The organism is Tessaracoccus bendigoensis DSM 12906, from assembly GCF_900141915.1.
GTDB lineage: Bacteria > Actinomycetota > Actinomycetes > Propionibacteriales > Propionibacteriaceae > Arachnia > Arachnia bendigoensis.
In genome coordinates, this window is record NZ_FQZG01000027.1 from 1 (window position 1) to 48,538 (window position 48,538).

54 protein-coding genes are annotated in these 48,538 nt (G+C 66.2%); 24 read left to right on the forward strand and 30 right to left on the reverse strand.

Going from position 1 to position 48,538, the window contains the following annotated elements:
• The first annotated feature begins 205 nt into the window (after positions 1-205).
• Positions 206-697, forward strand: coding sequence for a hypothetical protein (locus BUC15_RS20405; RefSeq protein WP_073187113.1), 492 nt, complete (start codon positions 206-208; stop codon positions 695-697).
• A 201-nt stretch (positions 698-898) separates the two neighbouring features.
• Here the strand turns inward: BUC15_RS20405 and yaaA are convergent, their stop codons facing one another.
• From yaaA to BUC15_RS08610, 7 genes are all read right to left on the reverse strand, one after another.
• Positions 899-1,669: a peroxide stress protein YaaA gene (gene yaaA, locus BUC15_RS08580; RefSeq protein WP_073187116.1), complete on the reverse strand. Its 771-nt coding sequence runs from the start codon at positions 1,667-1,669 to the stop codon at positions 899-901.
• Positions 1,670-1,800: 131 nt separating this feature from the next.
• A complete protein-coding gene (locus BUC15_RS08585) occupies positions 1,801-3,507 on the reverse strand; it encodes an FAD-binding oxidoreductase (RefSeq protein ID WP_073187118.1) in 1,707 nt (568 codons plus the stop codon).
• The gene (locus tag BUC15_RS08590; RefSeq protein ID WP_073187121.1) at positions 3,507-4,307 is read right to left on the reverse strand and encodes a lysophospholipid acyltransferase family protein; all 801 of its coding nucleotides are present in this window, start codon (positions 4,305-4,307) and stop codon (positions 3,507-3,509) included. Before BUC15_RS08590 ends, BUC15_RS08585 begins: the two co-directional genes overlap by 1 nt.
• Before the next feature lies 1 nt (position 4,308).
• Positions 4,309-5,085 (reverse strand): SDR family NAD(P)-dependent oxidoreductase, encoded by a 777-nt coding sequence (locus tag BUC15_RS08595; RefSeq protein WP_073187124.1) that lies wholly within the window; start codon positions 5,083-5,085, stop codon positions 4,309-4,311.
• A gap of 120 nt (positions 5,086-5,205) precedes the next feature.
• A complete protein-coding gene (locus BUC15_RS08600) occupies positions 5,206-5,952 on the reverse strand; it encodes a hypothetical protein (protein ID WP_073187126.1) in 747 nt (248 codons plus the stop codon).
• 13 nt (positions 5,953-5,965) lie between these two features.
• Positions 5,966-6,304: a hypothetical protein gene (locus BUC15_RS08605; protein ID WP_073187128.1), complete on the reverse strand. Its 339-nt coding sequence runs from the start codon at positions 6,302-6,304 to the stop codon at positions 5,966-5,968.
• The gene (locus BUC15_RS08610) at positions 6,301-6,867 is read right to left on the reverse strand and encodes a hypothetical protein (RefSeq protein ID WP_073187130.1); all 567 of its coding nucleotides are present in this window, start codon (positions 6,865-6,867) and stop codon (positions 6,301-6,303) included. Before BUC15_RS08610 ends, BUC15_RS08605 begins: the two co-directional genes overlap by 4 nt.
• 87 nt (positions 6,868-6,954) lie before the next feature.
• On the opposite strand from BUC15_RS08610, the gene BUC15_RS08615 reads away from it, so the two are divergent.
• A complete protein-coding gene (locus BUC15_RS08615; protein WP_073187132.1) occupies positions 6,955-7,311 on the forward strand; it encodes a hypothetical protein in 357 nt (118 codons plus the stop codon).
• A 47-nt stretch (positions 7,312-7,358) separates the two neighbouring features.
• Here BUC15_RS08615 and BUC15_RS08620 read toward each other — a convergent pair whose 3' ends face one another.
• Together BUC15_RS08620 and pta are read right to left on the reverse strand one after the other, a co-directional pair.
• Positions 7,359-8,552: an acetate kinase gene (locus tag BUC15_RS08620; RefSeq protein WP_073187134.1), complete on the reverse strand. Its 1,194-nt coding sequence runs from the start codon at positions 8,550-8,552 to the stop codon at positions 7,359-7,361.
• A gap of 22 nt (positions 8,553-8,574) precedes the next feature.
• Positions 8,575-10,638, reverse strand: a complete 2,064-nt coding sequence (gene pta, locus BUC15_RS08625) for a phosphate acetyltransferase (RefSeq protein WP_073187136.1) — start codon at positions 10,636-10,638, stop codon at positions 8,575-8,577.
• Between the two features lie 156 nt (positions 10,639-10,794).
• Here pta and BUC15_RS08630 point away from each other — a divergent pair, with 156 nt between their 5' ends.
• Positions 10,795-11,448: a 4a-hydroxytetrahydrobiopterin dehydratase gene (locus BUC15_RS08630; RefSeq protein WP_073187139.1), complete on the forward strand. Its 654-nt coding sequence runs from the start codon at positions 10,795-10,797 to the stop codon at positions 11,446-11,448.
• 76 nt (positions 11,449-11,524) lie between these two features.
• Here BUC15_RS08630 and mnhG read toward each other — a convergent pair whose 3' ends face one another.
• The 8 genes from mnhG to BUC15_RS08670 form a co-directional block, all read right to left on the reverse strand.
• Positions 11,525-11,893, reverse strand: coding sequence for a monovalent cation/H(+) antiporter subunit G (mnhG, locus tag BUC15_RS08635; RefSeq protein WP_084189463.1), 369 nt, complete (start codon positions 11,891-11,893; stop codon positions 11,525-11,527).
• Entirely contained in the window at positions 11,890-12,207 is a 318-nt protein-coding gene (locus BUC15_RS08640) for a monovalent cation/H+ antiporter complex subunit F (protein ID WP_073187141.1), read from the reverse strand. The genes mnhG and BUC15_RS08640 overlap by 4 nt, the downstream gene beginning before the upstream one ends.
• Positions 12,204-12,809: a Na+/H+ antiporter subunit E gene (locus BUC15_RS08645; protein ID WP_073187143.1), complete on the reverse strand. Its 606-nt coding sequence runs from the start codon at positions 12,807-12,809 to the stop codon at positions 12,204-12,206. Before BUC15_RS08645 ends, BUC15_RS08640 begins: the two co-directional genes overlap by 4 nt.
• A complete protein-coding gene (locus BUC15_RS08650) occupies positions 12,806-14,356 on the reverse strand; it encodes a Na+/H+ antiporter subunit D (protein ID WP_073187145.1) in 1,551 nt (516 codons plus the stop codon). The genes BUC15_RS08645 and BUC15_RS08650 overlap by 4 nt, the downstream gene beginning before the upstream one ends.
• The gene (locus BUC15_RS08655; RefSeq protein ID WP_073187147.1) at positions 14,353-14,778 is read right to left on the reverse strand and encodes a Na(+)/H(+) antiporter subunit C; all 426 of its coding nucleotides are present in this window, start codon (positions 14,776-14,778) and stop codon (positions 14,353-14,355) included. The genes BUC15_RS08650 and BUC15_RS08655 overlap by 4 nt, the downstream gene beginning before the upstream one ends.
• The gene (locus BUC15_RS08660) at positions 14,775-17,675 is read right to left on the reverse strand and encodes a Na+/H+ antiporter subunit A (RefSeq protein WP_073187149.1); all 2,901 of its coding nucleotides are present in this window, start codon (positions 17,673-17,675) and stop codon (positions 14,775-14,777) included. Before BUC15_RS08660 ends, BUC15_RS08655 begins: the two co-directional genes overlap by 4 nt.
• 70 nt (positions 17,676-17,745) lie before the next feature.
• Positions 17,746-18,546, reverse strand: coding sequence for a deoxyribonuclease IV (locus tag BUC15_RS08665; protein ID WP_073187151.1), 801 nt, complete (start codon positions 18,544-18,546; stop codon positions 17,746-17,748).
• A gap of 46 nt (positions 18,547-18,592) precedes the next feature.
• Positions 18,593-19,483 carry a hypothetical protein gene (locus tag BUC15_RS08670; RefSeq protein WP_073187153.1) on the reverse strand — a complete coding sequence of 297 codons (891 nt, stop codon included), beginning with the start codon at positions 19,481-19,483 and terminating at the stop codon, positions 18,593-18,595.
• Positions 19,484-19,673: 190 nt separating this feature from the next.
• On the opposite strand from BUC15_RS08670, the gene udp reads away from it, so the two are divergent.
• Positions 19,674-20,447 carry a uridine phosphorylase gene (gene udp, locus BUC15_RS08675; protein WP_073187155.1) on the forward strand — a complete coding sequence of 258 codons (774 nt, stop codon included), beginning with the start codon at positions 19,674-19,676 and terminating at the stop codon, positions 20,445-20,447.
• Positions 20,448-20,642: 195 nt separating this feature from the next.
• Here the strand turns inward: udp and BUC15_RS08680 are convergent, their stop codons facing one another.
• Positions 20,643-22,271 (reverse strand): ABC-F family ATP-binding cassette domain-containing protein, encoded by a 1,629-nt coding sequence (locus BUC15_RS08680; protein WP_073187157.1) that lies wholly within the window; start codon positions 22,269-22,271, stop codon positions 20,643-20,645.
• Positions 22,272-22,611: 340 nt separating this feature from the next.
• Between BUC15_RS08680 and BUC15_RS08685 the strand changes: the two genes are divergently transcribed.
• The 10 genes from BUC15_RS08685 to BUC15_RS08730 all read left to right on the forward strand — a co-directional run bounded on the left by BUC15_RS08685 (position 22,612) and on the right by BUC15_RS08730 (position 29,678).
• Entirely contained in the window at positions 22,612-24,405 is a 1,794-nt protein-coding gene (locus tag BUC15_RS08685) for an AMP-dependent synthetase/ligase (protein ID WP_073187159.1), read from the forward strand.
• Positions 24,406-24,408: 3 nt separating this feature from the next.
• Positions 24,409-24,738, forward strand: coding sequence for a hypothetical protein (locus BUC15_RS08690; RefSeq protein WP_139280173.1), 330 nt, complete (start codon positions 24,409-24,411; stop codon positions 24,736-24,738).
• Positions 24,739-24,858: 120 nt separating this feature from the next.
• The gene (locus BUC15_RS08695; protein WP_073187163.1) at positions 24,859-25,239 is read left to right on the forward strand and encodes a rhodanese-like domain-containing protein; all 381 of its coding nucleotides are present in this window, start codon (positions 24,859-24,861) and stop codon (positions 25,237-25,239) included.
• The gene (locus BUC15_RS08700) at positions 25,236-25,988 is read left to right on the forward strand and encodes an SGNH/GDSL hydrolase family protein (RefSeq protein ID WP_073187165.1); all 753 of its coding nucleotides are present in this window, start codon (positions 25,236-25,238) and stop codon (positions 25,986-25,988) included. The genes BUC15_RS08695 and BUC15_RS08700 overlap by 4 nt, the downstream gene beginning before the upstream one ends.
• Positions 25,989-26,107: 119 nt before the next feature.
• On the forward strand, positions 26,108-26,395 hold the full coding sequence (rpsF, locus tag BUC15_RS08705) for a 30S ribosomal protein S6 (protein WP_073187167.1): 288 nt from the start codon (positions 26,108-26,110) through the stop codon (positions 26,393-26,395).
• Between the two features lie 124 nt (positions 26,396-26,519).
• A complete protein-coding gene (locus tag BUC15_RS08710; RefSeq protein ID WP_073187169.1) occupies positions 26,520-27,053 on the forward strand; it encodes a single-stranded DNA-binding protein in 534 nt (177 codons plus the stop codon).
• Between the two features lie 97 nt (positions 27,054-27,150).
• Entirely contained in the window at positions 27,151-27,390 is a 240-nt protein-coding gene (gene rpsR, locus BUC15_RS08715; protein ID WP_073187171.1) for a 30S ribosomal protein S18, read from the forward strand.
• 20 nt (positions 27,391-27,410) lie between these two features.
• Positions 27,411-27,857 carry a 50S ribosomal protein L9 gene (gene rplI, locus BUC15_RS08720; protein ID WP_073187173.1) on the forward strand — a complete coding sequence of 149 codons (447 nt, stop codon included), beginning with the start codon at positions 27,411-27,413 and terminating at the stop codon, positions 27,855-27,857.
• 135 nt (positions 27,858-27,992) lie between these two features.
• Positions 27,993-29,000, forward strand: a complete 1,008-nt coding sequence (locus tag BUC15_RS08725) for a M48 family metallopeptidase (protein ID WP_073187175.1) — start codon at positions 27,993-27,995, stop codon at positions 28,998-29,000.
• 36 nt (positions 29,001-29,036) lie between these two features.
• Positions 29,037-29,678 (forward strand): SDR family oxidoreductase, encoded by a 642-nt coding sequence (locus tag BUC15_RS08730; protein WP_073187177.1) that lies wholly within the window; start codon positions 29,037-29,039, stop codon positions 29,676-29,678.
• A 469-nt stretch (positions 29,679-30,147) separates the two neighbouring features.
• Here BUC15_RS08730 and BUC15_RS08735 read toward each other — a convergent pair whose 3' ends face one another.
• Positions 30,148-30,540: an MmcQ/YjbR family DNA-binding protein gene (locus BUC15_RS08735; protein WP_073187180.1), complete on the reverse strand. Its 393-nt coding sequence runs from the start codon at positions 30,538-30,540 to the stop codon at positions 30,148-30,150.
• Between the two features lie 47 nt (positions 30,541-30,587).
• On the opposite strand from BUC15_RS08735, the gene BUC15_RS08740 reads away from it, so the two are divergent.
• Entirely contained in the window at positions 30,588-31,433 is an 846-nt protein-coding gene (locus BUC15_RS08740) for an alpha/beta hydrolase (protein WP_073187182.1), read from the forward strand.
• Positions 31,434-31,573: 140 nt separating this feature from the next.
• On the opposite strand, the gene BUC15_RS08750 is transcribed toward BUC15_RS08740, so the two are convergent.
• The 5 genes from BUC15_RS08750 to BUC15_RS08770 form a co-directional block, all read right to left on the reverse strand.
• A complete protein-coding gene (locus BUC15_RS08750) occupies positions 31,574-32,947 on the reverse strand; it encodes an L-serine ammonia-lyase (protein ID WP_073187186.1) in 1,374 nt (457 codons plus the stop codon).
• 28 nt (positions 32,948-32,975) lie between these two features.
• Positions 32,976-34,259 (reverse strand): MFS transporter, encoded by a 1,284-nt coding sequence (locus BUC15_RS08755; RefSeq protein ID WP_073187188.1) that lies wholly within the window; start codon positions 34,257-34,259, stop codon positions 32,976-32,978.
• Positions 34,256-34,702, reverse strand: a complete 447-nt coding sequence (locus BUC15_RS08760; protein ID WP_217652180.1) for a MarR family winged helix-turn-helix transcriptional regulator — start codon at positions 34,700-34,702, stop codon at positions 34,256-34,258. Before BUC15_RS08760 ends, BUC15_RS08755 begins: the two co-directional genes overlap by 4 nt.
• A gap of 239 nt (positions 34,703-34,941) precedes the next feature.
• A complete protein-coding gene (locus BUC15_RS08765; RefSeq protein ID WP_073187191.1) occupies positions 34,942-35,622 on the reverse strand; it encodes an SDR family NAD(P)-dependent oxidoreductase in 681 nt (226 codons plus the stop codon).
• Positions 35,619-35,843: a mycothiol transferase gene (locus BUC15_RS08770; protein WP_217652181.1), complete on the reverse strand. Its 225-nt coding sequence runs from the start codon at positions 35,841-35,843 to the stop codon at positions 35,619-35,621. The genes BUC15_RS08765 and BUC15_RS08770 overlap by 4 nt, the downstream gene beginning before the upstream one ends.
• Before the next feature lie 781 nt (positions 35,844-36,624).
• Here BUC15_RS08770 and BUC15_RS08775 point away from each other — a divergent pair.
• Genes BUC15_RS08775 through BUC15_RS08785 form a run of 3 tightly spaced genes read left to right on the forward strand, consistent with a single transcriptional unit; the run spans position 36,625 to position 38,910 of the window.
• Positions 36,625-36,993: an RNA-binding S4 domain-containing protein gene (locus BUC15_RS08775; RefSeq protein ID WP_073187194.1), complete on the forward strand. Its 369-nt coding sequence runs from the start codon at positions 36,625-36,627 to the stop codon at positions 36,991-36,993.
• 58 nt (positions 36,994-37,051) lie between these two features.
• On the forward strand, positions 37,052-37,597 hold the full coding sequence (gene idi, locus BUC15_RS08780) for an isopentenyl-diphosphate Delta-isomerase (RefSeq protein WP_073187196.1): 546 nt from the start codon (positions 37,052-37,054) through the stop codon (positions 37,595-37,597).
• A gap of 44 nt (positions 37,598-37,641) precedes the next feature.
• A complete protein-coding gene (locus BUC15_RS08785; protein ID WP_073187199.1) occupies positions 37,642-38,910 on the forward strand; it encodes an MFS transporter in 1,269 nt (422 codons plus the stop codon).
• 104 nt (positions 38,911-39,014) lie between these two features.
• Here BUC15_RS08785 and BUC15_RS08790 read toward each other — a convergent pair whose 3' ends face one another.
• Complete coding sequence (locus tag BUC15_RS08790) at positions 39,015-39,359, reverse strand: iron chaperone (protein WP_073187202.1); 345 nt, start codon at positions 39,357-39,359, stop codon at positions 39,015-39,017.
• Between the two features lie 28 nt (positions 39,360-39,387).
• A complete protein-coding gene (locus BUC15_RS08795; protein WP_073187204.1) occupies positions 39,388-40,170 on the reverse strand; it encodes a nucleoside phosphorylase in 783 nt (260 codons plus the stop codon).
• 150 nt (positions 40,171-40,320) lie between these two features.
• Here BUC15_RS08795 and BUC15_RS08800 point away from each other — a divergent pair, with 150 nt between their 5' ends.
• The 4 genes from BUC15_RS08800 (at position 40,321) to BUC15_RS08815 (ending at position 41,985) form a co-directional block, all read left to right on the forward strand.
• Positions 40,321-40,548 carry a hypothetical protein gene (locus tag BUC15_RS08800; protein ID WP_073187207.1) on the forward strand — a complete coding sequence of 76 codons (228 nt, stop codon included), beginning with the start codon at positions 40,321-40,323 and terminating at the stop codon, positions 40,546-40,548.
• A 171-nt stretch (positions 40,549-40,719) separates the two neighbouring features.
• On the forward strand, positions 40,720-41,268 hold the full coding sequence (locus BUC15_RS08805) for an HdeD family acid-resistance protein (protein ID WP_073187209.1): 549 nt from the start codon (positions 40,720-40,722) through the stop codon (positions 41,266-41,268).
• Position 41,269: 1 nt separating this feature from the next.
• The gene (locus tag BUC15_RS08810; protein WP_073187212.1) at positions 41,270-41,704 is read left to right on the forward strand and encodes a hypothetical protein; all 435 of its coding nucleotides are present in this window, start codon (positions 41,270-41,272) and stop codon (positions 41,702-41,704) included.
• On the forward strand, positions 41,704-41,985 hold the full coding sequence (locus BUC15_RS08815) for an SHOCT domain-containing protein (protein ID WP_073187214.1): 282 nt from the start codon (positions 41,704-41,706) through the stop codon (positions 41,983-41,985). Before BUC15_RS08810 ends, BUC15_RS08815 begins: the two co-directional genes overlap by 1 nt.
• 56 nt (positions 41,986-42,041) lie before the next feature.
• On the opposite strand, the gene BUC15_RS08820 is transcribed toward BUC15_RS08815, so the two are convergent.
• On the reverse strand, positions 42,042-43,466 hold the full coding sequence (locus tag BUC15_RS08820) for a sensor histidine kinase (RefSeq protein ID WP_073187217.1): 1,425 nt from the start codon (positions 43,464-43,466) through the stop codon (positions 42,042-42,044).
• Positions 43,463-44,149 (reverse strand): response regulator transcription factor, encoded by a 687-nt coding sequence (locus BUC15_RS08825; protein WP_073187220.1) that lies wholly within the window; start codon positions 44,147-44,149, stop codon positions 43,463-43,465. Before BUC15_RS08825 ends, BUC15_RS08820 begins: the two co-directional genes overlap by 4 nt.
• A gap of 159 nt (positions 44,150-44,308) precedes the next feature.
• On the opposite strand from BUC15_RS08825, the gene BUC15_RS08830 reads away from it, so the two are divergent.
• Together BUC15_RS08830 and argF are read left to right on the forward strand one after the other, a co-directional pair.
• Positions 44,309-44,767, forward strand: coding sequence for a low molecular weight protein-tyrosine-phosphatase (locus BUC15_RS08830; RefSeq protein WP_073187223.1), 459 nt, complete (start codon positions 44,309-44,311; stop codon positions 44,765-44,767).
• A gap of 63 nt (positions 44,768-44,830) precedes the next feature.
• Complete coding sequence (argF, locus tag BUC15_RS08835) at positions 44,831-45,826, forward strand: ornithine carbamoyltransferase (RefSeq protein WP_073187226.1); 996 nt, start codon at positions 44,831-44,833, stop codon at positions 45,824-45,826.
• A 3-nt stretch (positions 45,827-45,829) separates the two neighbouring features.
• On the opposite strand, the gene BUC15_RS08840 is transcribed toward argF, so the two are convergent.
• Both BUC15_RS08840 and cobF read right to left on the reverse strand, forming a co-directional pair.
• A complete protein-coding gene (locus tag BUC15_RS08840; protein ID WP_073187228.1) occupies positions 45,830-47,242 on the reverse strand; it encodes a plasmid pRiA4b ORF-3 family protein in 1,413 nt (470 codons plus the stop codon).
• A gap of 42 nt (positions 47,243-47,284) precedes the next feature.
• Positions 47,285-48,064, reverse strand: coding sequence for a precorrin-6A synthase (deacetylating) (cobF, locus tag BUC15_RS08845; protein ID WP_073187231.1), 780 nt, complete (start codon positions 48,062-48,064; stop codon positions 47,285-47,287).
• Positions 48,065-48,538: the final 474 nt, after the last annotated feature.

Here is a 48,538-nt window from a genome sequence, read left to right on the forward strand (position 1 = left end):
GCTTCCCAGGCCTCGCCACCGCAGGCTGGGTCATCGGGATCGTCTACTCGGTCATGATGATCGTCTTCATCGCGCTCATCAGTTTCCTCGTGATTGCGTCGACAACGGTCTCATAGGTGATGCCGTTGCATTGCTTCCCTTGCGGCTGACCCTCACCGTGCCCCACAATCTTCAAGCAACCAGTCATTGAAACAGGGAGAACAAGATGACTCAGCCAGGTGGCTACGGCCAGCCCGATCCGCAGCCCTCGGGCTACGGCCAGCCCGATCCGCAGCCCTCGGGCTACGGCCAGCCCGATCCGCAGCCCTCGGGCTACGGCCAGCAGCCCAACTACGGCCAGCAGCCTAACTACGGGCAACAGCCCGGGTACGGCCCGCAGCCCGGGTACGGCCCGCAGCCCGGTTACGGCGCGCCTGGCGGCTACGGGCTCCAGGAACACCCCAAGGCCCAGACGGTGTTCATCCTCGGCATCATCGGCATCTTCACCGGTGTCTGCGCCTGGATCGCCTGGTACATGGGCGGACAGGCCAAGAAGGAGATCGCGGCGGGCGCGCCCTACGCCTTCGACGGCAACCTCAAGACGGGCTACCTACTCGGCAAGATCTTCGGCATCCTGGCCATCGTCGGAGCCGTGCTCAGCATCGTCTACGTGATCGCGATGATCGCGCTGTTCGGTTCGATGGCTGCCTACAGCTGACACGGGGCATACGCATCTGCGAGGGGCCGGGCGTTGGTGCGCCCGGCCCCTCGCGTCGTGCAGGTATCCCTCGCTCCGAGACATCGTCGGATGGTCCCTGCTAATCGTCTTCTACGTGATCTACTTCGCCTTCATCGCCTGGCTCATCGGCGGGGGCTACTGAGCGGGTCGGGGCCGGTCCTCTCCCCTCATCTCAACGGCTCAACGGACGAACACCGGTTCGTCCCTGGTCGAACGGGCCTCGTCGAACGCGTACCCGTCGGCATCGAAATCGACCAGTCTGCTCGCGGACCTGATGCGGTTGCGCACCAGCCAGCCCGCCATCGATCCGCGCGCCCGTTTCGCATAGAAACTCACGATCCGCGGCTCGCCAGAGGCGTCTCGATCCTCGAACCGGGGAGAAACGACGCGGGCGCCGAGGCGTCGACGGTCGATCACCTTCGAATACTCGTTGCTCGCCAGGTTGACCAGGACAGGGGAGCCGGGCGATGCCTCCAGGTCCCTGGCCAGCAGGTCGGTGACCTGGCTGCCCCACCAGTCGTAGAGCGTCCGGCCGCGACCGGACGCGAGCTTCGTGCCCATCTCCAGCCGGTACGGCTCGATCAGGTCGAGCGGCCGCAGAAGGCCGTAGAGTCCGGACAGGATGCGCAGCGTCTTCTGGGCGTCGGTGAAGTCGCGGGCGTCGAACTCCGGGGCCCTCAGACCCTGGTACACGTCACCGTTGAAGGCGAGCACGGCTTGGCGTGCGGCGCCGAGGGTGTGTTCCCGGTCCCACTGCGCGTACCGGGTGGCGTTCAGGTGGGCAAGGTCGTCGGAGATGTGCATCAGCCGCGAGATCTCGGCGGGGGACTTGGTCCGCATGATCTCGATGAGCCCGACGCTCTCGGCCGTCAGGCGTGGCTCGGAGTACTTCCTGGTCGCCAGCTTGGACTCGAAGTCGAGGGATTTCGCAGGCGACAGGACGGTGAGCATGCAGGCGATTCTAGAGGGTGCCGTGGTCGGGTCGCGCGTTGAGCACTATTCCGGGTTCGATGGCCGAAAACCGCTGTTTTAGCGTTCAAACCGTTGTCGAACCCTGGATAGTGCTCAACGCTTACCGACACTCAGGCGTCGACCGAATTCGACGAGACCCCAGGCCTGCCGTCGTGGACGATCTTGCCCGGGTTCAGGTTGTTGCCCGGGTCGATCCCCTCGAACAGCTTGCGCTGGATGTAGACCCCGGCGGGGGAGATGTCCTCCTCCATCCAGGGGCTGTGCTCCTCGCCGACGCCGTGGTGGTGCGACACCGTCCCGTGGAAGTCCACGAACGACTGCTGGATGACGCGCTTGGCGACATCGTAGGTGGCTTCCTGGTTGTCCGAGTCGTCGGCGATCGCGAAGGTGAAGTACTGGCAGGCCCCGGAATGGTACGAGTGGCTCAGGTGGCAGAACACCAGCCCCCGAACCCCCAGATCGTCCATCGCCTTGGCGAACCTGTCGAGGATGAGGGTGTGGATCTCGGCTGCATAGGCCCACGGTGTCGAGGTGTCGGACACGTCGCAGATCAGGCCGCGGTCGAGCATGAAATCGCGGATGTAGGGGGTGTCGTACTTCTTCTGGTCGTAGAGGGTGCCCGGCCCCTTGCCAACCCCTAGGCCCCCGTTGTTCTTGACGACCTTCGCCACGAGCCCCTTCTCGTAGCGCACGTGGTTGGCGCTGCCCTCGAACCCGACGAAGCTCAGCGCGATCTTCTCGAGATCCCAGCCCTTCTGCAGCATCAGCTTCTGGATCGCCTTGTTCGCAAGGGAGGAAACCCGGCCCGACTTCTTGCCGTTGGCCATGATGTATTGCGTCTCCAACGGGTCGGAGACACGCGCCATCATCACCGTCGCATCGGAAGTCACGATCTCCTCGCAGGCCTTCAGGCCCGCCTCGTAGGTCGGGAAGAAGTAGGCCTGCAGCTCACGCACCTCGGGCAGACGGTGCACGTTGACCCAGGCGGAGGTGATGATGCCCAGACGACCCTCGGAGCCCAACACCATCTCCCGGACGCTGGGGCCGGATGAGGACGACGGGAGCGGGCGGAGCGTGAGCACCTGGCCCGGCATCACCATCGTCAGGCCTCGGCAGATGTCGGCGATGTCTCCATACTTGTCTGACTGCATCCCCGAACTGCGGGTGGCGATCCAGCCACCCAGCGTCGACCAGACGAACGAATCGGGGTGGTGGCCCATCGTCCAGCCCCGGGCGTTGAGCTGATCCTCCATGTCCGGCCCGAGGACACCTGCCTCGATGTGCGCGAGCCCCGACTCTTCGTCGATCTCAAGGAGCTTGTTCAGGCGACCCATGTTCACCGAGACGACCTGACGGGTCTCACCTGGCTCGGCCTCAAGCGATGCGACGATGTTCGACCCGCCGCCGAACGGGATCACGACGGCGTCCGCCTCGAGCGCGGCCGCTAGGAGCAACTCGACCTCCCTCTGCGTGCCGGGGTAGACGACGACGTCAGGTACGCGCCCGAGCTTGCCGTTTCGGACCCGGATCAGGTCTCGGACGCCCTTGCCGTAGGCGTGGACGACGCGCGTCTCGTCGTCGGTCTGGACGTACTTTCCTCCGACGACCGTGTTCAGCTTGCCTCGCAGTTCGTCGCTCAGCTGTGAGGCGGGGACCTCCAGAGACGAGAAGGGCCGGATCGGCTTGACGGGGAGCGTGATGTCGACGCCGACCATCTTCTTAACGAAGGGCGCGAACTTCGGCTTGTCCTCGTGACGGTAAGCCTTGCCTTCCTCTCCCCAGCCCCACCACTTCTGCTGCTTGACGCCCTCGATCATCAGTCCTCCTGTTTGTCTGCCCGCTCTTTGGCATCCTCGACCAGTGACGCGACACCGGTGCGCTCCGCCTTCTGCAACGCAGCGCTTCTTTCGTACTCTGCCAGCGTCTTCCTACCGTATGCGCGGGCCGTCGTATCGTGAAGTTCCAAAAGCTGGCGACGCATCCGCTCGTTGAACTCGTGTGCGATCTCACCTGGATAGGGCGTCATGGGCCGTCCGAATACGACATGGACCTCGGGGCGACCCGTGGGCAGATGCTTCTGGTTCGACGGCCACGCCTCGTAGGCGCCGACCAGGGCCACCGGCAGCGCGGGTACCCCACGGGAGACACACAGCGATGCCACACCCGGGATGAAGGGCCCCATGGCCCCGGTGCGGGAACGGGTTCCTTCCGGGAACAGAAGGATCGGCACCCCGTCGGCCAGGAGGTGCCCGGCCATGCCGCGGCGCCCCTTTCCGCCTTTGCCTCGGTCGATGGCGAACGCGTTCATGAACAGCGACATCGAGATGGACTTGACCCAGTTGCCGAAGAAGAAGTCGCCAGCCGCGCCCGTCGCCACGAACTTGGACAATCTGGAGGGCAACGAACAAAGGATCAGAGGCGCGTCGAGGTGTGAGGAATGGTTGCCGTAGACGGCGAAGGCGCCTTCCAGGCCGTCAAGGTTCGACAAGCCATGGACATGGATCTTGAGCAGGCGGCCAAGCGCCGGCTTCAACAGCAGGAACTGCGCAGTCTGGCGTGTCGTGGCTTGGAGCTTGGACGTGTACCTGTTGTTGCCCTGCTCGATCTCGCGGCCCACGTCAGGGCTTCTTCCTCGACGCGGTCAGCATGCGCGAGACGAGCCTGGTGATGCCACGGGGGCCGTGGTCGGCGACGAACATCGCGGCGCGCCACTTCGCGTCCGGCACCGACTCGATCCGCCCCTTCTCCGCATCCTCGATGGCCCGTTTGACGAGCTTGTCTGCCTCGATCCAAACGATGCCTGGCAGCTTGCTGGCGTTGATCCCGGCCCGGCCGTGGAACTCCGTCTTCACCCATCCGGGCAGCAACCCGGTGACGGTGACGCCGGTGCCGTGCAGTTCGAGGGCCAGCGCTGTTGAGTAGGTGCGGGCCCAAGCCTTCACGGCGGAGTAGTTGCCGGTGAAGATCGACGAGGACGAAGACGAGACATTGATGATGCGACCCTGCCCCCGGCCTCGCATCGCCCGCCCGGCGGCACCGCCGAGGATGAGCATCGCGAGGCACATCACGTCGAGCGCCTTCGCGTGCAGGTCGATGTCGGCCGGGTCGAGCACGGTGCTGTGGAGGCCGAAGCCTGCGTTGTTGATCAGCCAGTCGACGGGGCGCGCCGGGTCCTCCAGGCGGGCTGCGACCCGCATGACGTCTTCTCGGACGGACAGATCGGCAGGCAGAACCTCGACGTCGACGCCGTGGATCCCGCTCAGCTCGGTGGCTGTGGCCTCCAGCCGGGCAACGTCGCGGGCGACCAGAATCAGGTCCGTGCCTCGTGCGGCGAACTCCTGTGCGAACGCGAGACCGATACCCGAGGTGCCACCCGTGATCAAAGCTGAAGCCATGGTCTATAAGGTACGCCAACCAGGGGAGCCCGGACCACGCGGCGTCGACCAACTTCGGGTGGTTGGTTGAGTTTGAACAGAGAACCGGTGTGGTGTTTGGTGGACGGCGACAAAGTCAGGTCACCAGCCCGCTGCTGACAGCTGTGGCGCAGGGGGCCAGTTTGTCTCGTCGATGCCGCTGGCTGCCCTCTTGATAGCGTCAGCCTGCGCTCTGATCTCTCCCGTCACGTCCGGGAGGGTGAAGAACGTGGCCAAGGCGAATATGAAACTGGCAATTGCGATGATCAGGCCGATTACTGCCCCGATACCGGTCCAGCCCGTAGCGATGGCGACCACGAGGCCGGCCAAGGCAAGAATCAGGCCCCCGGTGGCCATCAGGCCTCCGACGATGTGACTCTGAAGGGTTGAATCGCAGCGTCGCTCAGCAGCGATCAGGGAGGCCAGACCCGTCTGGAGTTCTCGGACCTTGCCTTCCAGAGGTTGGATCTTCGCCTCATAGAGTTGCTGGTTTGACGAGACCCAGTCGCCGCGGCTGCCCATCATTGCCGCAACGTCCAGGTCTCCAAGCAAGCCGGAGAAGTCGATCTCCTCGAAGGCGTCGGCTGCCTCACGTAGGGACTTGACCGTGACCACCATGCCGCATTCCTCTTCGCAGGCGGACACGAACTGATCCGCCTGGGCCTGCAGTTCGTCGAGCTTCGCGTAGGCCTCCAGCCGTTTCCCCTCCACGTATCCCTGGTCCCAGAAGATTGCGATCTTGGCTGCGGCTGCGGCGCCGTCGATCATTCCAGGGACGCGTGGAAGCTCCTGCCTGAGACCATCGATCACTTTGTTCAGTTCGGATACGTAGGTGTCCTCGTTGCTCACAGCCATTCTCCTATCACAGATCCAGTTCCTCGATCAGAGCTTCGATCTCGCGTGCGAGACCCTCGTTTTCTGCTTCTCGGCGCAGGTATTCGCGCCCTGTCAGGACGATGCCTTCGCGGAGGGAATCCATCAACTGCACCCCTGCGTCTGCGCCGTTGGTACCCGAGGTGAGGCTTGTGACCATCGCCGTGTAGGCGGGTTTGAACGGGGCAAAACGATAGCTCTCATCCCAGGTGTAGTTCACCGCGGTGATGTCCTTGCTGATGCAGTCAAGCTGCTTGGCTACCGACTCGAGCCGGGTCTCTTGCTGCTTGAACCATTCGCAGCGGAACTTCAACATGTCGTAGTTCATTGCATCTCCCGGTACTGATTGACTTCTGCTTTGAGTTCCTCATGCTCGCGGCGTAGCGCCGCGAGGCGGGCCGATAGGCTGTCGGTGGGGCTCTCCTCGAGGAATGCGTTCAGCGCGACGAGGAGGTCGTCTTCAATGCGTACCGGGTCGGATGAGAGCCACCGCGGGTCCACGTCGATTGCCACAATCTGGCCATCCCTGACATCGACGACGACATGGCGATCCAAGTCGTGGAACTGAGTGAGCTCGGGCTCCTCCTGCGGTGGACCTCCGAGAAGCCGGGAAACGTCGGCGAGCAGCTTCCATGCCTCCGCGTTGAAGGCGATGGCGGTCGCTGCGAGGTTGGCTACCTCCGAGCCTGGGATTGACAGGTTCCCAGGCGTAACCTTTGGGGCGCTCGCGGTGATGAGAGAGTTCTGGTACTGCTCGAGGAACGCCACCATCGCGGCCATTCCGAAGTGCTCGGCGGAAACCGATTCGGACCAGCCATCGGTGATCCTGACGGATTCGATGAGTGCTCCGGAGAAGGAATACTTGACGACGCTGTCGATCTGCTCTGGCACCTCCGCAGGCTAACAGCCTGAAGGGTCACTGTGACACAATGGCTTGTGCTTGAGCCTCGTCGTGAACCATGGGTCTGGCGTACCGCCATGGCCCTCTGTCTGGTGGGGGCAGCACTGCTGGTGGTGCTGGCGGTGGTGGTGCCCGCCGACCTGGGGGCGATAGTCAGACCGCTGATCGGCGTGTGTGCCGTGTTGCTGGTCACGGTCACCGGGTTCGTCCTGGCAGGGCTGCGGGGTCAGGAGTCCCCTCGGGCGGCGCCTCGTTGGGCTTCGCTCATCTGTGGGGCGCTCGCTGGTGGCGCCGTGGTTGCGCTCCTTCCGGCCATCGGAGATTTTGCGCATCCCTTGGGCCCAACCGCGTCGGCGCTCGTCCAACTGGTTTTCGGGATCTTCGGGCTAGGGATCGTGGCCGTCGGGATTTGGGGATTCGTGCGACGCCGCTGACCGGCGCGGCTCAACCGTCGCGCCGGACGCGCAGGCGCCCCTCCCGTCTAGCCCAGGCCGTTGATGATGGCCAGCGTTTCTTGCGCCATCTCCAGTTCCTCATTCGTCGGGATCACCAGCACGCGCACCTTCGACTCGGGTGTCGAGATCTCGCGGGCCTCCTTCGACCTCACCAGGTTGGCGGCCTCGTCCAACTCGAAGCCGAGTCCTGCCAGCCGCCGGATGACCGGGCCCCGCACATGCGCGGCGTTCTCGCCGACACCCGCGGTGAACACCAAGGCGTCCACGCCGCCCAGGATGGCGATGTAGGAGCCGATGTAGCCGACCAGACGGTGCACGTAGACGTCCAACGCCAGTTGGGCCTGCTCGTTGCCGGCCTCGATCTGGGTCTTGATGTCGCGCATGTCGGTGTAGCCGCACAGCCCGCCCATGCCGGAGCGCCGGTTGAGCAACTCGTCGACGTCGTCGATCGACATGCCCGCGGAGCGGCTCAGGTACTTCGGGAGACCCGGATCCACGTCGCCGGAGCGGGTGCCCATGACCAGACCCTGCAACGGGGTCAGGCCCATGGATGTCTCGACGGCGACACCGCCGTCGACAGCGGAGATCGACGCGCCGTTGCCGAGGTGGCACACGATGGTTTTCAGCTCCCCGAGGGGACGGCCGAGGTATTCGGCGGTCTTCTTCGACACGTAGTGGTGGGAGGTGCCATGGAAGCCGTACTTGCGGATACCGTGCGTGGCCGCTACCTCAGCGTCGATCGCGTAGGTGTAGGCCTCGGCAGGGAGGGTCGCGAAGAAGGCGGTGTCGAAGACTGCGACATGCGGCACGTTGGGTAGCACCGCCTTCGCCGCCCGGATACCGGCGATGCCGGGGGGATTGTGCAGCGGTGCGAGGTCGGAAAGCTCGTCCAGCTTGGCCACCACCGAGTCATCGATCAGCGTCGATTCGACGAAGGTCGAGCCGCCGTGGACGGTGCGGTGCCCCACGGCGACGACGTTTTCGAGAGTCGGGCCGTGCTCGGCGAACATCCGCACGACCGCCCCCACCGCCTCGGTATGGTCGGCGAAACGGACGTCCTCGTGGTACTCGGCGTCGCCGACCTCATGATCGATGGTCGACATTTCCTGCCCGATGCGCTGCACAATTCCCACCGCCTGCGGGCCGGATTGGGCGGGGTCAAGCAGCTGGTACTTGATCGACGACGATCCACAGTTGAGGAGGAGGATCGGCTGCGACATGGGCATTCCTATTCGATTGGGTCTATTCCTGAATGGATTGGGCCTGAATGGCCGTGATCGTGATGGTCGAGACGATGTCGTCGACCAGGGCGCCGCGCGACAGGTCGTTGACGGGCCTACGGAGCCCCTGAAGGACAGGGCCGATCGCGACTGCGCCGGAGGTGCGCTGAACGGCCTTGTAGGTGTTGTTGCCGGTGTTGAGGTCGGGGAAGATGAACACCGTCGCGCGGCCGGCGACCTCGGAGCCGGGCATCTTCTTCTGGGCCACCACCATGTCGACGGCGGCGTCGAACTGGATCGGTCCCTCGACCTTCAGCTCGGGGGCCCGCTCACGGACGAGTTGGGTCGCCTCTCGGACCTTGTCGACCTCCGCGCCGGAACCGGAGTCGCCCGTGGAGTAGGACAGCATCGCGATGCGCGGTTCGATCCCGAAGTCGCTGGCGGTGCGTGCCGAGGAGATGGCAATGTCGGCCAACTGGGACGGGTTGGGGTCCGGGTTGACGGCGCAGTCTGCGTAGACCAGCACACGGTTGCTCATGCACATCAGGAACGAACCGGAAACCACGCTTACGCCCGGTGTCGTCTTGATGAACTCCAGCGAGGGACGGATCGTGCTGGCCGTGGTGTTGACGGCGCCGGAGACCATGCCGTCGGCCATGTCGAGGTGGACCATCATGGTTCCGAAATACGACAGGTCCTTCAGCTTGACTCTTGCCTGCTCCAGCGTCACATTCTTGTGGGCGCGCAGCCGCGCGTACTCGGCCGCGAATCGTTCAAGCAATGCGGGATCGTTCGGGTTGACGATGGTCGCGGCGCTGAGGTTCAGCCCAAGTTCGGTGGCCCGCTGGCTGATCTTCGCGCTGTCGCCCAGTAGGACCAGGTCGGCGACCGATCGTTGCAGCACGACGGCGGCGGCCTCAAGGATGCGGTCGTCGCTGGCCTCGGGCAGCACGATGCGGCGTCGGTTGGCGCGCGCTTGTTCCATGATCTGGTACTCGAACATCGTCGGGGTGCGGATCTCGGTGCGCGGGAAGTCTATGGCCGTCAGCAGCGCTTCTTCATCCACGTACTGCGAGAAGAGCGTGCGCGACTCGGCCATCTTCCTGGGGGAACTGGTCGAAGTCCCCCGAACCCCCTGAAGTGCCACCGCCGTCGGGAACGTGTCGCGCTCTGTGACGGCGATCGGAAGGTCGATCGCGGAATCGGAGAACAGCTTCGACACCGAAGTGGGGATCTCGAAACCGCCCGTGAGCACGAGCGCCGCCAAAGGGCCGTAGTGCGGTGAGCGGTGTGCCATAAGCAGGCCCGGAAGTAGGTCGAGCCGGTCGGCGGGGACGATGACGGTGGCTTCGCGGCGTAGGCGCGTCAGTAGATTGGGCAGGGTCATGCCGGCGACAAGGGTGTGCAGCGACTCATGGCTACGGAAATCGCCTTGCCCGAGCCACTGGGTGGCGCCGACGGCATTGAACTGCTCCCCGACGGACGGGGCGCGCAGCACCGCGTTGAACGGCAGCACCGACACGGCGACGTCCCCCAACGTCGACAGCGCGGCACGAAGCTCGTCGGCCTCGTCCGGGTCGGCGTGCATGGCAACGACACCGATGACGGTGTTGTGCTGCTGCGCGAGGGACTCGATGGCCGATTCCGAAGCGCGACGGACCTGCTCGACGGAGCGACCCTCGGCGCGGCACACGAACAGGATGGGTGAGTTAAGGTTCGCGGCGATGGTCGCATTGTGTGCCAACTCCGACGAAGTGTCGATGTCCTCAAAGTCGGAGCCGAGGATCACCACCGCGTCGCGGGTCTCGGCCAGAGCGATGTACTTGGCCACGATCGTGTCGATGGCAGCGGCAGGGTCATTGGCGTATTCGGCGTACGAGACGCCAACCGCCGACTCCGGAGACTGGTTGACGCCCTTCTGCGAGAGCATCGCCTGGGTGACGGCGTCGCCGTCGCTCGAGGCGACCAGTGGGCGGAAGACGCCGACCGACCGCACCTGGCGGGCGAACAGGTCGATCACGCCCAGCGCGATGGAGGACTTGCTGACCTGCCGCTCCGATGAGGCAATGTACACACTCTTAGTCACGAGGTCACCATACCGTGCCTTCGGCCGGGGACGGTCCAAGGGCCCACGGCCGGTGGTCGGTTCAGCCGTGCTCCGGGGTGAACGGGCCGCTCGCCAGCGTTCACCGGGTCGGCGGAATCTCGGAAGGCGAGGACGGCCCCGAGGCAAGATGGAATCATGACCAGACTCACAAATCCGCAGATCCTTGAAGCCAGGCTGGGTGACTGGAGGGTGCTGCTCAACCAGTTGGCGACGCGCTTTCGTACGGGGGACTTCGAGACGGGAGCCGAGTTCGTCGCGGCGATCGCCGTCGCGGCCGATGCCGCAGGGCACCACCCTGACGTGACGCTGACCTACCCCTCGGTCGCTGTCAACCTGTCGACGCACGACGAAGGGGGTGTGACCGGCAAGGATCTTGACCTGGCCCGCGAGATCTCCATGCTGGCCGAACAACGGGGACTGGTCGCGGACCCGGCCTCGACCCAGTCGGTGGAGATGGCGCTCGATACGGCCGACGCGTCCGAGATCGCCGACTTCTGGTCCGTGGTCCTGACGGGATCGCCCGACAATGTGGACGACGACGCGGTGACGGATCCGGCTGGGCGTGTGCCTCCGCTGTGGTTCCAGCAATGTGAGCCGCACGAGGTTCCGCACCAGCGGTTCCATCTGGACATCACGTTGCCTCCCGAGGAGGTGGGGCCCCGAACCGAGGCGGCATTGGCCGCCGGGGGCCGGATCGGGTGGGAGACCCGCACCTTCCGGGTACTCGAGGACCGTCAAGGGAATCGGGCGTGCCTGTGCTGGTCGGCGGGTCGCAACGAGGGTGATTGAGGACGATCAAGGTGGTTTCGTCACGGGCGGCTCGCTTCGCTCACGGCCCGGCTCAACCAGCGCCGGAAACCGCGGCTCAATCGGTCGTTTCGCGGCTGTAGCCCATCTCCCTCAGGTCGTCTGCCAACTGGTCGACCAACAATTCCTGATCCTCGATCAGGCCTGAGCGGCTGGCGCTGCGGGCCACCATGTTCGCCGAGACCGGGGCCGTCAGCAACTGCAGGCTGATGATCAGCAGGCACAGCCCGATGGCCCACCAGGTGCGCAGGCTCAGCGCCATCCCGACGGTGATGCTGATCAGGCCAAGCACCTGGGGCTTCGTGATGGCGTGCATCTTCGTCAGAACGTCTGGGAACCGGACCAGTGCGATGGCGGCGGCAAAGCACAGGAATGCGCCGACGAGCACGAACAGAGAGGCGAAGAAGTCGAAGTTCTCGTCGATCATGACTCACCGTCCGGGCGTTTAGTGGGGGGAAAGCGTCGTCTCGTCGCGTAGCGGTCGCTCAACATCCTCGCGATGGACACCGCGCTGGTGAATCCGAGCATCGAGAGCAGCACCAGAATCATCAGTTGCGTCGACAGGTCCGACCACACGGTCCAAAGGCCCACCACGGCCACGACGATGGCGACGATCAGATCGGCGGCGATGGACCGGTCGAGCTGGGACGGACCTGCGGCGATCCGGTTGACGCCGATCATCGCCGACGCGAACAGCAGGACGGCCGCGATGGACAGCACGATTTCGGTGGCGAGCGTCATGAGTCATCAACCTCCAATTCGGGGGGTTCGGCATCGACGGGGTGCATTCCGCGGGATCGCGCCTCCCGGTATTCGGCGATCTCCTGTTTCGATCCGAAGGCTGCCAGGACGCGGCCTTCCACATCGTGCGTCATGTCCTGGATCCGTTGCACCGGGTCAGGCCCGATCAGGTCGACCGCGTGCAGGTAGAGACGCCTCGGGTGCTTGACGACCTCGACGACGACCGTTCCGGGTACCAGCGAGATCAGCTCGGCGACCTGCACCTGGTAAAAATCGTTGTCACTATCGAGGTCGACCCTGATGATGCCCGCGTTCAGGTCCACCGGCCGCGCGAACGCCAACGACACCATCCGTACGGATGACACCACCAGGTCGTGCAGCAGATGCCACAGGAGCAGCGCGCAGCCGATCGGGTGGAACCGCCCCTCCCAGTTGATCGGGGGAAGAGGGAAGACCAGGCCGATGAGATAGGCCAGCAGAATCCCCGACGCGATGATCATCGGTGAGATGCCGCCCCACAGGATCACCCATATGGCGGTCATGCCCAGCACCGAGAGCGGGCGGAACCGGTACCGGATCGCCGAACGTGAAGCGTGCCTCATCGCAGTCCCTCCGGTAGTACGACTTCGACCAGCGAGCCGTCGAGAAGTGCCTCGGCGGCGGCGGTGGCGTATTCGTAGAGCGGTCCGGCGAAGACGGTCAACGCGAGACCGAACACGATGAGCCCGATCGTGGCGCCCACCTGCATCGGGGGCATGACGCGCGGGTCGTCGTCGTCGATCTCGTCCGGGTCCTCGTCGGCGGCGATCGCCTCCTGACGACGCTGCTCGGTGGGGGTCACGCCCCAGAAGGCCCGGTTCCACACCTTTGCCATGGCCATCAGCGTCAGCAGGCTCGTGACGATCCCGGCCGCCATCACCATCCAGGTCAGCGGCGTGCCGACCTCCGCGCCTGCCTCGAGCAGCCCCAGTTTGCCGATGAAGCCTGACAGGGGAGGGATGCCGCTCAGGTTCATCGCGGGTACGAAGAACAGGAAGGCCAGCAGGGGGGCCGTCTTGAGGAGCCCTCCCAGCCCGTCCAGCGACGACGTGCCACCGCGGCGTTCGATGAGGCCGGTCACGAGGAACAAGGTGGCCTGGATGGTGATGTGGTGGGCGGTGTAGAAGATGGTCGCGGCCAGGCCGGCCGGTGTGCTCAGGGCGATGCCGAAGATCATGTAGCCGATGTGGCTGATCAGCGTGAATGAGAGCATACGTTTGATCTCGACCTGGGCGATCGCGCCCAGGATGCCGATCAACATCGTCAGGCCCGCGGCCACGAGAAGCACCGTGTTGTGGCTGTCGTTGGGGAACAGCAGCGTTTCGGTACGGATGATCGCGTAGACGCCGACCTTCGTGAGCAGACCGGCGAACACCGCGGTCACCGGCGCCGGCGCCGTCGGATACGAGTCGGGCAGCCATGACGACAGCGGAAACACCGCGGCCTTGATGGCGAACGTAACCAGTAGCAGGCCTTCGAGGAGCAGCTGCACTGGCGAGGACAGGTCACGCAGCCGGACGGAGAGGTGGGCCAGGTTCACGGTGCCGGTGGCGGCGTAGATGGCTGAGATCGAAATGAGGAAGAGCGACGAACTGAGCAGCGACACGATCACGTAGGTCGTGCCTGCCCGCACCCGGTCGGCGGTGCCGCCCAGTGTCAGCAACACATAGGACGCGAAGAGCAGGATCTCGAACCCGACGAACAGGTTGAAGAGATCGCCTGCGAGGAACGCATTCGACACCCCGGCGATCAGCAGCAGGAAGGTGGGGTGGAAGATCGAGACCGGGGTCTCCCTGCGCACCTCGTCCTTGTCCTGACCGGTGGCAAAGACCAGGACCCCAAGAGCGACCACCGAGGCGACCAGCAGCATCAACGCGCTCAATCGGTCGGCCACCAGAGCGATCCCGAGCGGGGCTGGCCAGCCTCCCAGCCACAACGCCAGCGGTCCGTTCGTGTTCGTCCAGTACATCAGGATGCCGGCGACGATGACGATACCGCTCAGACAGACGGCCGAGATCATGCGCTGGACACGGGGCCTTCGGGTCGCCGAAAGAGCAACCGCGGCGCCGAAGATCGCCAGTAGAACTGGGACGGGAAGAAGGTTCGTCATTCGCTCACCGCATCCCGCCCGGTGTCGGAGAACGTGGTGTCCTCGTAGGACTCGGAGGCGAAGTCGGCCTCGGCGAGCTTGCGGATCCGGGCGTCTTCCACGTCGTCTGCCACTTCGTCATGGCCGTGCAACTGGAAGCTGCGGTAGGCGAGCGTCAGGACGAACGCGGCCACCGCCATGGTGATCACGATCGCCGTCAGAACCATCGCCTGCGGTAGCGGATCCGAGATGTCCGTCCCAGCCAGGTCGACGATGGGTGGGGTGCCGGGTTTGCCAGCAGCCACGAGGAACAGCATGTTGACGCCGTTGCTGGCCAGCAGCACACCCAGCAGGATGCGGGTGAGCGACCGCTCAAGCAGCAGATACACTCCGGCCGCCACGAGGATGCCCGCTGTGATCGCGAGGATCAGGTTCGCGCTCATGAGCGACCTCCGTACCCGGGCAGGGCCTTGGTCGAGTGTGGGATCGGCACCGGGGCGATGCGTTCCGACGCGTGCTGATCGATGCCGGAGCCGAGGCTTCTCACCACGTCGAGGATCATGCCGACGACCACCAGATAGACGCCGATGTCGAACACGGTCGATGACACGAAGTGCAGCTCACCCAGCAGCGGGATGTGGATGTCCCACACGTAGCTCTGGAGGATCGTCCCGCCGAGGAGCAACGGCGAGACGGCCGCCACCAGGGCCAGCAGCAGGCCACCTCCCATGAGGCGCCCGGCGTCGATCGGGGCGGCCTCGTCGAGTTCGTGCCTACCTGCGGCGAGGTAACGGATCATGAGCGCCGTACCCGCGACGAGGCCGCCTGCGAAGCCTCCGCCCGGCCAGTTGTGGCCGGCGAGTAGCAGGTAGACCGAAGTCACGATCATCACCCCGAATAGGATCCGGGTGACGACCTCGAAGACGATGGAGCGGACCATCGGCGAGAGGGTCTGCCCCGCACGGAGCCACACCCCGGGGGAGTTGTCGGCCTGAGGTTCGTCTGGGCGATGCTCGAACACCTCTTTCGTGGTCGACACTTTGCTGACGCGTGAACGCAGGAAGATCAGCGACGCGACACCGGTTGCGGCGATGACCAGCACCGAGATCTCGCCGAGGGTGTCCCAGGCACGCGTGTCCACGAGGGCCACGTTGACGATGTTCTTGCCGTAACCGAATGCGTAGGCCCACTCGTACCAGTCCTTCGAGACCGGCTCGGCGACCCGGGCGCCGGAGGCGACCAGGGAAATCAATGTGACGGTGGCCCCGGTGAGGCCCGCGAGTAGGATGCGCCACCAGCGCGTCGAGCTGAGCGGCCGGTTGGTGAAGTAGCGCGGCAGTTTCCGCACGACGAGGATGAACACGATCAGTGTGACCGTCTCGACGAGCACCTGTGTCAGAGCGAGATCAGGGGCGCCGCCCATCGTGAACAGCATCGCAAGGCCGTAGCCGGTGACGCCGACGAGGAGCACGGCTCGGATGCGGCCGCGGGAGGCTGCCGCCAGCACCGCGGCGCTGGCGATCACTATGGCCACCAGCAGCTGGGGCCAGGCGTCGAAGACCCGCAGGGCTGGCCAGGTGCGGATCTGCAGCATCGCGAAGAGCGAGAACGACACCATCGTCATCAGGATGATGCCGAGGTAGATCGACAGTGAACCGCGTTGGACCCGTGCGGTCACCTCGACGGCGATCCGGTCGATCCCGTGCAACGAACGGTGGTAGCTCTCCTCGGCGGTGGTGACCTTGGGGAAGGTGGCCTGGATCGCGGCGATCCGGCTGCGGAAGATGAACAGGACGATGCCGGTGCCAAGCGCCAGGGCCGACATGACCAGCGGCCAGGTGAACCCGTGCCACAGCGCCAGGCCGTGGCTCTCGTGCCCCGTCGGCAGGGTGTCTGCATAGGGTTCGAGCATCGATGTGAGAATCGGCCCGCAGAAGCCGAGCACCAGGCTGAGCGCGCCAAGTGACATGGGAACCGCGGCCATCCCCCAGGATGGTCGGTGCCAGCTGAGTGCGGGTGCCCCGTCCTTTGACGCGAAGGCGCCCCACCACCAGCGCAGCGAATAGGCGACGGTGAGCGCGGCGCCGAAGGTGAGTGCCACCGCGAAGGCGACAGCGGCCAGCGGCGTGAGGTCGGGCAGCTCGCCCTCGACCATGTAGACGATCGATTCGAAGGCGGCTTCCTTCGTGACGAATCCGACCAGTGGCGGCATTCCGGCCATCGAGAGCGCGGCCAGCCCGCCCAGTGCCGCCAACCAGGGCACCCGGTAGCCGACCCCGTTGAGCTCACGGATGTCACGCGTGCCGGCGGAATGGTCGATCAGGCCGACACACATGAAGAGCGTCGACTTGAACAGGGCGTGTGCGATCACAGTGGCCAGCCCGGCCAGGGCGGCCGCTTTGGTCCCTACCCCGAGCAGCAGGACCATGAAACCGAGCTGCGAGACGGTGCCGTAGGCGAGCAGGAGCTTCAGGTCGGTCTGTCTGAGGGCGCGCCACCCTCCCAGGACCATCGTGATGGTGCCGAGGATGAGCACCGTCGGGCGCCAGAACGGCACCTCGGCGAACACCGGTGCCAGCACCGCCACCAGGTAGACACCGGCTTTGACCATCGCCGCGGCGTGCAGATAGGCGGAGATGGGGGTGGGGGCTGCCATCGCTCCCGGCAGCCAGAAGTGGAATGGGACCAGCGCGGATTTGCTCAGGGCTCCGACGAGCATCAACATCGCGCCGACCCCTGCAAGGGTCCCAGTCGGGGGGTTGGCGACGATCGCCTCAAGCGACAGGGTCCCCGAGCTGTGGTGAACCGCGACGATGCCGAGCAGCATCGCGAGCCCGCCGGTCGTCGTCACGATGAGGGCCGTCTGCGCGGCGCCGCGGTTCGCGCGCCTGGTCGGGTCGTGGCCGATGAGCAGGAAGGAGAAGACGGTCGTCAGCTCCCAGAAGACGTACACCATGATCAGGTCGTCGGCGGTGACCAGGCCGAGCATGGTGCCCGCGAAGATCGTCAGGATCGCAGCCGAGCGCCCGGATTCCAGGCCCTCGAAGTACCAGCGGCTGTAGAGCAGGACCAGGAACCCGATCCAGGTGACGATCATCGCCAGCACCCATTGGACGAGGCCCATTCGCAGCGTGAGCGTCACGTCCAACATCGGTATCCAGTTGCCCCCCTCCACGTGGACCGCTCCGCTCAACACCGCAGGCGCCTGCGTCACGAGCCAGACCCCGGCCGCGAGTGGGCCGAGCGACAGGACGTAGAAGACCTTTGAACCCAGTCTCTTGACCAGGATGGGGGTGAGCGCGCCGAGAACCACGTGGGCGGCGATCAAGGCATAGAGCACGCCAGTGGTCCCTTCATGGTGGGGTACGTGGTGGCAAATTTAGTTTAACGGATCAAACGAGTTGCCGGGATCAGGTGTTCAGCCGTTGTCTGAGCCAGGCCAACTCTTCGGAATGCTCTGCAATTTCGCCGGGGGTTTCGAGGATCGTGGCGGTGTCGGCGTCGCGCACGACCGAGAGCAGAAGCTCCGGGTCGATCGTCCCCGTCGTCAGCCCGGCGTGCCGGTCGGCGCCGCTGCCAGGTTCGTCGCGGGAATTGTTGCAGTGGACGACGTCGACGCGACCCGTGGTCGCCCTAACCTTCCCCACAAGACCATCGAGGTCGAGGCCCGCCGCGTGGGCGTGGCAGGTGTCCAGGCAGAACCCGACCCGGTCGAAGTTGGCCGATCCGGAAAGTGCCGCCCAGAGCCGCTCGATCGATTCCAGCGTCCTCGCCATGGCGTTCTGTCCGCCCGCGGTGTTCTCGATGAAGATCGGCACCTCCAGGTTTAGTCCGTCGACGCATTTTCGCCAGTTCTCGAAACCGACCCCCGGGTCGTCATTGGCGGTCACATGCCCCCCGTGTACCACCACGCCGATCGCACCTATCGCCGCAGCCTCGGTGATCGTCTGCTGCAGCAGCTTGCGGGAGGGGATCCGGATCCGGTTGTTGGTCGAGGCGACGTTCAGAACGTAGGGGGAGTGCACGACCAGGCCGACGCCGTCCTCCTGCGCGGCCGCCTTCAGCGTGGCGGCGCCGTCGGCAAACGGGGTGACCGGTTTCTTCCAACTCTGCGGGTCGCCGACGAAGACCTGCACCAGGTCCGCGCCCATGCCTGCCGCGTCGCTGAGCGGGGAGGTGGAGGAGACGTGGGCGCCCAGTGCGATGCTCATGGCGACACCCTATCGACGGTTGGACGCGACGGTCACTCGAAAGCGGTCACTCGAAGAGGACCTGATTGTTGAAGACCCACTGGCTGCCAGAGGTGAAGTGACCGTCGCTGAACGAGATGACCGTGGTCATGAGATAGGAGCGGCAGGCCCCCCGTCCGGTGGCGGACGTGTCGCAGATGGTCTTCCACTGCCGTCCCTCGGCGCTGGTCCACGTCGTCGTCCCGCCGACCACACCGTAGGCGCCGAGGGGATTGTGCTTCCAGATCGGCCTGGGTGACCAGCGGTAGGTGAGGGAGTTGAAGGCCCAACCGTCGGTGCGCTTGTAGGAACCGGCGGGGGTGCGCGTGATAACCGTGGCCCAGATCTCGGTGCGGCACCGGGCGGTGGAGGAGTAGTTCTCGCAGGTGGTGCGCCACTGGCGACCGTTGACCGTCCGTGTCCCCGGGACGGTGTAGACCTCCATCATCGGTCGTATCAGTTTGGCGGCCGCGATGGCGGACTCGTCATGCTCGGCGACCAGGAACCCGACGGTTCCGGGGGTGAGTTGCCACCACAGGAGGACGGGGGAGGCGTCTGCGCACCAGTAGGCGCCGGAGCCCAAAGACGGCACCGCCTGTTTGGGCATCTGGTACATGTAGCCCTCGGGGAAGCAGTTGCCGGTCACCGGCGGTAGCGTTCCAGCGTTGGTGGACACTCCGACGATCCGCTCACGCCCGCCGCCATCGACCGGCCCGCTGTAGACACACCTGGTGGGGGTGGCGTCCAGAGTGTCGGTCGGGCCCAGATGAGGGGCGATCGCCCGGTTCATGGCTGCGACGGTGGGGCAGGAGATCCGCAGCACCGGAGCCACTTCGTCCGCCACCGCGGTGACGGCACCGCCCGTAGCGAGAAGCGCGGCGGCTGCCAGGACCGTAAAGGACCGCTTCGAATGCTTCATCGCAACTCCTGAGACGTGAGAGTTCTGCTGATCCTGGGGACTCTACGGCGCACCGGGGTGGCAGGCCATGGTTCGGCCAGATCGGTCGACGGGACACGCCGACGGCTGCCCCGGACCGCTCATGTGGGGCATCCGAACGCGTTAGCGTAAGGGGGAAAGACTCCGATCGAGTGAGCGAGGAACCGGGAAAATGGCCTATTCAGACGGATACGAGTACCACATCCATCTCTCGCGTGGCGACATCGGTCGCTACGTGTTCCTACCAGGCGATCCGGGCCGCTGCGAGACGATCGCACAGCACTTCGACAACCCTCGTTTCGTGGCCTCGCATCGCGAGCACACCACCTGGGCGGGCGAACTGGACGGGGAACCGGTGGCCGTCACGTCGACGGGGATGGGAGGCCCGAGCACCGCGATCGCCGTCGAAGAATTGATCCACGTCGGAGCCGACACCTTCATGCGGGTCGGCACCTCCGGCGCGATGCAGCCCCAGACGCTGCCCGGCGACGTGGCCGTCATCAACTCGGCCATCCGTGACGAGGGCACCGGCCTGCACTACCTGCCGATGGAGTTCCCCGCGGTCGCGAACCTGGAACTGGTCAATGGACTCGTCGACGCGGCTGTCGACATGGGCAGGCGCTACCACGTGGGCGTCTCACAGTCGAAGGACTCTTTTTACGGTCAGCACGATCCCGACTCCATGCCGGTCGGGCCGAGGCTGCGTGAACGTTGGGACGCCTGGGTCAAGGGAGGCTGCCTCGTATCGGAGATGGAATGCGCCACGCTGTTCCTGGTCGCCTCCGTCAGGCATGTTCGGGCAGGCGGGATCATGATGATCATGGGGCACCACGACTTCGCGCCTATGACGGATGCGGAGAAGGATGCCTCGAAGGTCGAAAACGTGATCCCGGTGGCGATCGAGGGCATGCGCCGCGTCATCGCGGCCGATCGCAGACGAGGCTGAGCCCGGGACGGAATCCGGCCGCGGCCCCTGGAGCCTCGATGTTTGGTGGGAGTGGGCGTTGTCTGGGGTCTTGCGCTCGGGTTCTTCGCCTTAGGATCGTGTTGTTTGTTCAGGGATGAACCAACATCGCGATGTTAGGTGGGAGTGGGCGTTGTCTACGCGCGAGGAGGTTCAACCGGCGGTTGCCGCCCCACGCTAGCGACCAACGACATCATCGACGACCAGAGCATCGTCGCGGCCCAGCCGCCACTGCCGACCGATCTTCAGCTCGCCTGCCAGGTACTCGTCATGCGTGACGATCAGCAGCGCCCCACGGAAGTCATCGAGCGACTCGACCAGTTGCTCGACCGAGGTCATGTCGAGGTTATTGGTCGGCTCGTCCAGCACCAGGAGGCGGGGCGCGGGGTCGGCGAACAGGACCCGAGCCAGGGCGAGCCGGAAGCGTTCCCCACCCGACATGGTGGCTGGCGGCTGGTCGGCCCGCACCGCGCGGATCAGGAAGCGTGCGAGTAGGGCCCTGGCGTCGTGAGGCGTGCGGTGTGGCGCCGAGTCTCTGACGGCGTCAATGGCGCTTTCGAAGCGATCTAGGTCGTCGAGGCGCTGGGCCAGGTAGCCGACTGGGACGGTTGGCGGTAAGTCGATCTGCACGCCGTCCAGAAGTTCCCGCCGCCAGGGTTCATCGCCCCGCGCGCCGAGCAGCGTCGCCAGCAACGTCGACTTCCCGGTTCCATTGTCACCGGTCAACCGGATCCGTTCCGGCCCGGCCATCTCGAGCAGCGCGTCTCCGACTCGGAGCCGCAGCACCTCTTTGCCGTTGGGGATTGCTGTCTCTGGCAGCGTGATTCGGATGGTGTCTGGTGGTCGCGCCGCGGCGTCGGCTTCCGTCCTGGCCTGACCCGCCTCCGCGAGGGCAGTGTCATGCAGCGTCGACTTGGCCCCCGCCTTCTTCTCGGAGCGATTCTTGTAGAAGTCGACGGCCCCGCCCGTCACGTTGCCGAGGGCGCGTTCCTTCCTGGCCGAGCGGTCGCGCTGCGCCTGCCGTTGCAGCTCGGCCTGCGCCTGTCGTCGAGCACGGGCGAGGTCGGCGTCGGCCTCTCGCAGCCGGCGTTCGGCGGTAGCCTGACGCTCTTCTCGGTGCTCGTGGTACTGGCTGAAAGTGCCGCCGAAGCTGACGACTCCGCGCGGGTCGAGGTCGACCAGGGCGTCGACCCGTTCCAGCAGGTCGCGGTCATGCGACACGACGATCAGGGCCCCGTCCCATGTTTCCAGGGCGTCGCGGAGCCACCCTCTGGTTCGGGTGTCGAGATTGTTGGTCGGCTCGTCGAGCAGGGTGACGTCGGCGCGGGCCAGCCGTGCCCCGGCGAGCGCGATCCGGGTCGCCTCGCCACCCGAGAGCGTCGATGAGTCACGGTCGAGGAAGTCGACATCGGCGGCCAGGCCGAGGGCGTTGAGGTCGGCGATGGAGCGGGCCTCGATGTCCCAGTCGTCGCCGACGGCGTCGAAGTGGGCTTGGTCGACCGAGCCTGCCTCGATCGCTCGCAGCGCCGCACGGGCCGCCGAGATGCCGAGCAGGTCGGCGACCGATCCCGCCCGCGACAGGCGTTGGGGGACGACGTGCACGGAGCCGGCCACGCGCACCGCCCCTGAGGTCGGGGTCAGTTCGCCGGCGATGAGACGCAGCAGCGTGGTCTTGCCGGAGCCGTTGGGGCCGATCAGGCCGGTCAGTCCAGCGGGGAAGGTGGCGTGCACGTCGCTCAGGATGACGGTGCCGTCGGGCAGGTGGAACGAGGCGCCGTCGATGGTGACGGCAGGTGAATGAGCCATGAGGAGTCCTGGTGGTCGCTGGGATGCGGTCTTTGGGGACGGCACGCCACAGACGGTGCGTGCCAGGCTCAGTCAGTCACTCGGGCTCCTCGGTAGGGGTCGGGCCAGTCTATGCGGCGATGGGACGAAGCCGAAACGAGTCGTCCGGCAGGGCTGGGCGGGGGCTTGAGCACTATCCGGGGTTCGACGCGGATATGAACGATAAAACAGCTCCATTTGGGCATCGAACCCGGAATAGTGCTCAACGCCCGACCCTCACCGCACCCACTCCTTCGTCCCGTCCACGGGAAGGTGGCTAGGGCAAGTAGCCTTGGCGTCACCAGCGGCCCGAGGAGTCCACTTGTCCGAGCACATCATCACCCGGCTCCGGTCGGTCATCGCCGAATACGGATCCCGCCCCGCGACCCGCATCCGTCGGGACGACTCCTGGGAAATCCGCAGCTACGCAGAGTTCGGGGCCCGCATCGATCAGGTGGCCCAAGGGCTGATCGACCTCGGAGTCGAGGAAGGTGGCCGCATCGGAATCTTCCTGGGCAACCAGCCGACATGGTCGGAGATCGACTTCGGCGCCTGCACGGTGCGTGCCATTCCCGTCCCGCTGTACGCCACGTCGACGCCGGAGCAGATCGCCCACATCGCGGCCGATTCCGGGCTGACGGTGATGTTCGTCGGTAATCAGAGCGAGGCGGAGCGTGTGTTGGAGGTCGCCCCCGACCTGCCCGCCCTTGAGCGGATCGTCATCGTCCATCCTTACGAAGGGCTGCCTGACGACCTGGTTTCCTACGAGGACTTCCTCAAGGCCCCAGACGAGGCGGCGATCGCGGACCGGCTCTCACGCGCCGACGGCGACGACCTCGCCTCGATCATCTACACCTCCGGCACCACCGGCGCCCCGAAAGGGGTGATGATCCAGCACAAGGGACTCGTCGCGCAGTCGGACGCCCTGGACGAGTTCTTCACCCTCAGCCCAGATGACCATTCGCTCTGCTTCCTCCCTCTTTCCCACGCGCTCGAACGCGCCTGGACGGTGGTCGTCCTGCTGCACGGTTGCATGAACACCTACGTCGAGAACGCCCGCACCGTGGCGGAACAGATGGTGCTGGCACAGCCGACCATGATGGTGTCCGTTCCGAAACTGTACGAGACGGTATACACGACGGCGCACGCCAAGGTGCTGCGTTCAGCAGCGAAGCGCGCAATCTTTGCCTGGGCCCTTCGCGTCGGACGACACAACCAGTACGCGAACCGCGCAGGCCGTCAGCCGAGCTTGGGTTTGCGTGCCCAACTCAGGCTCGCAGACAAACTCGTGTTGAAGGCGGTGCGTGATGCCCTCGGCGGCCCGAAGACGGTGTTGGCCTGCGGCGGGGCACCCCTCCGCGTGGAGATCGAGGAGTTCTTCTCTTCCGTTGGCTTGCCGATCATGCAGGGCTACGGCCTGACGGAGGCGTCGCCGCTCGTGTCGTTCAACGCGCCGTCCGACTTCAAGGAAGCCACCGTCGGTAAGGTACTGGCTGGTGGTGAGCTGCGGATCGCGGAACTCGGCGAGATCCTCTATCGGGGCCCCAACGTCATGCTCGGCTACTGGCACGACGAAGAAGCTACTGCTGAGGCGATCGATGAGGACGGCTGGCTGCGCACCGGTGACGTGGGCTATATCGACACCGATGGTTTCCTGACCATCACCGACCGATTGAAGGACATCATCGTCACCCTGGGCGGGAAGAACGTCGCCCCGCAGCCGATCGAGGGCCTGATTCTGGCCGACCCGCTGTTCGAACACGCCGTCCTTCTCGGGGACAATCGCCCCTTCGTGACGTTGCTGGTCAAGCCCTCCCTGCCGCACGTCGAGGCGTTGGCGAAGGCGGGGCAGTGGCAGGGAGAGTTGCAGGACTGGTTGGCCTCAAACGAACTGCTCGACGAGCTGCGCAGGCGTGTCGAGGAACTGACGGCCAAGCTGCCGACCCAGGAACGACCGAAGGAGACCAGCGTCATCGGTGAGGAGTTCACGATGGACAACGGGCTTCTGACGCCCACGTTGAAGGTCCGGCGCCGGGAGGTTGAGGCACGGTTCAAGTCGATGGTCGACGACATGTACGCCCGGCTGAAAGAACGCCACGGCGGCGGCGCGAACTGAGCCGTGGCTAAGACGCGACGAGCCTGGTGGACGACCTGGCCAGGGTCGCTGGCCATGGGGATGGCTGCATTCCTGCTCGGGGCGGCAGGCCTGGCGACGGGGTTGTTGTACGTGGTCATCCCGCCCGCCGACAGTGCAGGCATCGACTTCGAGGTGCAGGCCCAGCCGGTCTGGCGCGTCGTGGTCGCCCTGGCACAGACGTTGGCGGGCTGCCTGCTGCCCGCCCTGACGGGGTACTGGGCGCGCAGGCGGTGGGCGGGCTACGTGTTGCTCGGGCTGGGGCTGAGTCTCGGGCTCGGCATCGTCGGGCTGGTCCAACTCGGCATCCTCTGAAGTCGCCCGCCCGGTGGCTGAGCCGCGTCGTGCCGCCCTTCGGTGAGGCTCGACCGGCAGGTGGTCGGCTTTCGGCGCCGCGGGCTTGGCACTGGGCCCGCGAACGGCCACGATTGGCACATGGGTTTGATGGACTTTCTGGGGAAGCGGTCGGAAGGGGGCCTGAGCGTCGACGAGACGCTGATGGCGCTCAGCAAGGGGGCCGTCCTGATCGACGTGCGCACCCCCGCCGAGTACGAGGCCGGGCATGCGCCAGGGGCCCGGCCGGTGGACCCCAAGGAACTGCGGGCGAACGCGCTGGACGCGATCCACGGCGACAGCCCCCTCGCCGACCGCGACGCTGCGGTGGTGGTCATCTGCGACAACGGGCTGAGGTCGTCGCTGGTGGCGACCCAGCTCCGCGAGCAGGGGCTTCTGGCTGAATCGGTGGCCGGTGGGCTCAGGGCTTGGGCCAAGGATGGCAACCCCGTGATCCCAGGTCCGTACCGGGGCAGGCGATGAAGCAGTTTCTCGGGGGATTCGCGGCAGGTTCCGTGGCCGCCTGGGCGGGGTCCGTGGGCTATCACTACCTGAAGGGGCATTTCCTCATCAACCGGCACGTCGATGCGTATCGCGAGCACTGGGAATCGAGGCTGGGTGACGCAAAGGACGGCGTGTTGCACTACGTCGCGTTGGGCGACTCGGCGGCGCAAGGGGTAGGCGCATCCCACGTGGGTGCCAGTTACGTCGCCATTTTGGGTGAGCGGCTCGCAGAGGCGACCGGCAATCACGTCGCAATCACAAACCTCTCCGTCTCGGGGGCGGTTTCGGGAGACGTGGTGGCTCGGCAGTTGCCGCTGCTCGCAGACCTGAGTTTCACACCAGACGTCGTGACCCTCGACATCGGCGGCAACGACGTCATCTTCGCCGCCGACAACACCGTCGATTCCTTCGCGCACAGCTTCGAAAAGATCCTGGCAGCCCTCCCGCCAGGAAGTTTCGTCGGCGATGTCCCCTGGTTCCTGATCCCCGGCCTGGCCAAGCGGTCAAAGGCCATGGCGCGGCGGGCCATCGAACTGATCGACCGGTACGGCCACCACCTGGTGCCGATCTACCAGTCGATGCGCGACACGGGCTACCTGCGGTACTACACCAACACGGCCGGAGACTGGTTCCACCCCAACGACAAGGGCTACCTGGCCTGGGCGGACCTCTTCTGGGCGGAGCTGGAGCGTTCGGGCAAAGTGGGTGATCTCAGGGAGTCGTGCTGATTTCGCCCAGTCGAACCGCTCACGGTAGAGTTGCCCGACGACCGACCTCATGGCCGGTCACGCCCTCCTGCCGCGGGAACGACCCGTGGCCGTTAGTCCGAAGGAGGTGGGGCTGAAGTATGCGTAAGTACGAAGTCATGGTTCTCATCGATTCCGATGTTGATGAGCGTCAGGCGCCCGCACTCGTTGACAAGCATCTCGAGGTCATCACCAAAGATGGCGGCACCATCGACAACATCGACATCTGGGGACGTCGTCGCCTTGCGTACGACATCAACAAGAAGTCCGAAGCGATCTACGCCGTCCTGCAGGTGACCGCGGAGCCCGCGACCGTTTCCGAGATGGACCGACTCATGTCCATCGACGAGAAGGTTGTGCGCACCAAGGTTCTCCGTCGCGAAGACTGAGTTCGTTATCCACAACTTCGGGAAAACCTGCAATAACTGTCAGTTGGTTGACAGAGAGTTACAGGTAACCCGGTAGTGGGCCGTCGGCCCACCCAAGTCCGGTCAATCGGAAGGCATAGAAAACATGGCAGGCGAGACACCCATCACGCTCATCGGCAATCTGACCGCCGATCCTGAGCTTCGCTTCACACCCAATGGGGCCGCTGTGGCGAACTTCACGGTCGCCTCCACCCCACGCACGTTCGATCGTCAGACGAACGAGTGGAAGGACGGCGACGCCATGTTTCTCAACTGCTCGGTCTGGCGTCAGTACGCCGAGAACGTGGCCGAATCCCTCAGCAAGGGTTCAAGGGTCATCGTCTCCGGCCGTCTGAAGTCACGCAGCTACGAAACCCGCGAGGGTGAGAAGCGCACCGTGTTTGAGGTCGATGTCGACGAGATCGGTCCCGCCCTGCGATACGCAACCGCAAAGGTCACCCGCACCACGGGTGGCGGCGGCGGTGGCGGCTCGTGGCAGGGCAATCAGGGCGGCCAGGGGGGCGGCAACCAGTCGCAGCCCCAGCAGGCTGACCCCTGGGCAAGCTCTGGCTCCACCGGAGGCAACCGCGGCGGCAACGACCCGTGGGCCCAGTCTCAGCCCGAAGAACCCCCGTTCTGATCCACCCGCTTATCTAGCCCCTCGGGGCTAGCTGGCACATTCCGTCGCAAGACGGGCTTTAGGGCATGACAGCCCATCCGAGAAGGAGAGCACCACAATGGCCGGTCCACAGCGCAAGCCTGTGAACAAGAAGAAGATCATGCCGGTGAAGACGACCCGCGTCGCCAACATCGACTACAAGGACACCAACACGCTCAAGAAGTTCATCTCCGAGCGTGGCAAGATTCGCGCCCGCCGCGTCACTGGCCTTTCGGTCCAGGACCAGCGCAAGGTCGCCATCGCCGTCAAGAACGCGCGCGAGGTTGCCCTGCTGCCCTACGCGTCGACCGCTCGCTGACCTGGAAGGGGAATTCGACTATGAAGCTCATCCTGACTGGAACAGTTGACAAGCTCGGCATCGCCGGCGACATCGTCGAGGTGAAGGACGGCTACGGCCGCAACTACCTCCTGCCCCAGGGCAAGGCGATCCGCTGGACCCGCGGAAACGAGAAGCAGATCGAGGGCATCAAGCGCGCCCGGGACGCCCGCGAGATCCGTGGCGTGGAACACGCGCAGGAGATCCGTGCGCAACTCGAAGGCCTAAACGTCCGCGTCGCTGTCCGTGCGTCCGAGCAGGGTCACCTGTTCGGCTCCGTCACGGCAAACGACCTCGCGGTCGCCGTGAAGAAGGCCGGGGGCCCGGCCGTCGACAAGCGCTCGGTTTCGTTCGCGAAGCCGGTCAAGTCTGTCGGCAACCACATCGCCAACATCAAGTTGCACGGTGCGGTCACGGCCCATGTGCCGTTCGAGGTCACCGCTCAGTGATCTGAGAAACCACTCGAACAGGGTCCCGGCTCCGGCCGGGACCCTGCTTCTGTTCCGGGGGCTGGCGGCCCGCCCGTCGCAGACAATGACCCTGTCCCGACCCTGGTGCTCCACCTACCGGGCACACTGGGACACATGACTTCCGAGACCACCAGACGCCGGACCCTCCTCAAGGGAATCTCTAGCCGGGCGTGGGAGCACCCCGCCGACCGCGGCGCGCTCGTCGCGCTCCGCAAGTTGCAGGGGTTCGACACGATTCTGCGGAAGTTCTCCGCGTTCATGAGCGAGCGGGCGATCAGGATGCACCTGCTCGGCTCGGCAGTGCGCGTCAGCGAGCGGCAGTTCCCACGGATGAACCAGTTGTATGCCGAGGCGGCAACCGTGCTGGACGTGCAGGAACTGCCGGAACTGTACGTCGTGGCTTCACCGGTCTTCAACGCGATGACCATCGGTATCGACAAGCCGAAGATCGTCGTCAACTCGGCCCTCGTCGACCTGCTCGATGACGACGAGTTGCGTTTCGTGCTGGGGCACGAGCTGGGTCATGCCCTCAGCGGGCATGCGTTGTACCGCACGCTCTTGCAGTACATTCTGACGTTCGGGATGACGCTGGCCAGCGTCCCGTTCGGCGGCATCGGCCTGATCGCGCTGCGCTCCGCGTTGAGCGAATGGTCCCGAAAGTCAGAGCTGTCGTCCGACCGCGCGGGCCTCCTGGCGACCCAGGACGTGCAGGCCGCGATCAGGGTGAACATGAAGCTTGCATCCGGTGGCCACCTCGCCGATCTCGACCAGACGGAGTTCCTATCGCAGGCCCACGACTACCAGGACACCGAGGATCTGCGGGACTCCATCGCGAAGTTGATCCTTGTCGACGCGTCGACGCATCCGATGAACGTGGTGCGGGCCAGTGAGATCCGCAAGTGGGTCGACTCGGGCGCCTACGCCAGAATCCTGAGTGGGGAGTACCCCAGGCGTGACGGCGACAGGGACGCCAAGATCTCAGAGGAGGCGAGCGCGGCGGCAGACGCCTATGCGACCGAGTTCAAGGAGAGCGAGGATGCGCTCGCCAAGCTGGCCCGAGACCTCGGCGACGGCATCAGCGACCTCGGGAAGTGGGTCTCAGCCAAGGTCCGCGGCGACTGACGGTTTGCCGGTCGGCTCGCCGGGTAGTGTCGAGACATGACTGGAATCCTGATTTTCGGTGGCCACGGGAAGGTGGCGCTCCTGGCGGAGCCCATGCTTGTCGATGCGGGCAACAACGTTGAGGCGGTGGTGCGTAATCCCGATCACGTCGCTGAGGTTGAGGCGACCGGGGCGCGGGCCGTCGTGGCGAACCTCGAAGTGATGGGTCAGGAGGAGGTCGATCAGTTGGTCGAGGGCCATGAAGTGGTCATCTGGTCGGCCGGTGCGGGCGGGGGTGCCGCGTCCCGGACCAAGGCCGTCGATGAAGAGGCCGCGCTGCGTGTGCTCGGCGCCGTCGGGAAGGCGGGGGCCAGGTTCATCATGGTCTCCTACTTCGGCGCATCGCTCGACCACGGGGTGCCGGAGGAAGACCCGTTCTTCGCCTATGCGGAAGCCAAGGCGCACGTCGACGACGCGATCAGACGAAGTGACACCAACTGGGTGATCCTCGCTCCCTCGGCGCTGACCCTCGAACCGGAAAGTGGTGTGGAGATCGGCGCCGATGTGTCGAGGGAGGTCTCCCGTGCGACGGTCGCCCGAGTGATCGCTGAGGTGGTTGCGCGGCCGGGCCTGTCTGGGGTGACGATCAGCTTCAACGAGGGCTCGACGGCGCCTGGTGTGGCGCTCGACGGCATCTAGGCGCCTTCGGGTGGCTGGTACCAAACCATCCAACGGCTGAGGTCCACCGGATCGGTCGATCACGCGCCCCATTCTGGGCATCCACAGGTGCTGTGGTCGCGTCTGGCCTTGAGCACTATTCCGGGTTCGATCCTAATTGGAACGTGAAAACAGGTCGTTTCCGCGAACGAGTCCGGGATAGTGCTCAACGTCCCAAGACTCCCACCGAGCGGTGCGGGTCGGGCAGCGAGGTCGACGGCGCCGTCGACGCGGTGTGGTCAGGGGGCGGCGTCACCAGCGTTGTGCGCTGGTTACCAGCGGTATTCCTGCTTACCTGCGGTCTTCCTCTGGTGACGGAGTATTGCGCTGGTGTCGCGGATATTTCGCTGGTGACGGGGCGTTGCGTTGGTCTCGGCGGCGTTGCGGTGGTGACGGGGGCGTTGCGGTGGTGACGCGCGCCTTTCGCCGGCGACGGGGACCTGGCCCCCAGCTACCTCGCGTCGAGCCGGGCGATCAGCCTGACGCCTGCCGTCTGCCGATAGGACAACTCGACCAGTTCGGCGACCTCGCCCCAGTCGGTATCCCCGTCGATGTGGAGGCTGATCCAGCCATAGGGTCCGATATAGCCCGGGATGTGGACGCGGGGGTCCTCAAGCAGCGCGAGGCGTTCATCTTCCGGGAGCAGCACGCTCACCGTCCGCGGGTTTGGCACCCAGCGTCCATCGACCTTGTTGCTCATCCCGAAGTATGCGAACACCTTGCGCGTGTAGAACGCAGGGTGCCCGACGACGAGTTTCTCGGCCGCGCCCGGCAAGTCGAGGCAGATGCTGCGCAAGCGGACCAGATCGGGGTCCAGAGGGTCGAAACGGGACGGTTCGCTCATGGGGCATCCTTTCACGATCGGCGCCACCCGATCGCTACCCTGAGGGGATGCGCAACTTCACCGTCGACCTCAACCCGCACCGCAGCGTCACCCTCGAGGCCACCGTCTTCGATCGGCCGCTCGACTCAGAGCAGCCCACCCCGCTCGAACACCCCAGGCCAGCCGTGATCATCTGCCCCGGCGGCGGGTATGAGTTCCTCTCACAGCGGGAGTCGGACCCCGTCGTTGCGAGCTTCCTGGCGGCCGGTTTCAACACGTATCTGTTGCGCTACTCGATCGGTGAGCATGCCCTCGGCCCGAACCCGGCGGTCGACGCGGCGCGGGCAGTGCGGTGGGTCCGGGCACACGCTGACGAGCATGGGGTCGACCCGACCCGGGTGGCGCTGCTCGGCTTCTCGGCAGGCGGGCACGTCGCGGGCATGCTCGGTACCCACTGGGACGACGCGGACCTCGTGGCCGCAGAGCGGGCCGAGTACGAGGCGCTCGTCGCGGAGGGGGTCGCAGCCAACTCAGGCCTGCTCGACTTCGACTCCCGACCCGACGCCATCGTCGCCTGCTACGCGGTGTTCAGCATGGACTGGGTGGACCGTCGCAGCAGGCCCGGGCTCACCTTCGGCGACTGCATCGAAGCGGTCTCCCAGGCGACCCCGCCGACCTTCCTATGGACGACCAACGAGGACGCGACCGTCCCGCCGACCCAGTCACTCCGATTTGCCACCGCGCTCGCCAGGGAAGGCGTCGAGTTCGAGTACCACCACTTCGATCGCGGCGCCCACGGGCTGTCGACGGCGACGCCGCTGGCCAACGCCGACCGGGCTGCGCTCCCGGAAAACGCACACGCCTGGCTCGCCTTGTGTCTCGCCTGGCTCCGGGCGACCTGGGTGTCGAGGTGAGCGCCCGCTTCCTGACGTCCTGGCCGTGCCAGGACGCCTGCGGGACCATCACCACGGACGAACGCGTGGAGGGTGCGCCGGTCTACCGTTGCCCCGGTTGCGACACCTCATGGATCGAACTCGACGAACGAACGGCGTCGTCAGCACTCGATGAAGGCGACGGCGAGCCCGCCGGTTGACGTCTCCTTGTACTTGCTCAGCATGTCGCGGCCCGTGTCGCGCATCGTCCTGATCGCCTGGTCGAGAGTGACGCGGTGCGTGCCATCGCCGCAGAGCGCCAACTGGGCCGCGTTGATCGCTTTGACGGCTGCCATCGCGTTGCGCTCGATGCACGGCACCTGCACGAGGCCGCCGATGGGGTCGCAGGTTAGGCCGAGGTTGTGTTCGAGGCCGATCTCGGCGGCGTTCTCCACCTGACCGGGGGTGCCGCCCAACACCTGCGCCAGTCCGGCCGCCGCCATCGCGCAAGCCGAGCCGACCTCGCCCTGGCAGCCGACCTCGGCCCCGGAGATCGAGGCGTTCTGCTTCAGCAGCACGCCGACGGCGGTGGCGGCGAGCAGGAAGTCCACGACATCGTCGTCGCCCGGGTCCTCGGCGAAGTCCATGTAGTAGTGCAGGACGGCCGGTATCACCCCGGCGGCACCGTTGGTCGGGGCCGTGACGACCCGGCCGCCTCCTGCGTTCTCCTCGTTGACCGCAAGCGCGTACAGGTTGACCCATTCCATCGCCGAGAACGTGATCGTGATCAGGTTTGGATGGGTATCTGTGGTCAGTTGCCGGTGTAGGGCAGGTGCGCGACGGGGCACGTGAAGCACCCCGGGCAGGTAGCCCTCCTGCCGGATGCCGCGGTCGACGCAGGCCTCCATCACCTGCCAGATCTCGATGAGCGCGGAGCGGGTCGCCTGGGCGGGGCGCCAGGCCAACTCGTTGGCGGCGACCACCTGGGCGATGCTCAGGCCTTCCCGTGCGGCGATCTCGAGCAACTCGTGTGCCGTGTCGAAAGGATGACGCACAGCCACCTCGCGGACCCCGGTCGATCCGGCCTCGGCCTGTGTCTCGTCCACGACGAAGCCGCCCCCGATCGAGTAGTACCGGTTTGTGGCGACCACGGCGCCGTCGGCGTCCAGTGCCGTCAGGTCGAGGGCGTTGGGATGCCGGGGAAGAGGGGTGCGGTGGAAACGAAGATCTGTCGCCCAGTCGAACGGGATCGGACGGCGACCGTCGAGCACGATCCGACCCTCGCGGCCCACCGCGTCGACGGCGGCCGCGTACTCGTCTGGGTCGACCGACTCGGGACGGTGCCCCATCAGGCCGCCGACGACCGCCTTGTCCGTGCCGTGCCCGATCCCGGTCGCGGCGAGGGACCCGTACAGGTCGATCTGGAGGCGCACGACATCGTCGATCCGGTCCTCCAGCGCCGCTGCGAAGAGCGCTCCGGCACGCATCGGGCCCATCGTGTGGGACGAGGATGGGCCGATGCCGATCTTGAACAGGTCCAAGGCGCTGATGGACATGTCACCTCCCGTGAGTTCCCAATCGAATCTAGCGCCCTTCGGACGACATCGCAGGCACCGAGCGGGGTTGTTGTGTCCACACCTTGATCCGCATCGGATTGCGGGCCAGGCGGAACCGGACCCCGTCGTGCAGGAAGAGGTAGGCGACCACTCCGACTGCGCACAGCCCCGGGACGATGGCCGCGACCAGCACCGAGGCCCTTGGCCCGAGAACCTGCCCGATCCAACCGATCAGCGGCGACCCGATGGGGGTGCCCCCCATGAAGATCGCCATGTAGACGGCCATCACCCGGCCACGGAACTCGGGCGCTGTGCCGAGTTGCACCGAGGCGTTTGCCGTTGTCATAGCCGTCAGCGAGAAGAAGCCGGCCGGGATGAGCAGGATGGCGTAGACGGTGTAGGTCGGAGCCAACGCCAGCAGGAAGGTGCTGACGGCGAATCCTCCCATGGAAAGGATCAGCATTCGCAGGGTCGGCTTGGTGCGCCGGGCGGCCATCAGGGCCCCGCCGAGTGTGCCCACCGCCATGATGGTGCCAAGCAGCCCGAACTCGGCCGACCCGACCCCGAAGGTCACCGTCGACATGGTGGCGTTGAAGATCTGGAAGTTCATGCCGAACGTGCCGAGCGTGAACACCATCACGAGCACGACGATCAGGTCCGGTCGCCCGCGCAGGTAGCGAAGCCCATCGAGTGCACCGGCCCGGGTCTTCGACACGGCGGGGTGCAACTCGTCGGCGTGCATGGCCAGGATGGCGAGGATCATCGCGATGAAGCTGAGCGCGTTGATCAGCAGCGTCGGGCCGACACCGACGGCGGCAACGAGGATGCCTGCCAGGCCGGGTCCGATCAGCCGTGCACCGTTGAAGGACGTGGAGTTCAACCCGACGGCGTTTGTCAGGTACTGCGTCGGGACGATCTCGGAAACGAAGGCCTGACGTGCGGGGTTGTCGAAGGCCGTGATCGCACCCATCAGCAGAGCGAAGAGATACACGTGCCATAACTGCACCAGGTCCGTGGCGACCAGGGCCCAGAGCCCGAGCGCGGTGAGGCCGAGCCCGACCTGTGTGACCAGGAGGACCTTGCGTTTCGGGTAGCGGTCGATGATCGCTCCCGCGTAGGGCGCCAGCAGCGGCACGGCGATGAACTGCAGCGCCGTCACGATGCCGAGCGCGGTGCTGGAGTTGTCGGTGAGTTCGGTGAGGACGAGCCAGTCCTGGCCGATACGCTGGATCCAGGTGCCGAGGTTGCTTACCAGGGCGCCGAGGAAGAAGTAGCGGTAGTTGCGAAACGCCAGAGACGCGAAGGTTTTCAAGCCTCGGATACCTCCAGAAGTAGGTCGGCGGCCTGCCGCAGCAGCGCAAGTTGGTCCGGGGCCATGCCGTCGAGGTGCTCGAGCATCCAGGTGTCGCGATGCGCGATGGTCTCGCGCACGACTGCTGCGCCCCTCTCGGTGTTGCTCACGAGCACCTGGCGTCCGTCGTCGGGATGGGGGGACCGCTTCACGAGCCCTTCCTCGGCGAGGCAGTTGACGGTGCGCGTCATCGAAGGCGCGCTGACGCGGTCGTGGGCGGCGAGCTGGGTCGGGGTCTGCGGGCCGAGTCGGTTCAGGCGAACGAGGACGGAGAACTGGTGTGGTGCGACGGCGCTGGTCGACTCGAATCGGACGCGGCGCGCGATGCGTTGGCAGGCGAGCCGGAGGTCGTTGGCGAGGGTGAACATGGGGCCGTCCTCGACGTGGGCGGATTCGATCAACATGAGATGGCCTCCTAAGCAACGCTAATTACTCTAACTCATTAGATAGGGTAAGGAAAATGTGAGCCGCGAGGTGACGTTGGCGTGGGGCTGTGGCTGGGGGTGCCGTTGAGCACTATCCCGGACTCGATCGGCGACACGCCGTAGTTGGGCGTCGTTTCGGCAAGGGAACCCGGAATAGTGCTCAAAGTCTGACCTGCGCCGAGCGCGGCTCAACCGCTGCGGACGGGAGCGGGCGGCGCTCAGATCCGGGTGAGGACCTCGGTGCCGAAGTCGTCGCCCAAGGCGATGGCCAGCAGCCGGGAGGCGGCCTCCCGCGGAGACAGCAACTTCCCGCCCTCCTTCAACTCGACGAAACCCTCGCGGCCAGGAAAGTCGTCGGACGCGCGGATCTCGGCCTGCATCCCGGTGTCGACGACCCCTGGCGCGATCGCGGCGATCCTGACCCCTGGAAGGGCCTCGGCGGCCACCGTCAGCGCGTGCTGGTCGACGGCCGCCTTGGTCGCACAGTAGACGCTCCACCCCGCGATCGGACGGCGACCGGCCCCGCTCGAGACGTGCACCACCCGCGTCGGCACCCCCTCGGGTCGGGTAGCCAGGACGGCATTGGTCAGGAGGATCGGGGCGGTCACGTTCACGTTGACGGCGGTCGTCACCGCGGCGGCGTCCTGTGCGCCCGCGACGGTCGCCGGGCCGAGCAGGCCGGCGTTGTTTATCAGCAGCACCTCGTCGGCCCCTTTGAGGAAGTCGCGGAGCGTGTTCGAGCCCAGCCAGGCGGCCAGCGCCGTCGGGTCGGACAGGTCGAGTGCTTCGCCGGTGGAGCGGGAGATGCCGAGCACGCTCCAGCCGCGAGCCTCGAGCTCGGTGGCGAGGGCGGCGCCCAGGCCGCGGCTGTGGCCGGTGACGATCGCCTTGAGCGTCATGCGGTCGTCATTTCAGGCAGCAGCGATTCGTCTGATCGCCGTGCCAGCAGCTGCTCGCGCAGGATGTCGGCATGTCCGCAGTGCTGGGCCAACTCACGCAGCGTGTGGAGGTAGATCCAGCGCAGCGGCTGCGGGCACCCCCGGTTTCCGGGCACGACGTCGTCAAGGCCGAGTTGTTCCCGGATCGGGGCCCTGAAAGCGGCCGGATCGAGTTGGGGCATGCGCCAAGGATACGAGGCGTCGCCGGTCCGGCGCCGGCTGGGGCGCGTCGGTTGAGCCGGGCCGTGAGGGACGAACGGCCCGTGACGAAACCATCGTGACGATCACGGCAGACTCTCTCAAGGACCTGTGGTCGGGTTGTGCGTCGGTTGAGCCGGTCCCGCCGCGCGGAGCGCCGGGGACCGTGACGAAACCCCCGTATCCGGCAGCCGAACCTTGCTACCGTCACGTCCGGTTCCAGCTTCAGAGGCGTGCACAAATCTCTCTATGCGTGGAGGCGGCCCCATATAGCGACTGCCTCCATGTATACAGAGATCTATGCACAGCTTGGACGGTCAGACGGCCCGACCGGGCACCCGCTGTCGGCTCGACCGGCGGTCGGTTGAGCCGGTCCCGCCGCGCGGAGCGCCGGGGACCGTGACGAAACCCCCGTATCCGGCAGCCGAACCTTGCCACCGTCTCGTCTCGTTCCAGCTTCAGAGGCGTGCACAAATCTCTCTATGCGTGGAGGCGGCCCCATATGGCGATTGCCTCCACGTATACAGAGATCTATGCACAGCTTGGACGGTCAGACGGCCCGCGTCTGAAACCATCGTGGACGTTGTTCGGGGAGTCGCCTGAGATGTTGTGGTCGGGTTTCTGCACCGTGTGCCCGGTGGTTTCGTCACGGGCGGCTCGCAAGCTCGCGGCCCGGCTCAACCGGCCCGGAGCCTCCTTCGTTCCTCGAGGCCCGGCTCAACCGGTGACGGGCTTCGATCATGGTCCGATCTATGCTTGTGTCCCATGGCGAGACTCGACTCCTGGCTCTGGGCAGTGCGCATCTACAAGACCCGCTCCGCCGCGACCGCGGCCGTGCGGGGTGGGCACGTGCGCGTCGACGACAACCTCGCCAAAGCTGCCCAACCCGTGGTCGCCGGGCAGAAGGTGCGCGTCCGCAAGGAACAGGACGAGAAGCTGATCGAGGTTCTCGACCCGACGTTGGCCAAGCGCGTCGGTGCCCCCTTGGCCCAGGCCGCCTACATCGACCGCACCCCCGAAAGGCCCGCGCCGATCGCCGGGATGTCGGGAAGAGTCGCCGTCCGCGACCGCGGTGCGGGTCGCCCCACCAAGCGCGACCGCAGGGCGATCGAGAAGCTCCGCGGTCGCGACTGAGCCAGCCGACCCCTCGCGCCAGTGCGCGAGCTTGCGCGGAACCGGTATGGTCCGGCCTATGACCGCAGCCGGGCTGAACGTGATCCTCGTCGACGACGACAACCGCGCCATCGGTACCGCCCCCAAGGCCACCGTCCACACCAGTTCGACACCGCTCCACCGGGCATTTTCGTGCCACGTGCGCCGATCCGACGGGCGATGGCTCCTTTCCCGGCGTGCCGTCACCAAACTCACTTGGCCGGGGGTCTGGACCAATGCCTTCTGCGGCCACCCCGACCTCGAAGAGGACCCCGTCGACGCCATTGCCCGGCATGGCTACTCCGAGCTCGGCATCGCCGTCGACCCGGCCCGCCTCACCCTCGCGCTGCCGAAGTTCCGCTACCGCGCCATCGACGACTCCGGCGTCGTGGAGAACGAGATCTGCCCAGTCTGGATCCTCGAGTCTGACATCACGCCCGAACCAAGGCCCGAAGAGGTGGCGTCGTACCGGTGGGTCGAGGCGTCCGATCTCGATGCGCTCGTCGACCACACGCCCTTCCTGATCAGCCCATGGTCGGTGCTCCAGTGGTCCGCGCTGCGAGAGGCCAACCTGACCCGGCCCTGAAACGCGGGTAGCGTTGCGCGGGTGCCCGACCAGCTGATTCCGCGATGAGCCTCGCCGACCGCCTACGAGGGGTGTTCGCCGATACGAGACCGCTGCGGGAGCCCCACTTCCGGCGGCTGTGGACGGCCAACATCGTCACGGTCATCGGAGCGCAACTGACGGTGGTAGCGGTTCCGGCGCAGATCTACGCGATCACCGGGTCGTCGGGCATGGTCGGCCTGACAGGTGTGTTCGGGCTCGTCCCCCTCATCGTGTTCGGGCTGTGGGGAGGGGCGCTCGCCGACCACTTCGACCGCCGCCGGCTACTCGAGGTCACCACCCTCGGGCTGGTCGCGACCTCCGCGCTGTTCTGGCTCCAGGCGTTCCTGGACCTGAACAACGTTTGGCTCCTGCTGGGGCTGTTCTCGCTCCAGCAGGCATTCTTCGCCGTCAATCAGCCGACCAGGACGGCGATCCTGCCGAAACTCATCCCGATCATCCAACTGCCGGCGGCGAACGCCCTGAACATGACCGTGATGTCGGCAGGCGCGATCGCCGGCCCGTTGGTCGGTGGCGCGCTCATCCCGGTGCTCGGCTATTCGTGGCTGTACCTGATCGACACGGTCACGCTGCTGGCTACGTTGTATGCCGTATATCGGCTGCCGCCCCTACCCGTTGAGTCGCGTTCCGGCACACCCGGGTTGCGGTCGGTGCTCGACGGGCTGCGATACCTGACGTGGCACCGGATCCTGTTGCTCAGCTTCCTCGTCGACTTGATCGCCATGGTCTTCGGGATGCCACGCGCCCTCTACCCCGAGATCGCCCACGTCGCCTTCGGTGGGCCGGACGAGGGCGGCATAGAGTTCGCGCTGCTGTACGCGGCGATGCCCGCCGGTGCGGTCCTGGGAGGCGTGTTCAGCGGCTGGGTCGTTCGGATCCGACGACAGGGTGCCGCCGTCCTGGCCGCGATCGCCGTGTGGGGTGCCGCGATGGCTCTACTCGGGGCGTTCGTCGGGTTGGCTCCGTTGGCCTCCCGGCTGATGCTCGGGGCCGCGCTCGGCATGCTGATCATCGGCGGCGCGGCCGACATGGTCTCGGCCGCGTTCCGGCAGACCATTCTCCTCAGCGCGGCCGACGACGACGTCCGGGGCCGACTTCAGGGCGTGTTCATCGTGGTAGTCGCGGGTGGTCCCCGCATCGCCGACGTGCTGCACGGGGCGGCCTCCGAAGTGGTCGGCCCAGCCTGGGCGACCGGGGGTGGGGGCCTGCTCGTGCTGCTCGGGATCGCTGTGGTCGCCGCGGTCTTTCCCGTGTTCCGGCGCTACCGGGCTTGAGCCGTCTCCCGAAAATCGACCACTGGTCGATTCTCCTGCGTCTGGCCACGAGAATCGGCCACTGGTCGACCCCCCCGACGTCAGGGCGTGCCTTCCTGAGCGGATTACCCGTCGATCTCGTCTCGTCGCCGCTCGACGATGGCCGCCAGCGTCGGATCGGGCAGTGGGTGCCCAGGCATGAAGCGGATGGTGCCCTTGCCACAGTCGAAACCCGCGAGGAGGTAAACCGACGACTCGATGACCTTCGCGCTGAACGGGTACATGCCGAAGTGCTTCTTCGCCCGCATCACGCTCAACAGTGGCTTTCCATGGTAGGTGAGCGCTGGCATGCCGTAGCCCTGCCCCTGCTCCGCCTCGGGAACCACCTCCTTGGCCACGCGGTAGGCGTGGTCGATGACGGCGGCGTCCAAGGGATCGAGTTTCGCCAGGTAGTCGTCGATGCTTCCCATCTCCTGATCCTCCCACGCCGAGGATGGCTCAGGGGGTTTCGAGGCGCAGCGCGGCCGTGGCCGCCACCCGGATCAGACGATCCCGGACCTCGTGATTGTCCTGCCAGCCGCGCTCGTCCCACACTTCACCGGCCAGGTCATCCCCGCCGTAGAGGAGGTGAGCCAGTCGCATCCCGCGGAACTGTGCGACCGCGGCGATCGACGCGGCCTCCATCTCGACCATGCAGCAACCCTCAGCGACCCGGCTCCCAATCCTGGCAGCGGTCTCGCGGTAGAAGGCGTCGGTGGTCCACGTGCGGCCTTCCGTGAACGGCAGCCCGAGGTCGGTCAGGGTTCGGCGAAGAACCCCGACGGTGTGTGGATCGGAGTCGACGACCCTGGATGGAGGTAGGTAGTGGTGCGAAGTGCCCTCGTCCCGGAGCGCCGAGGTGACCACGAAGAGGTGGCCCGGGGCCAGATCGGGCTGGAGCGCACCCGCTCCGCCGCAGGCGATGAAGGACCGGCAGCCAAGCGCGATCAGCTCCTCGAGCAGGCCTGCTGACGGTGCCCCGCCGACCGGCATGGGAACCAGTGCGACCGGGCGCGACTCGTGCACGATCTCGTAGACGGGACGGGGACCGTCTTCCCACCGCAGCTGCTGGAGGCGCCGGCCGAAGGTCGCCTCGACCATCCGGTCAGCCGCATCCCGGAACCAGGTCAGGACGCATGCCCTCGGCATGTCGTCTCGTTGGCGGATCAGTGCACCGGGCTCGATCAGGGCTTTGGGCGCTGGGTCGAACTCGAGGAGGGGGCTTGGTGGACGCTCGGGCATGCCTTGATTCTAGGGAACCACTGGTCGATCATGACGTCGCTGAGCCCCGAGCGGCGTGAGATGGTGCCCGGCGAATCCCAGCAGGCACACCCGAACCCGAGGCACGGACTCTGAAGCCGCGTAGGCTTGGGCGCAGGAGGCATGAATCACATGAGCAACTCAAGACGACTCGAGAACCTGCCGAAGCCGGTCAAGACGATGCTGGGTATCGCAGGGGTCGCGGACGCGGTGCTGCGGGCCTATGCCCTGGTCGATGTGGCCAGACGGGAGCAGAGCGAGATCAACGGCCCGAAGGAGGCCTGGGTGCCTGCCTTGGCCCTGGTCAACTCGTTGGGTCTGCTCCCAGTGGCCTACCTGAAGTGGGGCCGCAGGCGCTGACCTGCAGCCGCCTCGCCTCACCGGCGATTCGGGCCGCCGCCTGCGCAGCTACTGGTGTCGCAGCATTGGCCGGATTCCGCTGGCGCGTCGAGGCCCTGGTGGGTGTCGGAGGTCTACGCTTGACTTCAGGGACGTCCAACTTGGCGTCCTCAAGAATCAAAGGAAGCAAGAATGTCAACCTTCGTCACTCCGCCCACTGAAAAGTGGTCTCGGGTAGCGCTGCTGGTCGAGGGGCTGGCCGCAGCCGCGTTCGGTATCGCGGTGCTCGTCTGGCCCACCAAGACCGCTGTTGCCCTGACCGGCGTGATCGCCGTCTGGGCGATCGTCGGCGGCATCGTCTACGTCGTGATGGGATTCGTTTCGAAGCACCTCGGCACCGGCGGACGCGTCGGGCACATCCTGCTAGGCATCCTCTATGTCGTGGCAGGTATCTACGCATTCAGCTCACTGGCGCGGACCGCGGCGTTCCTTGCGGTGTTCCTGGTGATCATGGTCGGTGTGATGTGGATGATGGAAGGCTTCACGGCGCTGTTCACCCTTGGCGGGTCCGGTTCGAAGGCGATCACCGTCGTGTTTGCGATCATCTCCATCCTCGCCGGGTTCTCGCTGCTGACGAGCCCGTTGTGGGGCGCGGTGTTCCTCTGGTGGTTCCTCGGCATCGGGCTTGCGGTTCTTGGCGTGCTGAACATCGTGCGCGCGATCATCGGAAGGAAGAACTGAGATGGCAACCGAACTGTATGCCGGGCCGGTCGACTACCTCGTCTTCACCTTCGATGAGGCCGCAGACTTCGGCCCCGGGCTGGCCGCCGTGCTGCAGCGTGTCGACCAGGGCATCATCGAGATCCTCGACATCGAGCTGATCGCACGCGATGCCGACGGTGCCCCCGTCAAGCGCTCGTTCTCAGACTTCGCGGGCAGCTGCAGCCTCGACCTTTCGGTCTTCGACGGCGTCGATTCCGGCATCCTCGACGCGGACGACCTGACCGCCATCGCGGCCGACCTCACGGTCTCCGAGGTGGCGATCGCCATCATCTATGAGGAGCGGTCGCTGGCATTGGCCGCGGACGCCTGGGCAGAGGTCGGCGGCGTCGAGCTTTACGCAGGAGGGGTCGACATCGCCGACCTCGCGCAGAACATCGAAGAGGGGAACAACTGATGAGCCTGTTACGAACCGCAGCCCGTGCCTCTGTGGCCACCCGGGTGGTCGGCAGCACGCACCGCCGCCAGCAGCAACGCTGGGCAGCCCAGGACGCGGCTGCCGCGGGCAGGGCGCAGGCGCAGGCCGCCCCCGTGCAGCCAACGCCCGCACCCGCGCCGGCGTCGGTGCCCTCCACGATGCTCGACCAGTTGGCGCAGCTCGGCCAACTCCGCGACGCGGGGGTGCTGACCGAGGCCGAGTTCGAGGCACAGAAACAGCGGATCCTGGCCGTCGGCTGACGCGACCGTGTTCAAGCGCCCCGCTCACCGAGCGGGGCGCTTTTGCTTCTTGGCGGCTATTCGAACGACTCGCTGGGAGGCTCAACCAGTGGAATCCGCAGCGTGAACTTCGCCCCGGCCCCCGGCTGGTTTTCGGCCTTTGCTGTCCCGCCGTGCAGCTGCGCGGTATGCGCCACGATCGCCAACCCGAGCCCGGTCCCGGGCGTGTTGCGCGCCTTGTCAGAACGGTAGAAGCGGTCGAACACCAGCGCCAGATCCGTATCGTCGATGCCAGGGCCCTGATCGATGATGGTGAGCTCCCCGCCGACGAGGGAGACGTGGATAACACCGTCGGACGGCGAGAACTTCACGGCGTTGTCCAACAGATTGGTGATCGCCCGCTCGAGCGTCGACGGGTCTCCCATGATGGGGGAGGGTTCGAGGTAGGTGTCGAACTCGATGCCGGGGCCGCGGCGGCGCGCCCGTTCGATCGCGGCGATGGTGACGTCGGCCATGTCGATCAGCTCGTGCGGACGGTGGAGTTGGTCGTCCCTGGTCAGCGCGACAAGGTCACCGACCAGCGCCGAGAACTCCCCGAGCTGTGCGGCGACGTCGCCGAGCACCTCGGACCTCGCACCCTCGGGAAGCATCCCCGAGGTGTCGTCGGCGACCAGCAGTTCGATGTTGGTGCGCATAGAGGTCAACGGCGTGCGCAACTCGTGGCCAGCGTCGGCGATCAGCTGGCGCTGCTGCTCGCGCGACTGGGCAAGCGAGCGCAGCATGGTGTTGAACGACTGCGTCAGCTCTCCCAGATCGTCTCGTCCGTAGATCCGGATCGGGTTGAGTTCGTCGGTCTGCGTGACCGACTGGACGGCGCGCGAGAGCCGACGCACCGGCGCCAGGACCGCCCGCCCGGTCCACAGGGCGGCGAAGGTCGCGGTGAGTACGCCGAGGATGCCCGCGATCAGCAGCACGAGCCACAAGGTGTTCAGCGTGTTCTGGACGCTGGACATGGGCCTGGCGATCATCACGGCCACCGGCGTCCCATCCGCGAGCCGCAGCGGGACGGAAACCACACGGTAGGACACCCCGGACGTGTCGAGGGTCCTTGCAGAAGACCCGACCTGCATGCGTGCTACCGCCACCTCGTCCGCCGTCGCGGGGATAGCCCGATCCTGGCCTGGAAGTTGGGTCACCGCGGCGTCTGCGCCGACGACGGCGAGCAGCCCGTTCGAGGCCACCAACACGCCCGGCGACAACCGGCCCTGATCGGCAAAATCGGAAGCCACCGACGCCGTGGCGTTCTGGGCCACCTCGACCAGCTCGCGGTCCAGCAACTCAAGCAGGGACCATCTGGTCAGCGTGAACGTGGTTGCTCCCACCAGGACCACCGAGATCGCGACGCTGGCGCCCGTCAAGAACGCCAGCCGCCATTGCAGCGACTGCCCACTGACGAGACGGCCGACGGCGCGTCGGATCCGGATCCACCAGCTGCCGATCACGGGGGAGTTTCGCGCAGGACGTAACCGATGCCCCGCACGGTGTGGATCAGGCGCGCGCGGCCCCCAGCCTCCGTCTTACGGCGGAGGTAGCCGATGTAGACCTCGAGCGAGTTGGCCGTTGTCGGGAACTCAAAGCCCCACACCTCGTTGAGCAGCGTGTTGCGCTCCATCACGCGACGAGGATTCTCCATGAAGACCTGGAGCAACGCGAACTCGGTACGGGTCAGGGAAATGTGCTGCCCGCCCCGCGTGACCTCCCGGTGCTGCGTATCGAGGGTTACATCCTGGAACGAGAGCACCTTGGATTCGGTCTCCGGGACCGGGCGTGACCGCCGGGTGAGGGCCCGCAGCCGCGCCAGCAACTCGTCAAGGGCGAAGGGCTTGACCATGTAGTCATCGGCACCCGCGTCCAGGCCGTCGACCCGGTCGCCGACGGCGTCTCGTGCGGTCAGGATCAGGATCGGGATGTCGTTGCCGCCGTCGCGGAGCATCTTGGTCGTCTCCAGCCCGTCGAGCCGCGGCATCATCACGTCCATGATGATCGCGTCGGGCGAGTAACCGACCAGTTTCGCGAGGGCCTCGACGCCGTCGGCGGCCGTCTGCACCTCGTCGCCGGAATAGGTCAGTGACCGCGCGAGCGAATCACGGACGGCCTGATCGTCGTCCACCACCAAGATCTGCATGACCTAAACCTGCCACCTTCCACTGCTTGTTGGGATCTTACCTGGGTCTGAGGACACTCGCCGCGCGTCCAACCCGGCGCGTCCGCCATGGCGATGATTGGGGGCGCCAGGTTGGCCCGCCCGACCCGATGGGGCCGGACCACCAAATAGGCTGGTCCCATGTCGAAGCTCGTATTTGTCTGCCTGGGGAACATCTGTCGCTCGCCGATGGCGGAGAGGGTCGCCCTCCGGGAGGCGGGCGAGCGTGGCCTGGAGCTTGTTGTGGAGAGTTTCGCCATCTCGTCTGAGGAGACGGGCAACCCGATCGACCCGAGGGCCGTCAGGACGCTTGTTGCCCACGGCTACGACGCCGCTGGGCACAGAGCCCGCAAGGTGAGCGCCGCAGACCTGATGCAGGCCGATCTCGTGGTCGCCGTCGAGCCGTTCCAGGTGGAGCGGTTGCAGGCGATGGCGCCCGGCGCCAGGGTCGCCCTGCTCAACGACTTCGATCCGGCAAAGCCGAAAGGGGAGCCCCTGATCGACCCCTGGTTCGGAGACCAGGCCGGTTTCGAGGACACCCTCGCCGACATCGAGGCGGCCATGCCAGGCATCCTGGAGTCGCTCAACCTGGACCGGTAGGGGGCGCCCGAGGCTCGCGGATTATCCTTGGTGCCTCAACACCTGAGAGGTAGGAACCCGACGATGAGCCTGCTCGGACGCAGTTTCCTCAAGGAACTCGACTTCACCCCTGACGAGTGGCGCTCGCTGCTCGACCTCTCGGGCGAGTTGAAGGCCGCCCGCAGGGAGGGTCGCGAGGTTCCTCAACTGGTCGGCAAGCAGGTGGCGCTGCTGTTCGAGAAGACCTCGACGCGCACGCGCTGCGCCTTCGAGGTGGCGATGGCCGATCAGGGTGGCACGACGACCTATCTCGACCCGTCCGGCTCGCAGATCGGGCACAAGGAGTCGGCCGCCGACACCGCCCGCGTCCTCGGCCGCTGGTACGACGGCATCGAATATCGCGGCTCGGGCCAGGACATCGTCGAGACCCTGGCAGCCAACGCCGGCGTCCCCGTCTACAACGGGTTGACCGACGCCTGGCACCCGACCCAGATGCTCGCCGACCAACTCACCATGATTGAGCACAGCGGCAGGCCGCTCAATGAGATCGCGTTCGCGTTCCTCGGCGACGCCCGCAACAACGTGGGCAACTCCCTGCTGATCTCGGGCGCCATGATGGGGATGGACGTGCGGATGGTCGCGCCTGGGTCGCAGCACAACGCTCCCGAAATCGTCGCAGAGGCCCGGAGGCTGGCCGAGGCCAGCGGCGGCAGCGTCACCGTCACCTCCGATGTCGAGGACGGGGTCAAGGGCGTCGACTTCGTCTACACGGACGTGTGGGTGTCGCTCGGTGAGCCGAAGGAGGTGTGGGCCGAGCGGATCGACCTGTTGCGGCCCTACCAGGTCAACGCCTCACTGCTGGCCGCCACCGGCAACCCCGACGTGAAGTTCATGCACTGCCTGCCCGCGTTCCACGATCTGGCCACGTCGGTCGGCCGCGACCTGTTCGAGCAGTTCGGGCTCGAGGGGGTCGAGGTCACCGATGAGGTGTTCGAATCGGGGGCCAGCATCGTCTTCGACCAGGCCGAGAACAGGATGCACACGATCAAGGCGGTCCTGGTCGCCACTTTGGCGGGCTGACCGTCACCGGGACAGCGGAGCGGCCTGGATGCTGGCGGCGGACAACAGTGGGTCAGCGTTGCTGATCAGTTCACGGGCGATCGCGGTGCGTAGCGGGGTGCCTGCTTGTCGACCGGCCAGCGTGTTCAGGACATCCACGGTCGGGGAGGCCCATTCATTTGTGGCCCGGCCGAGATCGACCCCATCGTCCACGCGCCAACCCATCCAAGCCATCATGGCTCCGGCCACGTCAAGGCCCGCGTACCAGTCGTCACCGGAAGCCGCGAACAGCAGCGCCAACAGGCCGGCGTCCTTCTCGTAGTTGGCGCCGAGCGGCAACCGTGAGGCGATGTGGCGCAGGAGGGCTGGCGGGTCGTCGGCGAGCTTGCGGCCTGCGGCGGTGACGGTGAGTCGCCCACGGGCCTTCCGCAGCAGCCCGAGAGCAGTGGCCGACTCCCGCAGCAGGAGGATCGGCAGGGTCGTGTCCTCGCGGGTGCATCGGCCTACCCACTGGCCGGCCAGGCCCAGTGCGTCGAACAGTTCATGGACGACCCCGGGCGGCAGGTATCCGGCCTTGGTGAGGGTCAGCCCGTCACCGATGGTGCCCATCAGCGTGCGGTATCCCAGGGTGGCCTGCGCCACCTGGGGGTCGCTGAGGTCGGCCGGATCGGCGAGTGCCCGTCCCATAAGGTTTCCCACCAGGGACCGCCAAGAACCGCCCGCCCGCGCGAGCAGGTTCGCCAGCTTCGGATTCAAGCTGCTGATCGGTGGAAAGACAGCCTCGGAGAGTGCCTTGCTGACCTCATCGGCGGAGAACGACGCCGGATCATAGCCGGGCGGCAACCAGTTGAGCTTCTGCTCCACCCACTCGGGATCCATCCCCTCGGTCTTTCCGGCCAGCATGTCGAGCGCCTCCGCAAAGCCCCAGATTCCGCCGACATCCTCGGGTGGACAGGCGCGTTCGCCCGCCAGGCACGAGGCCGCGAGGTGGTCGTCGGTGCAGGGCTCGACCGCCTCGAGCTCGATGGTGTGCCACCAACTGTCGCCGAAGTCGTACTCGTAGAAGAGTTGATGGCCGGGCTCTGCGAGCACCTGATCGAGCCGGACGTCGCGCTCGGCAATCCCGTCTTCTCCCTCTGCGATGTCGAACGGGGCGAGGAAATACTGCCGGGTGAGGTCCTTTTCACCCGGGCCCATCACGAAGTGGTGGAGGTGCGAGTCGTCCCAACCCATCGCCGTCTGCAGGATCTCGTGCAACTGGTCGAGCGTCAGGTCGCTTGGCAGCCGCAGCCGCCGCCAGATCGGCGGCTCGACGTCGTCCAGGTCGACCCGGACGGTGAGCGCGGCCTTTGCGGGGCTACCGGGCAGCAGCTCCGGCGGTTGTAGCCGGGGCACCTGAGGCCAGGTTGAAAAGTCGAGCGTGTCCTCGTTACCCATGGGTTCCTCCGAATTCGTCTGTCCCGACCGTAGCCGACCGATCTAGTCGAGGCGGCGTCGCAGCAGGTAGGTGTCGAACATCCAACCCTTCCTGCTGATCGCCTCCGCACGGGTGCCCTGGATGCGCTCCGCGACCTCGGCGAGGTCGCCGGAGATCAGGATCTCGTCGTCGGTGCCGAGGTAGGCGCCCCAGTAGATGTCGAGGCCGCCGGGATGGATGTGGGCGAAGGTCTGGCGACCGTCGAGCATCACCACCACGTCGTCGAGCCCGGGGGGAATGCCCTCGCGGAGCAGCCTGGCGGGGGCGATCTGGACGGCCCGGCCCTGCCGGTTGAGTGGGATCTGGAACCGGGCGGTGAGCGCGTGGACGCAGCTGATGCCAGGGATGACCCGCAGCGTGAGTGGTCTGGCGGCGGCCCGGATCAGCTCCTGGACGATGGCGAGGGTGCTCTCGAAGAGGCCCGGGTCGCCCCAGACCAGAAAGCCGCCCACCTCGCCGTCGGACAGCTCGGAGGCGACCGCGGAACTCCACTGCGCCAACCGCTGCTCCCGCCACCTGGCGACGGCGTCGTTGTAGTCCGAGGCGGTGCGCCAGGGGCGCGGCGGGTCGCGCAGTTCGACGGTCCTTAACGGCTTGTCACGGTGGCGTTCGACCACTACGCGGCGGGCCTCGACCAGGTCGTCGAGTTCGTCCTCTTTCAGGACGACGAACAGCACGTCGAGGCTCTGGAGCGCGGCGACCGCCTCAAGCGTGACCCAAGAAGGGTCGCCTGCGCCGATGCCGATCAGCGCAAGTTCGGCAGGGATGCTTGATCGGGGCATAGGTTCCGTCCGGTGGTGGTTGCGCGTGGGAAACACCCGCATCCTATCGAGTCGGCCGTGGACGTGTCGGGGCGGGTCGTCGGGGCGGGGGCGGCGTTGGGGCGGTCCGTGTCAGGGCGGGTCGTGTCAGGGCGGGTCGTGTCAGGGCGGGTCGTGTCAGGGCGGGTCGTGTCAGGGTGGGTCGTGTCGGGTCCGTCGTGGGGAAGAAGGGTCCTCATTGCGGCACCCGAAGGCGATCCTGACGCGGAGGGTGAGGATTGATTCCAGGCTGTCCTGTTGAAAATCGACCAGTGGTCGATTCTGCCCTGTCTCGGCACGAGAATCGGCCAGTGCTTGCCTGACCAGCGTCGGCGTCTGCTCTGGGGGTGGGTGGTGGCCTATTCTCGCGGCCAGACGGATGAGAATCGGCCAGTGGTCGATTTTCCGAGGTTGGGCGGAGGATCGTCCGAGGTCGGGCGGAGGGGAATCGGCCAG

What these genes read in the sequence shown, in the direction of transcription:
- BUC15_RS20405 (WP_073187113.1), top strand. Translation starts at nt 206, where the DNA reads ATGACTCAGCCAGGTGGCTACGGCCAGCCCGATCCGCAGCCCTCGGGC.
- yaaA (WP_073187116.1), bottom strand. Translation starts at nt 1,669, where the DNA reads ATGCTCACCGTCCTGTCGCCTGCGAAATCCCTCGACTTCGAGTCCAAG.
- BUC15_RS08585 (WP_073187118.1), bottom strand. Translation starts at nt 3,507, where the DNA reads ATGATCGAGGGCGTCAAGCAGCAGAAGTGGTGGGGCTGGGGAGAGGAA.
- BUC15_RS08595 (WP_073187124.1), bottom strand. Translation starts at nt 5,085, where the DNA reads ATGGCTTCAGCTTTGATCACGGGTGGCACCTCGGGTATCGGTCTCGCG.
- BUC15_RS08605 (WP_073187128.1), bottom strand. Translation starts at nt 6,304, where the DNA reads ATGAACTACGACATGTTGAAGTTCCGCTGCGAATGGTTCAAGCAGCAA.
- BUC15_RS08615 (WP_073187132.1), top strand. Translation starts at nt 6,955, where the DNA reads ATGGCCCTCTGTCTGGTGGGGGCAGCACTGCTGGTGGTGCTGGCGGTG.
- BUC15_RS08620 (WP_073187134.1), bottom strand. Translation starts at nt 8,552, where the DNA reads ATGTCGCAGCCGATCCTCCTCCTCAACTGTGGATCGTCGTCGATCAAG.
- BUC15_RS08630 (WP_073187139.1), top strand. Translation starts at nt 10,795, where the DNA reads ATGACCAGACTCACAAATCCGCAGATCCTTGAAGCCAGGCTGGGTGAC.
- mnhG (WP_084189463.1), bottom strand. Translation starts at nt 11,893, where the DNA reads ATGATCGACGAGAACTTCGACTTCTTCGCCTCTCTGTTCGTGCTCGTC.
- BUC15_RS08640 (WP_073187141.1), bottom strand. Translation starts at nt 12,207, where the DNA reads ATGACGCTCGCCACCGAAATCGTGCTGTCCATCGCGGCCGTCCTGCTG.
- BUC15_RS08645 (WP_073187143.1), bottom strand. Translation starts at nt 12,809, where the DNA reads ATGAGGCACGCTTCACGTTCGGCGATCCGGTACCGGTTCCGCCCGCTC.
- BUC15_RS08650 (WP_073187145.1), bottom strand. Translation starts at nt 14,356, where the DNA reads ATGACGAACCTTCTTCCCGTCCCAGTTCTACTGGCGATCTTCGGCGCC.
- BUC15_RS08655 (WP_073187147.1), bottom strand. Translation starts at nt 14,778, where the DNA reads ATGAGCGCGAACCTGATCCTCGCGATCACAGCGGGCATCCTCGTGGCG.
- BUC15_RS08665 (WP_073187151.1), bottom strand. Translation starts at nt 18,546, where the DNA reads ATGAGCATCGCACTGGGCGCCCACGTCTCCTCCACCTCCCCGCTCAGC.
- BUC15_RS08670 (WP_073187153.1), bottom strand. Translation starts at nt 19,483, where the DNA reads ATGAAGCATTCGAAGCGGTCCTTTACGGTCCTGGCAGCCGCCGCGCTT.
- udp (WP_073187155.1), top strand. Translation starts at nt 19,674, where the DNA reads ATGGCCTATTCAGACGGATACGAGTACCACATCCATCTCTCGCGTGGC.
- BUC15_RS08680 (WP_073187157.1), bottom strand. Translation starts at nt 22,271, where the DNA reads ATGGCTCATTCACCTGCCGTCACCATCGACGGCGCCTCGTTCCACCTG.
- BUC15_RS08695 (WP_073187163.1), top strand. Translation starts at nt 24,859, where the DNA reads ATGGGTTTGATGGACTTTCTGGGGAAGCGGTCGGAAGGGGGCCTGAGC.
- BUC15_RS08700 (WP_073187165.1), top strand. Translation starts at nt 25,236, where the DNA reads ATGAAGCAGTTTCTCGGGGGATTCGCGGCAGGTTCCGTGGCCGCCTGG.
- rpsF (WP_073187167.1), top strand. Translation starts at nt 26,108, where the DNA reads ATGCGTAAGTACGAAGTCATGGTTCTCATCGATTCCGATGTTGATGAG.
- BUC15_RS08710 (WP_073187169.1), top strand. Translation starts at nt 26,520, where the DNA reads ATGGCAGGCGAGACACCCATCACGCTCATCGGCAATCTGACCGCCGAT.
- rpsR (WP_073187171.1), top strand. Translation starts at nt 27,151, where the DNA reads ATGGCCGGTCCACAGCGCAAGCCTGTGAACAAGAAGAAGATCATGCCG.
- rplI (WP_073187173.1), top strand. Translation starts at nt 27,411, where the DNA reads ATGAAGCTCATCCTGACTGGAACAGTTGACAAGCTCGGCATCGCCGGC.
- BUC15_RS08725 (WP_073187175.1), top strand. Translation starts at nt 27,993, where the DNA reads ATGACTTCCGAGACCACCAGACGCCGGACCCTCCTCAAGGGAATCTCT.
- BUC15_RS08730 (WP_073187177.1), top strand. Translation starts at nt 29,037, where the DNA reads ATGACTGGAATCCTGATTTTCGGTGGCCACGGGAAGGTGGCGCTCCTG.
- BUC15_RS08735 (WP_073187180.1), bottom strand. Translation starts at nt 30,540, where the DNA reads ATGAGCGAACCGTCCCGTTTCGACCCTCTGGACCCCGATCTGGTCCGC.
- BUC15_RS08740 (WP_073187182.1), top strand. Translation starts at nt 30,588, where the DNA reads ATGCGCAACTTCACCGTCGACCTCAACCCGCACCGCAGCGTCACCCTC.
- BUC15_RS08750 (WP_073187186.1), bottom strand. Translation starts at nt 32,947, where the DNA reads ATGTCCATCAGCGCCTTGGACCTGTTCAAGATCGGCATCGGCCCATCC.
- BUC15_RS08760 (WP_217652180.1), bottom strand. Translation starts at nt 34,702, where the DNA reads ATGTTGATCGAATCCGCCCACGTCGAGGACGGCCCCATGTTCACCCTC.
- BUC15_RS08765 (WP_073187191.1), bottom strand. Translation starts at nt 35,622, where the DNA reads ATGACGCTCAAGGCGATCGTCACCGGCCACAGCCGCGGCCTGGGCGCC.
- BUC15_RS08770 (WP_217652181.1), bottom strand. Translation starts at nt 35,843, where the DNA reads ATGCCCCAACTCGATCCGGCCGCTTTCAGGGCCCCGATCCGGGAACAA.
- BUC15_RS08775 (WP_073187194.1), top strand. Translation starts at nt 36,625, where the DNA reads ATGGCGAGACTCGACTCCTGGCTCTGGGCAGTGCGCATCTACAAGACC.
- idi (WP_073187196.1), top strand. Translation starts at nt 37,052, where the DNA reads ATGACCGCAGCCGGGCTGAACGTGATCCTCGTCGACGACGACAACCGC.
- BUC15_RS08785 (WP_073187199.1), top strand. Translation starts at nt 37,642, where the DNA reads ATGAGCCTCGCCGACCGCCTACGAGGGGTGTTCGCCGATACGAGACCG.
- BUC15_RS08790 (WP_073187202.1), bottom strand. Translation starts at nt 39,359, where the DNA reads ATGGGAAGCATCGACGACTACCTGGCGAAACTCGATCCCTTGGACGCC.
- BUC15_RS08795 (WP_073187204.1), bottom strand. Translation starts at nt 40,170, where the DNA reads ATGCCCGAGCGTCCACCAAGCCCCCTCCTCGAGTTCGACCCAGCGCCC.
- BUC15_RS08800 (WP_073187207.1), top strand. Translation starts at nt 40,321, where the DNA reads ATGAGCAACTCAAGACGACTCGAGAACCTGCCGAAGCCGGTCAAGACG.
- BUC15_RS08805 (WP_073187209.1), top strand. Translation starts at nt 40,720, where the DNA reads ATGTCAACCTTCGTCACTCCGCCCACTGAAAAGTGGTCTCGGGTAGCG.
- BUC15_RS08810 (WP_073187212.1), top strand. Translation starts at nt 41,270, where the DNA reads ATGGCAACCGAACTGTATGCCGGGCCGGTCGACTACCTCGTCTTCACC.
- BUC15_RS08815 (WP_073187214.1), top strand. Translation starts at nt 41,704, where the DNA reads ATGAGCCTGTTACGAACCGCAGCCCGTGCCTCTGTGGCCACCCGGGTG.
- BUC15_RS08825 (WP_073187220.1), bottom strand. Translation starts at nt 44,149, where the DNA reads ATGCAGATCTTGGTGGTGGACGACGATCAGGCCGTCCGTGATTCGCTC.
- BUC15_RS08830 (WP_073187223.1), top strand. Translation starts at nt 44,309, where the DNA reads ATGTCGAAGCTCGTATTTGTCTGCCTGGGGAACATCTGTCGCTCGCCG.
- argF (WP_073187226.1), top strand. Translation starts at nt 44,831, where the DNA reads ATGAGCCTGCTCGGACGCAGTTTCCTCAAGGAACTCGACTTCACCCCT.
- BUC15_RS08840 (WP_073187228.1), bottom strand. Translation starts at nt 47,242, where the DNA reads ATGGGTAACGAGGACACGCTCGACTTTTCAACCTGGCCTCAGGTGCCC.
- cobF (WP_073187231.1), bottom strand. Translation starts at nt 48,064, where the DNA reads ATGCCCCGATCAAGCATCCCTGCCGAACTTGCGCTGATCGGCATCGGC.